This window comes from Pseudonocardia sp. KRD291 (genome assembly GCF_019263595.1).
Taxonomy (GTDB): Bacteria; Actinomycetota; Actinomycetes; order Mycobacteriales; family Pseudonocardiaceae; genus Pseudonocardia.
The window spans coordinates 1-55,939 of record NZ_JADQDD010000006.1; the positions used below are offsets into that span (position 1 = coordinate 1).

At 72.0% G+C, this 55,939-nt stretch carries 50 protein-coding genes and 3 pseudogenes; 36 read left to right on the forward strand and 17 right to left on the reverse strand.

The genetic code is table 11. The annotated features are described in order from the left end of the window. The first annotated feature begins 100 nt into the window (after positions 1-100). The 7 genes from I4I78_RS02040 to I4I78_RS02070 all read left to right on the forward strand — a co-directional run bounded on the left by I4I78_RS02040 (position 101) and on the right by I4I78_RS02070 (position 8,059). Positions 101-340 carry a hypothetical protein gene (locus tag I4I78_RS02040; RefSeq protein ID WP_218609433.1) on the forward strand — a complete coding sequence of 80 codons (240 nt, stop codon included), beginning with the start codon at positions 101-103 and terminating at the stop codon, positions 338-340. A 150-nt stretch (positions 341-490) separates the two neighbouring features. Further along, positions 491-1,378, forward strand: a complete 888-nt coding sequence (locus I4I78_RS02045; RefSeq protein ID WP_218609434.1) for an SDR family NAD(P)-dependent oxidoreductase — start codon at positions 491-493, stop codon at positions 1,376-1,378. After that, on the forward strand, positions 1,375-1,602 hold the full coding sequence (locus I4I78_RS02050) for a ferredoxin (protein WP_218609435.1): 228 nt from the start codon (positions 1,375-1,377) through the stop codon (positions 1,600-1,602). Before I4I78_RS02045 ends, I4I78_RS02050 begins: the two co-directional genes overlap by 4 nt. Then, positions 1,599-2,828, forward strand: coding sequence for a cytochrome P450 (locus I4I78_RS02055; RefSeq protein ID WP_218609436.1), 1,230 nt, complete (start codon positions 1,599-1,601; stop codon positions 2,826-2,828). Before I4I78_RS02050 ends, I4I78_RS02055 begins: the two co-directional genes overlap by 4 nt. A 26-nt stretch (positions 2,829-2,854) precedes the next feature. After that, on the forward strand, positions 2,855-4,522 hold the full coding sequence (locus I4I78_RS02060; RefSeq protein ID WP_218609437.1) for an AMP-binding protein: 1,668 nt from the start codon (positions 2,855-2,857) through the stop codon (positions 4,520-4,522). Then, positions 4,519-6,813, forward strand: coding sequence for a CoA transferase (locus I4I78_RS02065; RefSeq protein ID WP_218609438.1), 2,295 nt, complete (start codon positions 4,519-4,521; stop codon positions 6,811-6,813). The genes I4I78_RS02060 and I4I78_RS02065 overlap by 4 nt, the downstream gene beginning before the upstream one ends. A 22-nt stretch (positions 6,814-6,835) precedes the next feature. Next, a complete protein-coding gene (locus I4I78_RS02070; protein ID WP_218609439.1) occupies positions 6,836-8,059 on the forward strand; it encodes a cytochrome P450 in 1,224 nt (407 codons plus the stop codon). Between the two features lie 22 nt (positions 8,060-8,081). Here I4I78_RS02070 and I4I78_RS33640 read toward each other — a convergent pair whose 3' ends face one another. Continuing rightward, entirely contained in the window at positions 8,082-9,608 is a 1,527-nt protein-coding gene (locus tag I4I78_RS33640) for an acetyl-CoA acetyltransferase (RefSeq protein ID WP_218609440.1), read from the reverse strand. Positions 9,609-9,693: 85 nt separating this feature from the next. Next, positions 9,694-10,656, reverse strand: coding sequence for a PDR/VanB family oxidoreductase (locus I4I78_RS02080; RefSeq protein ID WP_218609441.1), 963 nt, complete (start codon positions 10,654-10,656; stop codon positions 9,694-9,696). 120 nt (positions 10,657-10,776) lie between these two features. Between I4I78_RS02080 and I4I78_RS02085 the strand changes: the two genes are divergently transcribed. The 4 genes from I4I78_RS02085 to I4I78_RS02100 all read left to right on the forward strand — a co-directional run bounded on the left by I4I78_RS02085 (position 10,777) and on the right by I4I78_RS02100 (position 15,373). Further along, positions 10,777-11,619, forward strand: coding sequence for a mycofactocin-coupled SDR family oxidoreductase (locus I4I78_RS02085; RefSeq protein ID WP_218609442.1), 843 nt, complete (start codon positions 10,777-10,779; stop codon positions 11,617-11,619). A 93-nt stretch (positions 11,620-11,712) separates the two neighbouring features. After that, positions 11,713-12,864: an acyl-CoA dehydrogenase family protein gene (locus tag I4I78_RS02090; RefSeq protein ID WP_218609443.1), complete on the forward strand. Its 1,152-nt coding sequence runs from the start codon at positions 11,713-11,715 to the stop codon at positions 12,862-12,864. Positions 12,865-12,874: 10 nt separating this feature from the next. Beyond that, positions 12,875-13,834: an acyl-CoA dehydrogenase family protein gene (locus I4I78_RS02095; RefSeq protein WP_218609444.1), complete on the forward strand. Its 960-nt coding sequence runs from the start codon at positions 12,875-12,877 to the stop codon at positions 13,832-13,834. Between the two features lie 39 nt (positions 13,835-13,873). Beyond that, positions 13,874-15,373: a class I adenylate-forming enzyme family protein gene (locus I4I78_RS02100; protein ID WP_218609445.1), complete on the forward strand. Its 1,500-nt coding sequence runs from the start codon at positions 13,874-13,876 to the stop codon at positions 15,371-15,373. An 8-nt stretch (positions 15,374-15,381) separates the two neighbouring features. On the opposite strand, the gene I4I78_RS02105 is transcribed toward I4I78_RS02100, so the two are convergent. Further along, the gene (locus I4I78_RS02105) at positions 15,382-16,263 is read right to left on the reverse strand and encodes a FadR/GntR family transcriptional regulator (RefSeq protein WP_218609446.1); all 882 of its coding nucleotides are present in this window, start codon (positions 16,261-16,263) and stop codon (positions 15,382-15,384) included. 147 nt (positions 16,264-16,410) lie between these two features. Between I4I78_RS02105 and I4I78_RS02110 the strand changes: the two genes are divergently transcribed. Beyond that, positions 16,411-17,184: a crotonase/enoyl-CoA hydratase family protein gene (locus tag I4I78_RS02110; protein WP_218609447.1), complete on the forward strand. Its 774-nt coding sequence runs from the start codon at positions 16,411-16,413 to the stop codon at positions 17,182-17,184. A gap of 39 nt (positions 17,185-17,223) precedes the next feature. Here I4I78_RS02110 and I4I78_RS02115 read toward each other — a convergent pair whose 3' ends face one another. Beyond that, a complete protein-coding gene (locus tag I4I78_RS02115; protein ID WP_218609448.1) occupies positions 17,224-17,991 on the reverse strand; it encodes an SDR family NAD(P)-dependent oxidoreductase in 768 nt (255 codons plus the stop codon). 69 nt (positions 17,992-18,060) lie between these two features. Here I4I78_RS02115 and I4I78_RS02120 point away from each other — a divergent pair, with 69 nt between their 5' ends. Genes I4I78_RS02120 through I4I78_RS02130 form a run of 3 tightly spaced genes read left to right on the forward strand, consistent with a single transcriptional unit; the run spans position 18,061 to position 20,984 of the window. Next, entirely contained in the window at positions 18,061-18,885 is an 825-nt protein-coding gene (locus I4I78_RS02120) for an enoyl-CoA hydratase/isomerase family protein (protein ID WP_218609449.1), read from the forward strand. Continuing rightward, the gene (locus I4I78_RS02125; protein WP_218609450.1) at positions 18,882-19,865 is read left to right on the forward strand and encodes an acyl-CoA dehydrogenase family protein; all 984 of its coding nucleotides are present in this window, start codon (positions 18,882-18,884) and stop codon (positions 19,863-19,865) included. The genes I4I78_RS02120 and I4I78_RS02125 overlap by 4 nt, the downstream gene beginning before the upstream one ends. 6 nt (positions 19,866-19,871) lie before the next feature. Then, a complete protein-coding gene (locus I4I78_RS02130; RefSeq protein ID WP_218609451.1) occupies positions 19,872-20,984 on the forward strand; it encodes an acyl-CoA dehydrogenase family protein in 1,113 nt (370 codons plus the stop codon). A 45-nt stretch (positions 20,985-21,029) separates the two neighbouring features. Here I4I78_RS02130 and I4I78_RS02135 read toward each other — a convergent pair whose 3' ends face one another. After that, on the reverse strand, positions 21,030-21,908 hold the full coding sequence (locus I4I78_RS02135) for a FadR/GntR family transcriptional regulator (RefSeq protein WP_218609452.1): 879 nt from the start codon (positions 21,906-21,908) through the stop codon (positions 21,030-21,032). Positions 21,909-22,196: 288 nt separating this feature from the next. Here I4I78_RS02135 and I4I78_RS02140 point away from each other — a divergent pair, with 288 nt between their 5' ends. Beyond that, positions 22,197-23,537 carry an MFS transporter gene (locus I4I78_RS02140; protein WP_218609453.1) on the forward strand — a complete coding sequence of 447 codons (1,341 nt, stop codon included), beginning with the start codon at positions 22,197-22,199 and terminating at the stop codon, positions 23,535-23,537. A 13-nt stretch (positions 23,538-23,550) separates the two neighbouring features. Here I4I78_RS02140 and I4I78_RS02145 read toward each other — a convergent pair whose 3' ends face one another. From I4I78_RS02145 to I4I78_RS02155, 3 genes are all read right to left on the reverse strand, one after another. Beyond that, positions 23,551-24,615 (reverse strand): enoyl-CoA hydratase/isomerase family protein, encoded by a 1,065-nt coding sequence (locus tag I4I78_RS02145; RefSeq protein WP_218609454.1) that lies wholly within the window; start codon positions 24,613-24,615, stop codon positions 23,551-23,553. A gap of 85 nt (positions 24,616-24,700) precedes the next feature. Further along, positions 24,701-25,465: a crotonase/enoyl-CoA hydratase family protein gene (locus tag I4I78_RS02150; protein ID WP_218609455.1), complete on the reverse strand. Its 765-nt coding sequence runs from the start codon at positions 25,463-25,465 to the stop codon at positions 24,701-24,703. Positions 25,466-25,571: 106 nt separating this feature from the next. After that, positions 25,572-26,807 (reverse strand): hypothetical protein, encoded by a 1,236-nt coding sequence (locus I4I78_RS02155; RefSeq protein ID WP_218609456.1) that lies wholly within the window; start codon positions 26,805-26,807, stop codon positions 25,572-25,574. A gap of 387 nt (positions 26,808-27,194) precedes the next feature. Between I4I78_RS02155 and I4I78_RS02160 the strand changes: the two genes are divergently transcribed. Then, positions 27,195-28,352 (forward strand): CoA transferase, encoded by a 1,158-nt coding sequence (locus I4I78_RS02160; protein WP_308251856.1) that lies wholly within the window; start codon positions 27,195-27,197, stop codon positions 28,350-28,352. Continuing rightward, positions 28,340-29,680 carry an amidohydrolase family protein gene (locus I4I78_RS02165; RefSeq protein WP_218609458.1) on the forward strand — a complete coding sequence of 447 codons (1,341 nt, stop codon included), beginning with the start codon at positions 28,340-28,342 and terminating at the stop codon, positions 29,678-29,680. The genes I4I78_RS02160 and I4I78_RS02165 overlap by 13 nt, the downstream gene beginning before the upstream one ends. A gap of 114 nt (positions 29,681-29,794) precedes the next feature. Here the strand turns inward: I4I78_RS02165 and I4I78_RS02170 are convergent, their stop codons facing one another. The 3 genes from I4I78_RS02170 to I4I78_RS02180 all read right to left on the reverse strand — a co-directional run bounded on the left by I4I78_RS02170 (position 29,795) and on the right by I4I78_RS02180 (position 32,317). Next, positions 29,795-31,039 (reverse strand): cytochrome P450, encoded by a 1,245-nt coding sequence (locus I4I78_RS02170; protein WP_218609459.1) that lies wholly within the window; start codon positions 31,037-31,039, stop codon positions 29,795-29,797. Positions 31,040-31,101: 62 nt separating this feature from the next. Beyond that, on the reverse strand, positions 31,102-31,482 hold the full coding sequence (locus tag I4I78_RS02175) for a carboxymuconolactone decarboxylase family protein (protein ID WP_218609460.1): 381 nt from the start codon (positions 31,480-31,482) through the stop codon (positions 31,102-31,104). 106 nt (positions 31,483-31,588) lie between these two features. Then, positions 31,589-32,317, reverse strand: a complete 729-nt coding sequence (locus I4I78_RS02180) for a TetR/AcrR family transcriptional regulator (RefSeq protein ID WP_218609461.1) — start codon at positions 32,315-32,317, stop codon at positions 31,589-31,591. A gap of 146 nt (positions 32,318-32,463) precedes the next feature. Between I4I78_RS02180 and I4I78_RS02185 the strand changes: the two genes are divergently transcribed. The 3 genes from I4I78_RS02185 to I4I78_RS02195 are packed head-to-tail and all read left to right on the forward strand — an operon-like array spanning position 32,464 to position 34,794. Continuing rightward, positions 32,464-33,312 carry an NAD(P)-dependent oxidoreductase gene (locus I4I78_RS02185; RefSeq protein WP_218609462.1) on the forward strand — a complete coding sequence of 283 codons (849 nt, stop codon included), beginning with the start codon at positions 32,464-32,466 and terminating at the stop codon, positions 33,310-33,312. Positions 33,313-33,344: 32 nt separating this feature from the next. Next, positions 33,345-33,542 carry a ferredoxin gene (locus I4I78_RS02190; protein ID WP_218609463.1) on the forward strand — a complete coding sequence of 66 codons (198 nt, stop codon included), beginning with the start codon at positions 33,345-33,347 and terminating at the stop codon, positions 33,540-33,542. 1 nt (position 33,543) lies between these two features. Further along, positions 33,544-34,794: an NAD(P)/FAD-dependent oxidoreductase gene (locus I4I78_RS02195; RefSeq protein ID WP_218609464.1), complete on the forward strand. Its 1,251-nt coding sequence runs from the start codon at positions 33,544-33,546 to the stop codon at positions 34,792-34,794. Positions 34,795-34,968: 174 nt separating this feature from the next. Here the strand turns inward: I4I78_RS02195 and I4I78_RS02200 are convergent, their stop codons facing one another. Continuing rightward, positions 34,969-35,748, reverse strand: coding sequence for an SDR family NAD(P)-dependent oxidoreductase (locus I4I78_RS02200; RefSeq protein WP_218609465.1), 780 nt, complete (start codon positions 35,746-35,748; stop codon positions 34,969-34,971). 151 nt (positions 35,749-35,899) lie between these two features. Here I4I78_RS02200 and I4I78_RS02205 point away from each other — a divergent pair, with 151 nt between their 5' ends. Continuing rightward, positions 35,900-36,211 (forward strand): SDR family oxidoreductase, encoded by a 312-nt coding sequence (locus I4I78_RS02205; RefSeq protein ID WP_218609466.1) that lies wholly within the window; start codon positions 35,900-35,902, stop codon positions 36,209-36,211. Between the two features lie 97 nt (positions 36,212-36,308). Here I4I78_RS02205 and I4I78_RS02210 read toward each other — a convergent pair whose 3' ends face one another. From I4I78_RS02210 to I4I78_RS02220, 3 genes are all read right to left on the reverse strand, one after another. Beyond that, positions 36,309-37,565: an ABC transporter substrate-binding protein gene (locus I4I78_RS02210; protein ID WP_218609467.1), complete on the reverse strand. Its 1,257-nt coding sequence runs from the start codon at positions 37,563-37,565 to the stop codon at positions 36,309-36,311. Positions 37,566-37,628: 63 nt separating this feature from the next. Further along, positions 37,629-38,408: an ATP-binding cassette domain-containing protein gene (locus I4I78_RS02215; RefSeq protein ID WP_308251857.1), complete on the reverse strand. Its 780-nt coding sequence runs from the start codon at positions 38,406-38,408 to the stop codon at positions 37,629-37,631. Then, a complete protein-coding gene (locus I4I78_RS02220) occupies positions 38,405-41,143 on the reverse strand; it encodes a branched-chain amino acid ABC transporter permease/ATP-binding protein (protein WP_218609468.1) in 2,739 nt (912 codons plus the stop codon). Before I4I78_RS02220 ends, I4I78_RS02215 begins: the two co-directional genes overlap by 4 nt. 332 nt (positions 41,144-41,475) lie before the next feature. Between I4I78_RS02220 and I4I78_RS02225 the strand changes: the two genes are divergently transcribed. The 8 genes and pseudogenes from I4I78_RS02225 to I4I78_RS33650 all read left to right on the forward strand — a co-directional run. After that, positions 41,476-42,606 (forward strand): Gfo/Idh/MocA family protein, encoded by a 1,131-nt coding sequence (locus I4I78_RS02225; RefSeq protein WP_218609469.1) that lies wholly within the window; start codon positions 41,476-41,478, stop codon positions 42,604-42,606. Further along, positions 42,603-43,523, forward strand: coding sequence for a TIGR03619 family F420-dependent LLM class oxidoreductase (locus tag I4I78_RS02230; protein WP_218609470.1), 921 nt, complete (start codon positions 42,603-42,605; stop codon positions 43,521-43,523). The genes I4I78_RS02225 and I4I78_RS02230 overlap by 4 nt, the downstream gene beginning before the upstream one ends. 39 nt (positions 43,524-43,562) lie before the next feature. Next, entirely contained in the window at positions 43,563-44,765 is a 1,203-nt protein-coding gene (locus I4I78_RS02235) for a CaiB/BaiF CoA-transferase family protein (protein ID WP_218609471.1), read from the forward strand. Between the two features lie 258 nt (positions 44,766-45,023). After that, positions 45,024-45,495, forward strand: a pseudogene (locus tag I4I78_RS34115) (aldehyde dehydrogenase family protein); the annotation flags it as partial. Beyond that, on the forward strand, positions 45,490-45,768 hold the full coding sequence (locus I4I78_RS34120) for an aldehyde dehydrogenase family protein (RefSeq protein ID WP_374225829.1): 279 nt from the start codon (positions 45,490-45,492) through the stop codon (positions 45,766-45,768). The pseudogene I4I78_RS34115 and the gene I4I78_RS34120, both read left to right, overlap by 6 nt. Next, positions 45,698-45,990 (forward strand): annotated as a pseudogene (locus tag I4I78_RS34125) (aldehyde dehydrogenase family protein). The gene I4I78_RS34120 and the pseudogene I4I78_RS34125 overlap by 71 nt, the downstream one beginning before the upstream one ends. Before the next feature lie 100 nt (positions 45,991-46,090). Then, the gene (locus I4I78_RS33645; protein WP_308251858.1) at positions 46,091-46,465 is read left to right on the forward strand and encodes an SDR family NAD(P)-dependent oxidoreductase; all 375 of its coding nucleotides are present in this window, start codon (positions 46,091-46,093) and stop codon (positions 46,463-46,465) included. A gap of 47 nt (positions 46,466-46,512) precedes the next feature. Next, positions 46,513-46,788, forward strand: a pseudogene (locus tag I4I78_RS33650) (SDR family oxidoreductase); the annotation flags it as partial. A 113-nt stretch (positions 46,789-46,901) separates the two neighbouring features. Here I4I78_RS33650 and I4I78_RS02260 read toward each other — a convergent pair. Further along, entirely contained in the window at positions 46,902-48,077 is a 1,176-nt protein-coding gene (locus I4I78_RS02260) for an amidohydrolase family protein (protein ID WP_218609474.1), read from the reverse strand. Positions 48,078-48,273: 196 nt separating this feature from the next. Here I4I78_RS02260 and I4I78_RS02265 point away from each other — a divergent pair, with 196 nt between their 5' ends. From I4I78_RS02265 to I4I78_RS02285, 5 genes are all read left to right on the forward strand, one after another. Next, a complete protein-coding gene (locus tag I4I78_RS02265) occupies positions 48,274-49,131 on the forward strand; it encodes a 3-carboxyethylcatechol 2,3-dioxygenase (protein ID WP_218609475.1) in 858 nt (285 codons plus the stop codon). Between the two features lie 79 nt (positions 49,132-49,210). After that, a complete protein-coding gene (locus I4I78_RS02270; protein WP_218609476.1) occupies positions 49,211-50,845 on the forward strand; it encodes an FAD-dependent oxidoreductase in 1,635 nt (544 codons plus the stop codon). Beyond that, positions 50,842-52,167 (forward strand): MFS transporter, encoded by a 1,326-nt coding sequence (locus tag I4I78_RS02275; RefSeq protein WP_218609477.1) that lies wholly within the window; start codon positions 50,842-50,844, stop codon positions 52,165-52,167. The genes I4I78_RS02270 and I4I78_RS02275 overlap by 4 nt, the downstream gene beginning before the upstream one ends. Further along, positions 52,164-53,714, forward strand: coding sequence for an AMP-binding protein (locus I4I78_RS02280; protein ID WP_218609478.1), 1,551 nt, complete (start codon positions 52,164-52,166; stop codon positions 53,712-53,714). Before I4I78_RS02275 ends, I4I78_RS02280 begins: the two co-directional genes overlap by 4 nt. Beyond that, complete coding sequence (locus I4I78_RS02285) at positions 53,711-54,460, forward strand: nuclear transport factor 2 family protein (RefSeq protein WP_218609479.1); 750 nt, start codon at positions 53,711-53,713, stop codon at positions 54,458-54,460. The genes I4I78_RS02280 and I4I78_RS02285 overlap by 4 nt, the downstream gene beginning before the upstream one ends. Before the next feature lie 151 nt (positions 54,461-54,611). On the opposite strand, the gene I4I78_RS02290 is transcribed toward I4I78_RS02285, so the two are convergent. Then, positions 54,612-55,229, reverse strand: coding sequence for an isochorismatase family protein (locus tag I4I78_RS02290; RefSeq protein WP_218609480.1), 618 nt, complete (start codon positions 55,227-55,229; stop codon positions 54,612-54,614). 47 nt (positions 55,230-55,276) lie between these two features. Between I4I78_RS02290 and I4I78_RS02295 the strand changes: the two genes are divergently transcribed. After that, a partial coding sequence (locus tag I4I78_RS02295; RefSeq protein ID WP_218609481.1) for a CoA transferase occupies positions 55,277-55,939 on the forward strand: 663 nt, incomplete at its 3' end.

Below are 55,939 nucleotides of genomic sequence, written 5' to 3' on the forward strand. Positions count from 1 at the left end.
CACGCAGACGGCGCCGGCACAGACAACGGAGAGAGATCTGATGAAACCGTCCACCGGAACACGCCTGGGGAGTACGGCATGCACGGCGGAGGTCATCGTCGTGCGGGCGCCCGATGCGGAGGTGGAGCTGACCTGCGGCTCGACGCCGATGGGCCCGCTCCCGGCCGAGACCACGACCGAGGTGGGGAAGGACGGCCCGGGCGCCGTCGTCGGGAAGCGCTACGTGCACCCGGCGTCGGGCATGGAGCTGCTCTGCACCAAGGCCGGGGCGGGGTCGTTGCGGGTCGGCGACGACGTGTTGGAGATCAAGAAGGCCAAGAACCTGCCGTCCTCGGACTGAGCGCCGGCTTCGAGAGCGAACCGCAGCTGTTGATCTCATCTGTTTAAAGCTTGCAAGGATAACGCCCATATGTGAGACTCGCCGGACGTGACCGTCGGCACACGGGTCCCCTCGCGGGCGGGGCGCGGCAGCCGCACAGGAGGAACGAACATGCGTTTGGCACACAAGGTCGTGGTGATCACCGGCGCCGGATCCGGGCTGGGGCGCGCCGCCTCCCGCCTCTTCGCCCAGGAGGGCGCCAGGGTCGTCGTCACCGACGTCTCCGAGGATCGGGCGAAGCAGACGCTCGACCTGGTGCACGGTGACGGCGGCGAGGCGATCGCGGTCAAGGCCGACGTGACGGTCGAGGCCGAGGTCGAGGCCGCCGTTGCGGCCGCCGTCGACACCTACGGCAAGCTCGACGTGATGTTCGCCAACGCGGGCATCCCGGCCAAGGGCTTCGGGCTGACGGCGTTCGAGGACATCAGCGAGGCCGAGTGGGACGAGACGAACGACGTCGTCCTCAAGGGTGTCTTCTTCGCCGTGAAGCACGCCGTGCGCGCCATGAAGAACAACCCGGACGGCCCGGCGGGCAGCTCGATCATCTGCACGTCGTCGGCCGCCTCGCTGGTCGGCTACCCGGGCTTCCCGCAGTACGGTGCGGCCAAGGGCGGCATCAACGCGATGGTGCGCATCTGTGCGGCCTGGGAGATCGGCCGCTACGGCATCCGCATCAACGCTATCTGCCCGACGCACGGGGGATCGGCCAACTTCATCCTGCCCGGCGACGCCCCGGTTCTGGAGAAGTCGCACGAGGAGATGGGTGGGGAGTGGATCCCCGAGCACTCGCCGATCCCGCTCAAGCTGCCCCGTCCGCCGCGGATCCTCGACAACGCCTACCCGGCGCTGTTCCTGGCCTCGGACGAGTCGATGTACATGTCCGGTGTCTGCCTGCCCACCACCGACGGCGGCACCCTGGCCACCGTGGCGATCCCGTTCGGGGACGACTGGCGGGAGAACCTCAACGAGAACGCCCGCAAGGGCGACTTCAACGGATGAGCGACCAGCCGCCACCGTTCACGCTCGACTCCGAGCTGTGCGCCGGTCACGGCCGCTGCTACGCACTGGCGCCGGAGTCGTTCGACGCCGACGACATGGGCTACGCGGTCGTGCGGGACACGGTCGACGGTGAGCCGACCCGTGATCCGAACTCGATCGTCAACGCCTGCCCCGAAGGGGCCATCGCCCTCGCCACCACAGCCGGGAAGGGAAGTCCGTCATGACCGACAAGACACTCGCGGAGCTCAAGGACGAGCGCCGCCGGGACTACGAGGTCTACCCGAGCGGCACGATCCAGGACCAGCTCGACGACATCGCCGACCGGCGGGAGAAGTGCCCGGTCTCGTTCTCCGAGAAGGGTGGCTTCTGGGTCGCGACGACCTACGACGACATCAGCAGCGTCCTGCGCCGCAACAACCGTGGGTTCGTCAGCTTTCCCAACATCCCGGACGGGAAGGTCGCCTTCGGGCAGAAGGCCCAGATCCCGATCGAGCTCGACGGCCCGGTCCACGCCCAGTACCGCAAGCTGCTCGACCCGTTGTTCTCCCCGGCCCGGGTCGGGCAGATGGAGGAGCAGATCCGCGAGGTCGCCGTCGGCCTGGTCGACGCGTTCGTCGAGTCCGGGACATGCGACGTGATCCCGCAGTTCGCGTTCCCGTTCCCCGGCACGGTGTTCCTGTCGATCATGGGCTGGCCGCTCGAGGACGCCGACCGGATGAACGAGTGGGTCGAGGCGTTCCTGCACGGCGTTCCCGGCGGCACCGAGGAGGAGACGCTGGCCGTGCGGATCAAGGCCAGTGAGGAGTCGCGCGCCTACATCCAGGGCATCGTCGAGGACCGTCGCGCGAACCCGCGCGAGGACATCACCACGACGATCGTGAACGCGGACTTCGACGGGCAGAAGATCTCCGACAGCGACCTGTCCGACCTGTTCATCCTGATGATGATGGCCGGCCTGGACACGGTGCAGAGCGTGATCGGGCAGAGCATGGCCTACCTGGCCGACCACCAGGACCTGTGGGAGGCCATGTTCGCCACACCCGACGCGCTCGCGCCGGCCATCGAGGAGCTGGTGCGCTGGACCTCGCCCGCCATGCCGACGCGCAACGTGGCCCAGGAGGCGGCGACGGTGGGGGACCTGGAGCTGCCCGAGGGCGAGCGTGTCTTCTGCCCGCTCGCCGCGGCCAACCGCGACCCGAAGTACTACCCGGAGCCCGACGAGGTGAAGTTCGACCGGGAGGCGAAGCCACACCTGAGCTTCAGCCTCGGCGCGCACCGGTGCGTCGGCGTGCACCTCGCCCGGCTCGAGCTGAAGGTCGCCTTCGAGGAGCTGCACCGGCGCATCCCCTCGTTCCGGCTCCAGGACGGATGCACGCCCAAGGAGAACCTCGGGCTGACCTGGGCCATCGAGGACGTGCGGATCGCGTTCGACCCGCAGCCCGTGTCCTGAGCTGCCCTCATCGCGGAGAGGAACAGATGACCCAGCGCGACACCGACTCGGCCGTCGACGACGTCAGGCCGTTCGGTCTGCTCCAGCTCTGGGACGCCGTCGCCGACGCCGTCCCGGAGCGGGAGTGCATCGTCCAGGGAGAGCGCCGGTCCACGTGGGCCCAGGTGCAGGACCGGACGACGCGGCTGGGCTGGTTCCTGACGGGGCGGGGCTTCGGGGCCCGGCCCGGTGTGACGCAGGAGTGGCTCTCACCCAACGACCTGGTCGGGCTGCTGCTGCGCAACAGCCCGGAGTACCTCGAGGGCAGTATCGGCAGCTACCGGGCCCGGTGCGCGCCGTTCAACGTCAACCACCGCTACCGGGCCGACGAGCTCGCGTACCTGCTTCGGGACGCCCGGCCGTCGGCGGTGATCCACCACCGGGAGTTCGGCCCGGTGCTGGCCCAGGCGCTGGCTCTGGTGCCGGACCTCCGGCCGGCCCTCGTGCACGTCGAGGACGCCTCCGGCGCCGAACCGCTTCCCGGCTCGGTGCCCTACGAGGAAGCTCTCGCGGCCGCGACACCTCCGGCCGAACCGGTGGTCCCGTCGCCCGACGACGTGCACGTGCTCTACACCGGGGGCACCACCGGCATGCCCAAGGGCGTGATCTGGCGACTGCGCGAGCTGGCCGGGAGCCCCACCGGTATCAGGGTCGAGTCCCTGGAGGCCGCCGGCCGCGACGCGCCCCGGCGGGGCTGGCTCCGCGCCTTCCCCGCCCCGCCGCTGATGCACGGCGCCGCGGCCTGGTTCTCCTACGGGGCGTGGTCGCGTGGCGGCACGCTCGTGCTCGGCGAGGACACCAGCTTCGACCCCGACCGTGCGCTCGCCCTGTGCCGCGCCGAGAAGGTCACCTGGATGGCGATCATCGGCGACCCGTTCGCGCAGCCGCTGCTGCGGGCCCTGCGGGCCGGAGTCGAGCCGCCGACGAGCATGTCCTACGTGTTCTCCAGCGGTGCGGCGCTGTCCCCGTCGGCGTGGTCGGAGCTCGACCACTTCTTCCCGGGACTCACGCTGGTCAACACGCTCGGCTCCTCCGAGACCGGCCCGCAGGCACTGCAGACCAGCAGCACCCAGACCGGCTTCCGGGCCGGACCGGGCACCTACGTCGTCAGCGACGACCACACGTCGCTGCTGGGAGCGGACAAGCCCGGGACCGGATGGCTGTCGAACTCCGGCGAGCTGCCGCGCGGCTACCTCAACGACGAGGAACGGACCGCCGCGACGTTCCGGGTCGTCGAGGGTCGCCGCGTCTCGGTCTCGGGCGACCGGGCGAGCGTCGACGACTCCGGGGAGATCCGTTTCCTCGGCCGCGAGTCGACCGTGATCAACTCCGGTGGCGAGAAGGTCTACGGTGAGGAGGTCGAGAACGTGCTGCGGTCCCTGCCCGAGATCGACGACGCCCTGGTCCTCGGCCGACCGAGCGAACGGTGGGGCAACGAGGTCGTCGCGCTCCTCGTCGCGTCGGGCGCCGAGCTCACCCGCGACGACGTCCGTGCGCGGTGCGCGGACCGGCTCGCCGGGTACAAGCTGCCGAAGGCGCTCGCGTACGTGCCCGCGCTCCGACGCCACGAGAACGGCAAGGCCGACTACGACTGGGCCCGCACGGCACTGGCCGAGCTCGACTCCGCGGCTTCCACCGGTGGGCGGCCGGCGTGACGGCCTCCGCCGAGGTCACGGCCCTCCCGCTCGACGGCGTCCGCATCGTCGACCTGACGACCGGCCTGGCCGGCCCGTTCGCCACCCGCGTGCTGGCCGAGGCCGGTGCGGACGTGGTCAAGGTCGAGCCGCCCGGGGGCGACCCGGCACGGGACGAGCGGCCCGCGGGGTTCGCCACCTGGAACCGCAGCAAGCGTTCGGTGATCCTCGACCTCGACACGCAGGACGGCCGCGACGCCCTGGAGAACCTCCTGGGACGTGCCGACGTGCTGGCCCACGACCTTCCCCACGCGCGGGCCCGCGCGCTCGGGCTCGACCCCGACTCGGTCGCGACGCGCCTGCCCGACGTGCTGGTCGCAACGGTGCCGTCCTACCCGGCCGGACACCCCCTCCAGGACCTCGGTGCCTCCGACGCCATGGTGCAGGCCGCGCAGGGGTTCATGGACGAGCAGCAGGGCCACCGCGACGGCCCGGTCTACATCCGGATGCCGTTCCCGAGCTGGTGTGCCGGCTACCTGCTCGCCACCGGGATCGTCGCGCGGCTGGTCCAGCGGGCCCGGCACGGCGTGGTCCTGCCCGTCGCCACCAGCGTCTTCCAGGGCGGTCTCGCGCCGGCCGCGCTGTACTGGCAGCGGTGGGAGCGCCTGCCCCCGTCGCTGACCCGGCACACGCTGCCGAAGATCTGGCCCGACGCCGCCCTGAGCATCTTCGGGTGCTCCGATGGCCGCTACGTCCAGCTCGCCGGCGCGGTCGGCGGATGGATCGAGTCGCCCCCGGTGCTGGAGGCGCTCGCACTGGCCGACCTCGTCGATCTCTCCGAGGTCGGGGTGACACCGCAGAACTGGGAGACCTGGGACGCGGTGTTCCGGGCGCGCTCGAGCCGGTGGTGGCTCGACGCCCTCAACGATGCCGACGTGCCGTGCGTGCTCGTGCACGAGCTCGGCGAGTGCTTCACCGACGAGCAGGCGCTCGGCAACGACTACGTCGTCGAGGTCGACGACCCGGTGATCGGCCCGGCGCTGCAGGCCGCCGCCCCGGTCGCGACCACACCGGCCGCACGGGTCCCGGCGCCGGTCCTCGGTACCAGCACGGTGGACGAGGTGCTGGCCGGCTGGACGGCGCGCGAGCCCGCGGGGTACGTGTCCCCGCCGACCGGTGACCCGCGTCCGCTCGCGGGGCTGCGGGTCCTCGACTTCGGATCGGTGGTGGCCGGGCCCTTCGGCGCGCAGTGCCTGGGTGACCTCGGCGCCGACGTGGTGAAGGTCGAGCCGCTCGCCGGCGACCGCGGCCGCGGGCTGACCCAGTTCGCGGGCTGCCATCGGGCCAAGCGCTCGCTGGCGATCGACCTGAAGGCCCCCGTGGCCCGCGAGGTGCTGGAGCGGCTGGTCCGTTCCAGCGACGTCGTCCTGCACAACATGCGCCTCGGTCCGGCCGCGCGGCTGGGACTCGACGGGCCCGGTCTGGCGGCGACCAACCCCGACATCGTGTTCAGCCACGTCAGCGCCTACGGCCCGCGCGGCCCGATGGCGACGTTCCCGGGCTACGACCCGACCGCGCAGGCGATGACCGGGTGGGAGCACGCCAACGCCGGCGTAGGCCGAACCCCGACCTGGCTGCGCAACTCGGTGTTCGACGTGCAGGCCGGGCTGGCCGGCGCGTTGGGCGCGCTGCTGGGGCTGCACCGGCGCGCGACCACGGGGACGCCGGGTGAGGCCGCGACGTCCCTGCTCGCCGTCGGCATCAACGCGGCGTCGGAGGTGGCGGTCGCACTGCCCGCCCGCACCGTGACCCCCTACCCGGTGCTCTCCGCCGACCAGACCGGCCTCGACGACACGCACCGTCTCTACCAGCTCGCCGACGGCTGGATCCTCGTCGACGCCGGCGACCAGGAGCAGACCCGCGCCTTCCGGGAGCTGCTCGGTCCGGACGCCGGGCGACCGGCGGAGGCACTCTCCGTGCGGTCGGTGCAGGAGACGTTGACGGACCTGGAGGACGCCGGCGTCGCCGCCACGTCCGTCGGGCTCGACCAGCTCGACGCGTTCATGGAGTCCCCGGTGCACCGTGAGCTGGGGCTGAGCCGTTGCCTGCGGACCCGCGGCTTCGGCGCGATCGACCTGGTCGCGGGCTTCTGGAGCCTCGGAGCTGCACCGGAGGGCGAGAGCGTGCCGGACCTGGGCGAGCACAGCCGGGAGGTGCTGGCCGAGCTCGGCTACGACGCCGCAGCGCTCGAGCCACTGGTGGACGGAGGGGTCGTGCGTCTCGCAGCCCCCGTCAGCGAGATGTCGGCCTGACACGGCCGGAAAGGACGACATGATGCCGACCCCCGAACGGCCGCAGATCGACTTCGACCACCATCTCTCCGAGTTCGGGCAGGACGCGGACGAGAAGTTCGCGCGGCTGCGCACGACCTGCCCGATGGGGTACACGCAGGCCCACGGCGGGTACTGGGTCGCCTCGACCTACGAGAACGCCCGGCGGGTCCTCAGCGACACGGAGAGCTTCACCGTCGAGAAGAGCGCCGACGGGCTGCGCGGCGGCAAGCTCATCCCGACGGCGCCGCACGCGCCCGCCATCCTGCCCGGCAGCCTGGACGGCCCGGCCCACGACCGGCTGCGCGCGCCACTGCGTGCGGTCTTCGCCAAGCGCAACATCGAGCAGAACGTCGCACCGATCGCCCGCCGGGTGGCCGAGCGCCTGCTCGACGACCTCGTCGGGCAGGACGAGTTCGACTTCGCCCACGCCTACAGCTTCCGCCTGACCGTGGCGACGATCTTCGAGTTCGTCGGGCTGGACGAGGTCGAGGACCCGGAGAAGTTCATCCTCATGCTCGAGGACGCCTTCGCGATCGACCCCGAGGCCGGCGGCGACCGGGACGCGCTCGCCTCGTCGACGTCGCGGCAGTTCGCCGACGCGTCGGAGCTGGTGCGCGGGGTCGTGCGCCGCCGGACCGCCGAGCCGCGCGACGACCTCCTCTCGCGCATGGTCGACCCGGCATCCGGCCTGACCGAGGACGAGACGGTCAACCTCGCCCTCTCGATGATCCTGGGCGGCGTCCGCACCACCGCCGCGTCCATGGACAACATCCTCGTGCACCTCGACACCCATCCCGACCTGCGCGAACGGCTGATCGCGGAGCCGGGGCGCATCCCGGACGCCGTCGGCGAGCTGACGAGGCTCGCCGCCGTCACCCCGCTGGTGGCGCGCACCGCGGTCACCGACCAGGACTTCGGGGACGTCCACATCCATGCCGGGGACCGGGTGGCGGCGCTGATCTGCTCGGCCAACCGCGACGAGGACCGGTTCCCCGCCGCCACCGAGGTGCAGCTGGACCGCCGCGGCGGGCTGCACCTGTCGTTCGGTGTCGGCACCCACTACTGCCTGGGGATCTGGCTGGCGCACATGGAGCTGCGCGTCGCCGTGGAGGCCCTCCTCGCGCGGATGCCCGGCTTCGCCGTCGTCCACGAGCGGGTCCGCCGGTACGCGCTCGTGGGGGTCAACAACGGGTTCTCCGCACTCCCGGTCCGCCCGCGCGGCTGACCGGGGAGCGCGGGCGCGGCGCTCAGCCCCGCGCGAGGGTGAACAGCCTGCGGTCGTTCTCGGCCACGACCGATCCGGTCCGTCCGACGGGGTCGCCGCCGGGGTCGACGAGAGCCTCGAGCGTCGAGGTGTCCGAGCGGGAGACACGGACTCCCACCCGGTCTCCCCGAGGCGATCGGCCGATGACGTAACCGCGGGCGGGCTCGCCCTCGCGGTCGAACTCGACGGTGTACGTCTCGATCTCCAGAGGCCCGACGTAGGCGTCGTCGACGGTGACCGGGCCGTGTTCCGGGGCGGCCGCCGAGGACCACCGGAAGCCCTCGGGTGCGGGCTCCTGGCCCAGGACCACGGAGGCGTGCTTGGTGAGGTACTCGCCGTTGGCGTACACCAGCCCCGTGCCTCCCGACCCCCGCAGCCTGCGGACCACCGCGACCAGGGCGTGCGCCGAGTAGTTGTTGTGTGCCCCGCCGAACGAGGTCAGGCCTCCGGTCGCCGACAGCGCGGCGTCGCGGTCCAGCCCCAGGTGCAGCGCCCCCAGCTTCGGAACGACCGGGAAACAGCTGTAGAGGTCCACGACGTCGAGCTCGTCGGCGGTCGTCCCGGCCTGCTCGAGCGCGGCGTCGAGGCTGCGTCCGAGCCCGGCGGAGCCGCCGTAGGAGTCGCGCTCCAGGACGTCCTCGCAGTCCTCGTCGAGGGCCGCCGCATGCAGGTACACCCGCTGTTGCGGCGCGACCCCGAGCCGGTCCGCGGCCGCGGGGCTGGCCAGGATCAGCGCCGCACCCTGGTCGACGCGGTTGAGGGCGTTCATCCGCAGCGGGTACGGAAAGCAGATCATCCGGTTCTTCGGTCCGGTCCCGGAGACCTGGTCGGCGCTGACCGGTTCCCGGTTCCATGCCGCCTCGTTCGCCGCGGCGACCTCGCTGAACCCGGCGTACATCGACGCCGACCAGGCCTGCGACTCGGCGAAGCTCTGGCCGAGGTCGTGGCGCAGCCGGTTCTCCCACAGCGGGTAGATCCGGGTCGGGCCGACCAGTCCCAGGTCCCACATCCGCTCGGTGCCCCCGGTCGCGCGGGAGAACCCGCCGGGGCCGCCCGGGGAGTGGCTCCACCCCTCGGCGCGCGCGGGCTCCTTCGCGGCGCCGAGCAGCTCCAGGGAGGATTGGGCCTCGCCTCCGCAGACGACGGCGAGCTCGGACTCGCCCGCGGCGATCGCACCGGCCAACCGGGTGAGCACCGCGACGGGCTGGTGGCCGCCCGCCTCCGACACGTGGGTCGCGGCGCCCGGGGCGCCGATCGCGGCGGCGACGGAGCCGGCGAGGTCGTCGTAGCTCCACGAGACGACCTGCACGACGCCGACCGCGTCGACGGCCGACAACGCGGAGACCGCGATCCCGGCGTCGTCCGCGGCGCCGGCGACCGCGCTCCGGATCAGCTCGAGCGGCTCGAGCGCTCTGGCCGGCTCCTTCTCGCGGTTGTTGCGGAGCTGGCCGACACCGATGACGACGACCTGGCCGGCCGACTGCTCGTCACGATCTTCCGGGACTCCCACCGCATCTCCTTCATACGGTTCGGCGCCATCACCGAACCGGTCTCGTCCGTTCGCCAGGGGTGTCGTGGCGGTCCGGGGCGCGCTCTCAGAGATCGATCCGGAGGCCCGGACCGGCGGCTCGCGAGACACAGATCATCATCGTCTCGCCCGCCTCCTGCTCCGCCGGCGTGAGCAGGGAGTCGCGATGGTCCACGACACCGGAGACGACCACCGTCTCGCAGGTCCCGCACGTGCCCTCACCGCACGACGACGGCGCGTCGACACCGGCGTCGGTCGCGACGTCGAGGATCGACCGGCCCGCAGGGACGACAAGGGTCATCCCGGACCGGGCGAGCTCGACCTCGAACGACTGCTCGTCGGCCGGCTCGTCGAGCGACTTCGGCGTGAACCGCTCCAGGCGCAGGGAGCCCGGCGGCCAGGACCGCGTCAGCTCGGTGACCGCGTCGAGCAACGGCTCCGGCCCGCATGCGTAGACCAGCGTGTCCTCGCGCGGCTCGGCCAGCACCGAGGGCAGGTCCAGCAGGCCGTGGGTGTCCTGCGGTGCGACGGTCACCCGGTCGCCTCCGAGCAGGAGCAGCTCCTCGCGGAACGCCATGCTCGTCGTCGTGCGGCCGCCGTAGAGCAACGTCCACCCGGCTCCCGCCCTCTCGGCCCGGCCGATCATCGGTATCACCGGGGTGATGCCGATGCCACCGGCGACGAAGACGTAGCGGGGTGCGGGTTCGAGCTCGAAGTGGTTGCGCGGGCCGCGCGCCACGACCTCGGCCCCGACGTGCAGCTTGTCGTGCACGAACCGCGAACCGCCGCGACCGTCCGCCTCGAGCAGGACACCGATCCGCCACGTGCCGGGCTCGTCCGGGTCGCCGCAGAGCGAGTACTGCCGGGCCAGTTCGGGGGCGAGCATCAGGTCGATGTGTGCGCCCGGCTCCCACACCGGCAGCGGCGCTCCGTCGACCGCCCGGAGGTCGACGACCGTGACGCCGTCGGCGGCCTCGACCCGCCGGGTGACCACCACGGTGACGTCGACCTCGTCGTGGGTACTGCGCACGTCTCCTCCTCGGGGCCGGAGGTCCCCTGCTCCCGTACGTCGTTGACGGGGCCGGGCGCCGATCCTACCATCTACACAATCTTTGTAAATATTAATGAGTCGACAGGAGAGGTCCGGGACATGGCGGAGGTTGCACGGCTCGACCTGCAGGACCGGGTCGCGTTCATCACCGGTGCGGGGCGCGGTCAGGGGCGTTCGCACGCGGTCACGCTGGCCGAGGCGGGGGCCGCGATCGTCGCGGTGGACGTGTGCGCCCCGATCCCGACCGTGCCCTACGCCCTGGCCACCGAGGAGGACCTCGCGGAGACCGCCCGGCTGGTCGAGAAGGCCGGCGGCCGCTGCCTCACCCGCGTCGCCGACGTGCGGCACCGCCACGAGCTGGTCGCTGCGGTCGACGAGGCGATGGCGACCTTCGGGCGGCTCGACGTGGTCGTCGCGAACGCCGGGGTCGCGCAGGGGCTGCCCGAGTCCGAGACGGCGACGATCGACGAGATCTGGGCCGACTACGTGGCCATCAACCTCACCGGCACCTGGAACACGCTGCAGGCCACCCGGTCCGCGGTCGTGGACGGTGGCCGCGGCGGGTCGATCATCATCATCAGCTCGACCTCCGGGTTGAAGGGGATGTCGCGCGGCGACGTCCGGTCCGACGCCTACACCACGACCAAACACGGCCTGGTCGGTCTGATGCGCGCCTATGCGAACGACCTCGGCCCGGCCGGAGTGCGGGTCAACACGATCCATCCCACCGCGGTCGCCACACCGATGGTCGACAACCCCGCGATGAGGGCCTGGGTCGAGGTCAACGTCAAGCGGGTCGCGGGCGGGTTCTCCGACGCGATGCACCGGGGCCGCGTCGACGCCCAGGACATCTCCGACGCGGTGCTGTGGCTGGCCTCCGACCGGTCGCGGTCGGTCACCGGCGTGACTCTCCCGGTCGACGCGGGATTCGTCATCGCCTGACCGAATAGCATCAATACTTGTAAAGATTACGTCTCTGTGTCAGGCTGCTTAGGAGCAGCCGTGCATGTGGGCGTCGACGACGGAGGTGTGAGGGTGGAGTTCTCGGACTCCGAGCGCAGCGCTGCGCTGCGGGAAGAGCTGCGGGCGCTGGTGCGTGAGCACGTACCGCCGACGTTCCTGGGCGCCTTCACGAAGAATCCCCAGGATCTCGAGCTCGCGCAGTCGTTCTGCCGGACCCTGGCGGAGAAGGGGCAGCTGACCCCGGCGTGGCCGGCCGAGTTCGGTGGCTACGACGCGACCCCGTGGGAGCAGACGGTCGTCCGTGAGGAGATGTGGGCGCACTTCGAGCCACGTGGTGCCCAGTACATGGGCGTCAACTGGGTCGGTCCCGCACTCATGCGGTTCGGTACCGAGCAGCAGAAGGCCGAGCACCTCGGCCGGATCGCCGCCGGGACGGTCATCTGGTGCCAGGGGTTCTCCGAACCCGAGGCCGGTTCCGACCTCGCATCGCTGCGTACAGCCGCCGTCCCGGACGGCGACGGGTGGCGGATCGACGGGCAGAAGGTCTGGACGTCCTACGCGACGATGGCGGACTGGTGTTTCCTGCTGACGCGGACCAACCGGGACGCGGCGAAGCACAAGGGGATCACCATCTTCCTGGTGCCGATGGACCGTCCCGGCATCAAGGTCGTGCCGATCGATGCGATGGTCGGGCCGCACCATCTCAACGAGGTCTTCTTCGAGGGCGTCCCGGTCACGCAGGCCGACGTCCTCGGCGAGGTCGACGCGGGCTGGTCGATCGTGCGCGAGGCACTCGCCTTCGAGCGGGTCGGCATCGCCCGCTACGCCCGCTGCGACCGCCTGCTCAACGCCGCGCCCGCCGCGCTCGGTGACCGCTGGGCCACCCTGCCCGACGAGCTCAAGCAGCGCTGGGTGACCGCGCTCATCCGGGTCCGCGAGGCTCGGCTGCTGGCCTACCGCGTGATCGACCTCGTCGAGACCGGCACGGTCGACCCGGCCGACACCGCGGCGTACCGCATCGCGGCGACGCAGACCGACCAGGAGGTCGCGGAGGTCCTGATGGACATGGTCGAGGAACGGGCGGTGGGAGCCTCCGATCCCGCCGACCTGTTCGCCCGCGCCGTCGACGACCACTGGCGCTACGCCCAGGCGGCCACGGTCGCCTCCGGAAGCATCGAGGTGCAGCGGCTGCTGCTGTCCCGGTCGCTGCTGAAGACGAAGTAGAGACGGTGCGATGAAGACACAGCTGACCGAGGACGCGCTCGAGCTCGAGCGCGTCATGGACACCGCCCTGCGCAGGCTGGGCGGGGTGGACCTGGCCAGAGCCGCCGAGGCCGGCGCCGGCGTCGCGGACGTCACCGCGGTGCTGGGCCAGCTCGACGTGTGGGACCTGCGTCCGCGAACCTCGCCCGGCGACGGTGAGATGGCCGCGGCCGTGTGCCGGGCGGCCGGGCGGGTGGCGCTGCCCTACCCGGTCGCGGAGCGCCTGGCCGCCGACCCCGACGAGGGGTTCGACGCGATCGCGGTGGCCACCGGCCCGGCGCGGGTCAACCTGGTCGGCGTGGTCCCGGACCTGCGCTGGGCCGTCTCCGACGGGGTCGGCTCCCGCGCACCGGTGGTCTCGGTGGGTCCGGCGTTGGGGACCAAGCTGGGTGCCCTGGTCAGCGAGGTGGAGCTGGGGGAGTCCGAGCCCGACGGGTCCGCGCGGCTGGCGTTGCTGCTGCCCTGCTGGACGCTGCTCGGGATGCTGGAGACCGCCCTCGCGGTGACTCGCCGGCACATGCTCGACCGCAGGCAGTTCGACCAGCCGATCGCCTCGTTCCAGGCCCTGCAGTTCCGCCTGGCCGACACCACGACGTCGTTCCAGGCCTTCGAGGAGCTGACCAAGTACACCCTGTGGTCGGTGCTGTCGCAGCAGCCCGGTGCCGCCGTCGACGTCCTCGCGTGCCGGGTGGCGGCACTCGAGGTCGCGGAGACGGTCTTCCGCACCTCACACCAGATGCACGGTGCGGTGGGCTTCTGCGACGAGGTCGACCTGAGCTGGCTCTCGCGGTACAGCCAGCCGATCCGGCGGCTGCCCTGGGGGTTGTCCCAGACCCGGTCACGGCTGCTGCAGACCATGACCGACGTCCCGTTCACCGGCCTCCACGGCGACGGCCTGGTCGGTTCCGCGAACCAGTCGCTGACCCGATAACGACCCGTCCCCGTCCGATCCGTCCTGGAGCGCGTCACCGTGAACCTGACCCTGCTGCTCGACATGACAGCCGACACCTTCGGAGACCGGGTCGCAGTCGGTCCGGCCACCTCGGGCGCCAGCTATGCGCAGGTCAGGGACACGGGGGCGCGGATCGCCCGCGCCCTCGCCGGGCGGGGCGCCGCGCGACTCGTGCTGGCCGCCGAGAACAGCGACGCGATCCCCGCCCTGTTGTTCGGTAGCGCGATGGCGGGAGCGACCTTCACCGCGGTCAACTACCGGCTCGCCGACGACCGGCTGGTCGACGCGATGAGCAGGTGCAGCCCCGCGGTCGTCGTCGCCGACGAGCGGACGGCGCCGCGCATCGCGGACGTGCCCGGCCTGGAGCTCTGCTCCGTGGACGAGCTCCTCGCCGAGGCGACGGCGGAACCGGCCGGTGACCCCGGCGGCGCCGACGACACCGACGGCGTCGCGATCGCGTTGTTCACCAGCGGCACCAGCGGTGCGCCGAAGACGGTGCTGCTGCGACACCGCAACCTCACGTCCTACGTCGTGTCCACCACGGAGTTCATGAGCGCGGACGAGGACGAGGCAGCGCTGGTCAGCGTCCCGCCCTACCACATCGCGGGCATGGCATCGGTGCTGTCGAACATCTACTCCGGACGCCGCCTCGTCTACCTCGCGCAGTTCGACCCGCAGCGCTGGGTCGAGCTCGCGCGGGCCGAGTCCGTCACCCACGCGATGATCGTGCCGACCATGCTCGGACGGATCCTCGACGTCATCGAGCGGACGGGAGTCCGGCTACCGCACCTGCGGCACCTCTCCTACGGGGGCGGCCGGATGCCGCTGCCGGTCGTCCGGCGTGCGCTGGAGCTCCTGCCCGAGGTCGGGTTCGTGAACGCGTACGGCCTGACCGAGACCAGCTCGACCGTCGCACTGCTCGGCCCGGAGGACCACCGGACCTCCGTCTGCAGCGACGACCCCGCCGTCGCCGCGCGGCTGGGATCGGTCGGGCGCGCGCTGCCCGGCGTCGAGCTGCAGATCCACGATCCGGACGGTCGGGAGCTGGAGGCCGGGGCCGTCGGCGAGATCGTCGTGCGCGGCGAGCAGATCTCCGGTGAGTACGAGGGCGCCGACGTCAAGGACTCCGGCGGTTGGTTCCGTACCCACGACCACGGCCATCTCGACCGCGACGGGTACCTGTTCGTCGACGGCCGGGCCGACGATGTCATCGTCCGCGGCGGGGAGAACCTCAGCCCCGGCGAGATCGAGGACGTGCTCCTGCAGCACCCTGGCGTCGAGGAGGTCGCGGTCGTGGGGGTGCCCGACGAGGAGTGGGGGGAGACCGTCGCCGCGTTCGTGGTGGCGAGTGACGGTCGGGACCTCGACCCCGAGCAGCTGCGGGCGTTCGTGCGCGAGCGGCTGCGCTCCTCGCGCACCCCGGCCGTCATCGAGTTCCGCAGCGCGCTGCCCTACAGCGAGACCGGAAAGCTCCTGCGGCGCGAGCTGCGCTCGGCGCTGTCCGTCCCGCGACGGTAGCGGCGCGATCAGCGCGCCGTGAGCCGCGTGACGGTCGCCCGCGTCCCGGATCCGGAGTGCGGCCGGGGGACATGGGAGCGTCGTGCGGTCTCCTCCCGCAGGCCCCGGACCGCGCGGGCGGACGAGGCATCGACGATCCGGTCCCCGAACTGGGCCAGCACGGCTTGGTGCGTGGCCGCCAGATGAGTCCTCGCGGCGCGTTCGGCCGACTCGGCGTCGCCGTCGAGGATCTTTTCGGCGATCCGTCGGTGTGCGTCGAGGGCTTTCTTCTGCAGCGGTCTGGTCGGGTACCTGCCCTGGCTGGTGGACTCGTGCGCCCACGTCTCCTCCTGCGCCGACCAGACCGTGACCAGGCTCCGCACCAGGATCCGCGTCGTGGCGTTCGGCGTCTGGGCCACCACGAGGTCGTGGAACTGCCGTGCCCGGCCGGTGAACGCGGGGCCGTCCCCGATCGCCTCCGCGGTCTGCCGCAGGTTGACCTCCACCAGGGGGCGCAGCGCAGCGCGGGCGATCTCGCTCAGCGCGCAGCTGGCGGCGCACGTCGGCTCGATCACCAGAATCGAGGCGCCGAGGTCGTGCAGGTGCACCCGGTCGCCCTGCAGGGCCATCCCGACGGCGTGCGAGACCGACCCCCCGTCCGGCATGTGGATCAGTGCCCCGCCGGCCTTGCCCCGTCGGACGGTGATCAGGCCCTCGCCCTCGAGGATCCGCAGCGCCTCGCGCAGCGGAGGCGCGCTGACGCCGAACCTCGTCACGAGGTCGTCCTGCTTCGGGAGGAGCCCGCTCGGGTGCTCGCCGTTGAGGATCTGCTCGCGCAGTTCGCTCGCGACGAGTTCGGCCAGGCGCGGCTGCACGCGTGTGTGTCGCCTGAGGTCCGTGCTCCCCGTCATGCCTGGTCCCGTCCGTCGGCGCGTCCACGTCTGCTGTCGGGTCGTCGTGTGATGATTCCTGTTTAACTTTACACTGATGAGCCGTTCTGGTCGCGTAACTTCGCCACGACGTCCACCCGGGTCGTCGCCCGTTCCGAGGAGGTCTGCATGCCCGTCGTCCGCTACGAGCCCGACGCCGAACGCCACATCGCCGTCATCACGATCGACCGGCCGGAAGCCCGCAACGCGGTCAACCAGGAGGTCGCCGAGAGGATCGAGGAGGCCATCGACGACGTCGAGGCCCGCGACGAGCTCTGGGTGACGATCCTGACCGGGACGCCGCCGGTGTTCTGCTCCGGAGCCGACCTCAAAGAGGTCGCCCGGGGCAACGTGAAGTCCCTGTGGACCGAGAAGGGCGGGTTCGCCGGTCTGGTCCGACGGGAACGGACCAAGCCGCTGATCGCCGCGGTGGACGGTCCTGCGCTCGCCGGGGGGACCGAGATCCTGCTGGCCTGCGACCTGGTCGTCGCGTCCGAGACCGCGACGTTCGGCATTCCGGAGGTACGCCGGTCGCTGGTCGCCGCCGGTGGTGGGTTGTTCCGGCTGGGTCGGCGGATCCCGTTCGCGATCGCGATGGAATGGGCGTTGACCGGCGACTCCTACCCGGCGACGCGGGCGGCCGAGCTCGGGCTGGTCAACGAGGTGACGGCGGAGGGCAAGGCTCTGGAGGGCGCGACGGCACTCGCCGAGCGGATCACCGTGAACGCTCCGGTCGCGGTCCAGCTGTCGCGGTCGGTGATGCTCGAGGGCACCTGGGCCGACGAGAGCGAGGGGTGGGCCAGATCGCGCGAGGCCGGTCGAGTCGTCTCGCGGACGAACGACTTCACCGAGGGGCTCACGGCGTTCGCGGAGAAGCGTCCGCCGAGGTGGACGGGTTCCTGAGAGGTCGCTCCCGGCCCGTCGGGGCCCCGTCCACTCGGGTTAGTGCGCGGTCCAGCCGCCGTCGACGACCAGGGTCTGTCCGGTCACGTAGGCGCTGGCGTCGCCGGCCAGGTACAGCAGGGCCCCGTCGAAGTCCTGGACCTGCCCGTGTCGCGGGATCAAGGTGTTGCCCAGGATCCAGGACTGCACCTTCTCGTGGTGGATGACCTCGCTGGTCATCTCGCTCTCGAAGAACCCCGGCACCAGGCAGTTGATCCGGATCCCGTGCCGGGCCCACTGCGCGGCCCACTCGCGGCTGATCGACTCCAGACCGCCCTTGGACGCCGCGTAGGTGGCCTGCGGGAAGCGGGCGATCCCGGCCCGGGCGACGATCGAGGTCACGTTGACGACCACCCCCGCGCCGCGCGCCTTCCAGGCCGGGAACAGCTCCTGGGTCATGCGGATGGGGGAGACGAGATTGACGTTCAGCGTCATCGTGATCTGCTCGGGTGTCTCGTCCTCGGCCCGGACGCCGCCCGCGATGTAGGCGGCGTTGTTGACCAGGACGTCGATCTCGCCGAGTTCGGACACCGCGCGCGCCACGACGTCGGCGGTGTTCCCCGGCTCGGCCAGATCGGCCGGCACGGGCACGCAGCCCGGAGCCTCCCTGCACAGCTCCTCCAGGAGGTCCTTCCGCCGCCCGACGACGGCCACCCGGGCGCCCGCGGCGGCCAGTGTCAGTGCGAACCTGCGCCCCAGGCCGGCGGTCGCACCGGTCAGCAGAACCGATCGGCCTTCGAGGGAGAACAGGTCGGCGGGACGCGACATCAGCGGTACTCCTAGGTCGTGGACGTCTTATACTAGTAAAGATAACAACTCTAAGCTAGGGTTCGGGTCGTGAGCACCGACGCCACGTCCACGACCGGCTACGCGACGATCCTCGTCGATCGGGCACCCGAGGGGGTCCTCGTCGTCACGCTGAACCGCCCGGACGTCCTCAACTCGTTCAACGAGGCCATGCGCGCGGACTTCGCGAGGCTCTGGGCCGCGGTCCGGACCGACCGGTCGGTCCGTTCGGTCGTCCTGCAGGCCGCCGGTGAGCGGGCCTTCTCCACCGGCCTCGACGTCACCGAGCGGATGTCCGACCAGGAGAGCCCCTGGCTCGACCGCGCGGCCCCGTTCGCCGAGCGCGAGGATCCCGGGCACGAGCTGAGTCCGAAGCGCAACGCGGTGTGGAAGCCGGTCGTCGCCGCGGTGCACGGCATGTGCGCCGGCGGGGCATTCTACTGGATCGCGGACTGCGACATCGTCATCTGCGAGCCGGGGGCGACGTTCTTCGATCCGCACGTCTCCTACGGCATGGTCGCGGCGCTGGAGCCGGTCGCGCTGTCCTACCGCATGAACTTCTCCGACGTCGCCCGGATGGCCCTTCTCGGGTTGTCGGAACGGATGTCCGCCGAGCGCGCGCTGGCCACCGGGCTGGTGACGGAGGTCGTGGCCCGGGAAGAGCTGCGCGCCCGTGCGCTGCAGCTCGCGACGGCGATGGCCAGGTCTCCCGCCGCCGCGATCGAGGGCACGGTGAAGGCGCTGTGGCAGTCGCGCGACCTGGGGCGGACGCAGGCACTGGCCACGGCCCTGATGTACACGCAGGTGGGTAACCCGATCGCCGCCGACGGGCTCGACCGGAGCGCGGCCAGGCCGAAGGAGTGGTGGACCCGATGAGCACGGCTCCGCACCGGGGGAGCCTCGACGGCTCCGACGAGGACTCGCTGCTGCGCAGTACCGCCGGTGCCATCGCCGAGCGATGCCGGTCCGGGTCGTCCGAGGCCGGCGACCATCTCCGGTGTCGCGCGGCACTGGCCGATGCCGGCCTCCTCGAGCTGCGTTCGCGGGACGAGGACGGCGCCCCGCTCGCGACGGCGACGCAGGCCGGGATCGTCGTCGAGGAGCTCGCCCGCTCGACGTGTGGTGCGGGCCTGGCCGGTACGACGATCGCGGCCGAGCTCCTTGCCGCCACCGGAGCGCCGGACACCGGGGACGCCGCCACCGTCGCGTTGCGCGCCGACCTGGAGTCGTGGGCCGAGCCGGGAGACGCGGTCGTGTGGGACGCAGCGGGGGCGGCTCGAGCCCTCGCGGTGGTCGACGGTTCCGTGGTGGCCTACGCGACGGGATCCGAGATCGCGCAGGCGGACATCTCGCGGACCCTGCTCGCCACCGGTTCGTCGCGGACCCTGACCGCGGTCGAGGCGGCCACGGCGTCGCGTGTCATCACCTTCGCCCACCTGGTCCTCACGGCCGACCTGCTCGGCACGGCCTCCGGTATCCTCGACGACGCCGTCGCCTACGCCGGCACCCGCGTCCAGTTCGGCAAGCCGATCGGCACCTTCCAGGCGGTCCAGCACCTCTGTGCCCGGGCCTTCGTGCAGGTGGAGGCCATGCGCAGCTCGCTGGTGTACGCGAGCTGGCTGTTCGACGCCGACCACGACCGCCGCGAGGCCGAGGAGGCCGCGCTCGTCGCGAAGGCCTACGCCTCGGAGGTCGCGGTCGAGGTGATCGAAGCGGCGGTCCAGGTCTTCGGCGGGATTGCGATCACCTGGGAGTTCCCCGCACATCTGCACCTGCGGCGGGCACTGCTGACCGCCCGTGTACTCGGTGGCCCGGCGGTCCTGCAGCGGCGGGTCCTGTCCCGATCGGAAGGGTGAGAGTCCATGGACTTCGGTGACACCGAGGACGTCGCCCGGTTCCGGCGCCGGCTGCGGGACTGGCTGGCCGACAACGTGATCGTCCCCGAGCCCGGCGAGCCGGAGCCGATGTTCCTGAAGCGCTGGCACCAGGTTCTCTACCGCGGCGGCTGGGTCGGCCTGGCCTGGCCGAAGGAGTACGGGGGTCAGGAGCTCGGCAACGTCTACGACGTCGTGCTGAACGAGGAGGTCGGCGCCGCCGACGCGCCGGACGCTCCACGGATCGGGTACCTCGGCCGCGCTCTGCTGCAGTGGGGGACCGACGAGCAGAAGGACCGCTACCTGCCCGGGCTGCTCAACGGCGACGACTTCTGGTGCCAGGGGTTCAGCGAGCCCGAGGCGGGCTCGGACCTGGCCAACATCGCCACCCGGGCCACGCCCGGCGAGGGCGGGTACCGGATCACCGGGCAGAAGGTGTGGAGCACCTACGCCGACTACGCCGACCATTGCCTGCTGCTGGCCCGCACCGGTCCGGCCGACGGGCGGCACAAGGGCATCTCCGCCTTCGTCGTCGCGATGGACGCACCGGGTGTCCGGATCCGGCCGATCGTCGCGATCACCGGCGAGTCCGAGTTCAGCGAGATCTTCCTCGACGAGGTCGCGGTCCCCGAGGCCGCCCGGATCGGCGTGGAGGGCGACGGCTGGCCGATCGCGATGATGACCGTCGCCTACGAGCGCGGCGCGGCGGACGTCGGGTACCTGTCGAAGTTCGGCGCGGCTCTGCAGGAGCTGCGCGCGCAGTCCGACCTGGACGACCCGGCGGTGTGTACCGAGCTCGGACGTCTCGAGGTGCACTACCGCGTGCTGGGTCAGCACGTGCGGCGCAGACTGCAGGAACGGGAGAGCTCGGATGCCCTGCCCGGCCCCGAGATGTCGGTGGACAAGATCCTGATGACCAGCGTCGACCAGGCGCTCCACGGCGCGGCGTTGCGGCTGGCCGGCCCGGCCGCGCTGTCGGGTCAGGTGAACCCGGAGTGGCTGCGCCGCTACCTCTACGGCCGCGCCGCGTCGATCTACGGCGGCAGCGAGCAGGTCCAGCTCAACATCATCGCGCAGCGGCTGCTCGGCCTGCCCCGATGACGTCGGCCGCCGGGGTCGGTCACCCCGGCGGCGGTGCGTCGCCGGTCAGATCGCCTGGTCGCGGCCGAGGCGCCGGAGCTCGAGGTCGGCGATCGGGTTGTCCCGGTTGAACTGCCGGGCGATGTCGTCGCGGAGCCCGCGGACGGCTCGTGAGGACGACGCGTCGACGATCCGGCGGCCGAACTCACGCAGGACCAGCTTCTGGGTCGCCGCGATGTGCGAGCGCGCTCCGCGCTCGGCCGCGGCCTCGTCGCCGGACATGATGCGCTCGGCGATCCGCCGGTGCGCGTCCAGCACGGTCCGCTGCTCGTCGGCCGCCGGGTACCGGCCACCTGCGCTGACCTCGTGCGCCCACGTCTCCTCCTGGGCCGACCAGAGCGCGACCATGCTGCGGACCAGCAGGCGGGTCGTGATGCTGGGGGTCTGGGCCACGAGGAGATCGTGGAACTGGCGCGACCGGTGGGTGAACTCGGGGCCGTCACCGATGGCCGCCTCGGTCAGCTCGAGGTTCGCCTCGACCAGCGGACCGAGGGCGTCGACGCGACCGGGGTCGGCCGCGCACGCCGCCGCACAGGCCGGCTCCCACTGCAACAGGGCCTCGGCGAGATCGCTCAACGCCACGTGCTCGGCCTGCAGGGCCATACCGATGGCCTGTGACACGGACGCGCCGTTCGGCTTGTGGACGACCGAGCCGCCCACCTTGCCCCGTCGCACCGTGATCAGCCCCTCCCCCTCGAGGATGCGGAGGGCCTCGCGCAGGGGTGGCGCGCTCACACCGAACCGGGCCACCAGGTCTTCCTGCTTGGGAAGCATTCCGGACGGGAAGGCGTCGTTGAGGATCTCCTCCCGCAGCTCGGCGGCGATGATCTCCGCCAGTCGCGGCTGGACCCGGGCCGTTCGCGGATGGTCGCTGTTGCCGAGCACGGCCGTCCCCCTGCGTCTCGCGGTCGGCCGACGACGCTCAGACGCGAGCATCCCCGACTCTGGATCCTGGCTAAGCTTACACAGATAAAGCGGCCAAAATCGCGACTGTCGATCCGGCGCGCCCGGCGTTCAACTGCCGCGCACGGTCTAGACTTCGTTAACTTATAAAGCTTAAATAGCTTCAGAGGGCAGACGCCCTCCATGGGCGACGATGCCCCGTCGGCGACTCGACCCCGTGCCGCACGCGGGCCGGCGGACCTCGGTCCGTCGGCCGGGAGTGGATCAGCGATGACCTCTGCACGACCTGCAGCGACCGCGGCCGCAGCGCCGGGAGCACCGAGACGAGCCGGTACCGCCGCGTTCGCCGGTTCGGTCCTGGAGTACTACGACTTCAGCCTGTACGCCTCGGCCGCCGCCACGGTGTTCCCTACGGTCTTCTTCCCGGGTTCCTCGCCGTTCCTGGCCACCGTGCAGTCCGTGGCCACCTTCGCCGTGGCCTTCCTCGTCCGGCCGCTGGGCGGCGCGATCCTGGGAAGCATCGGCGACCGGATCGGCCGTCAACGTGTCCTGGTGTTCACGCTGGTCATCATGGGTGTGGCGACCATCGGTATCGGGCTGGTGCCGTCATACTCCGCGATCGGCTGGCTCGCCCCGGCGCTGCTGGTCCTGTTGCGCCTGCTCCAGGGGATCGGTGCCAGCGGCGAGTTCGGGGGTGCCACCCTCGTGGCCGTGGAGTTCGCCCCCGAGGGGCGGCGCGGGTTGCTCGGCTCGCTCCCGGCGGCCGGGGCGTCCTTCGGGGGCATGCTGGGAACGCTGGCGTTGCTCGCGGCGTCCTCGGTGCTGCCCGCGGAACAGTTCTTCGACTGGGGCTGGCGGATCCCGTTCCTGCTCAGCGCCGTGCTGGTCGGCTACGGGCTCTGGCTGCGGATCGGGCTCCCGGAGACGCCCAGCTTCCGTCGGATCGACCGAGACGGCGGCACCGCACGAACTCCGCTACGCGACATCCTTCGACGTCAGCCCGGTTCGGTGCTGGCGATCGTCGCGATCGTCACGGCCCAGACCGGGTTCGGCTACTTCTATCTCGTGTTCGTCGTGTCCTACGCGGGGAACCAGATCGGGCTGTCCCGCACCGACACGTTCGTCGGGCTCCTCGTCGCCCAGATCTCGTGCGGTCTGCTGATCCCCGTCTTCGGATGGCTCTCCGACCGCATCGGCCGCAAGACCGTGATCACGATGGGTCTGGTCGCCTCCGGCGCCTTGGCATTCCCGTTCTTCGGCCTGGTCCAGCCCGGCTGGCCGCTGGGCCTGTGGATCGCGATGTTCCTGGGCAACGGAGTGGCGGCCTCGGCGATCGTGGCGCCGGCCGGGCCCCTGGTGGCCGAGCTCTTCGCGACCCGCTACCGGTACAGCGGGATGGGCCTTGCCCGCGAGCTGGGCAACATGGTCGGCGCGGCAGGCGTGCCGCTGCTCGCCGTCCAGCTCGCGTACGCGGGTGACGGAACGACCGCGTTGAGCGTGATGCTGACGTGCCTCGCCCTGCTGGGCCTGGTGGGCGTCCTCGTCGCCACCCGCCTGAACGGACCGTCCCCCGACGCCGAGGAGGCCGAGGACCGGGCGCCGGTCGCGTAGCGGAGTGGCCCGATCAGGACGGCCGGGGTGACGCGGCGTCGACGAGCCCCCATGCCAGAGCCTGCTCGAGCGGGACGGCGGCACCGTCGAGCGCCATGTAGAAGGTTCGCCAGCGGCCGATCCGGCGGGGGATGGCGACGGTCCCGCCGGCGCCGGGGATCAACCCCATGCCGATCTCGGGCAGCCGGAACGTCGAGTCGGGCGCGGCCAGGACGCGCCCCGCGAACGCCGGCAACTCGATCCCGGCCCCGACGCAGGCCCCGTGCAGGTGCACCACGGTCCGGTCGGCGAGCGAGTGCAGCAGCCCTGCCGGCCCGCCACGGGTACGCACGAGGTGCGCGGTGGCGAGGTCCGCCGCGGTGCCGAACTCGTCGAGGTCGCCGCCCGAGCAGAAGGCCGGGCCGGCGCCCCGGAGCACCACCGAGGTCACGGAGGGGTCGAGCACGGCCAGCCGGAGTGCCTCGACCACGGCGTCACGGATCTGCCGTCCGAAGGCGTTGCGCCGTTCCGGTCGGTTCAGGGTGATGGTCAGGCGGTCCCCGTCGCGGACGAGACGTACCGGCTCGGGAACGTCGGCCGGTGCCGGGCGGGACCCGGTCGCGCGTCGCTCGACGAGCCACCGGCCGAACTCCGCACCGCCGAGCAGCGTCGAGTAGGCCAGCGACTCCGCGTCCAGGGCGTCGGCGACCGGGGTCCCCGAGGTCCGGCGCAGCAACCCGCCGAGCACCAGCGAGGCGACGGGTGCGACGTCGGCCCGTCGCCGCAGCGTCTCCGCCGCGGCCGGCGCATCGGTCACGGCCACCGAGGTGCGGTCGTCCGCCCGATGCGTCCGAGCCGGGACCAGGACCACGTCCAGCGCCGGGGCCAGTGGGTGGCCGGGTGCCCGGGCCGTTCCGACCAGAAGGCGGTCGGACCGCTGCGCGGCTGCGGAGGCGGCGCGCACCGTCACCGGCCCGGCCGGTGTCTCGAGATCCACGACCAGGACGGGGTCGGTCACCCGGGCGCGGTCGTCCAGGAGGGGGAGGTCGGCGGCCCCGTCGGCCAGGTCGGCCGCGGTGATCGGCTCAGCGGGGGGCATCGCGCTCCTGGTCACGGGTGCCGGCGGTGCTCGCAGCCTATCGTGGCGCCCTGCCGAGCGATCTGTCGAGCGACCGCTGCCGAGGTCATCGACCGGTCCAGACCGGGGCGCGCTTCTCCGCGAACGCGGTCGCGCCCTCGCGAGCGTCCGCCGACGCGAACACGGGGTCGATGAGCTCGCGCTGGCGTCGCCACGCGTCGTCGAGTGTCCAGTCCGCGCTGGACCGGGCGACGCGTTTGCTCACCGCGACGGCCAGCGGGCCGTTCCCGGCGATGGTGTCGGCCAACGCGATCGCGGTGTCCAGTGCTGCGCCCTCGTCGCTCAGGCGGTTCACGAGACCGACCGCGACGGCCCGCTCGGCGTCGATGGGCTCGCCGGTCAGCAGCATCTCCAGCGCCACGGCCTGCGGCACCCGGCGCGGCAGCAACAACGCTCCACCGCCGCCTGCGACGAGTGCCCTCTTCACCTCCGGTACTCCGAACCGCGCGGTGCGGGAGGCGACGACGAGGTCGCAGGCGAGCACGAGCTCGAAGCCGCCGGCGAGTGCCCACCCCTCAACGGCTCCGATCAGGGGCTTGCGCGGCGGGGTCTCGGTGATGCCGCACAGCCCGCGGCCCTCGATCTCCGGTGTCTCGCCGCGCAGGTAGGCCTTGAGGTCCATGCCGGCGGAGAAGACGCCGCCGGCCCCGGTGAGCACGCCGACCCGCAGGTCGTCCGAGGAGTCCAGCTCGTCGACCGCGTCGGCCACCCCTCGGGCGACGGGGGCGTCGAGGGCGTTCTTGGCGGTGGGCCTGTTGATGCTGATCACCTGGACCGGACCCCTGCGCTCCACGAGGACTTCGTCGGGCATCGGACTCCTTGGGGTGTGTTCGGTTCGATCTCGCGGGCAGCGGAGGGGGGTCGGGGCGCGCCCTCGCAAGGACGCCCCGACCCCTCTCCGGTAAGCCGCGGCCGGCTCAGCCGTGCAGCGGGTAGGTGTTGCTGATGTCGGTGGTGTTCGGGATGTCGAAGTAGGCGACCCGGTTGCTCCGGAAGCTCGCGAAGATCATCTTTCCGGGAACCGTGTTGTTCAGGTCGCACGGCATCGAGACCGGAGACGGGGTCTCGAGCTCGTGGTACTCGCTGGTCTCCGGGTCGAGCTGGCCGATCCGGCTGCCTCCGGTGAAGGTGCCCTGGACGAAGTAGATCTTGCCGTCGCTGCCGAAGCGCAGCTGGCCCGGGTTGGGCAGCGGGTTGCCCCCGGGGAGGGCGCCACCCAACAGGTCCTTCCGGAGTGCGATCAGGTCGTACTCCTTGATCTCGCCGGTGGCCGGGTCGAGCCGGCCGATCTTGTTGGCGAGGGTCTCGCCGAAGTAGAGGTACTTGTCGTCGGGCGACACCGTCAGACCCGCCGGGAAGGTCACGCCCGGCGTCGGGATGGCGAACTCGTTCCACTCGGCCGTGTCGGTGTCGTAGAGGGCGATCTTGTTCGAGGTCCCTTCCGTGATCGCGACCGTGCCGTCCGGGCCCTCCTCCATGGCGACCGGCCCTGCCACCGGCGTCGGGATCGGGATGAGCTCGAACTTCTCCGACTCGGGCTCGAAGCTACCGATCGCGTTCAGGCCGATCGCGGTGAAGTAGAGCTTGCCGTCCTTGGCCCACGTGTTGTCGAACGGGATACCCGGGCCGTTGTTGATCTCCTTGGGCAGGGGCAGGCCGGTGGTGACGTTCACGTTCGCCCACGGGAACGGGTGGGTCGTGATCTCCTCGGTCTCCGGGTCGAGCTCGCCGATGGCGTTGCCGCCCACCTCCATGAACCAGATGTTCCCGTCCGGACCGCGGTTCTGGCCGCCGGGAAGGCCGCCGGGGTTGGGGAGCGGGATCTCGCTCACCTCGCCGGTGTGCGGGTCGACGCGGCCCATCGTGTTACCGAGGAACTCGTCGGAGATGAGGTCGCCGTTGTTCGCGATCGCCACCTCGCAGGAGAAGCCTCCCGGGGTCGGGAAGGCGGGGAACTCCTTGATCGGGCCCGCGCCGTTGGGGAACGTCGCCGTGCCGATGTTCATCCCCGGTGCGTCGGTGGCGAACGGCTCGGCGGCCGCCGCGGCTGCGCCTTCGGAGCCGGGCTCGGCGACACCGGGCGCGGCCGTGGCCGGTGCGGCGGTCGCCAGGACCACGCCGACGACCAGTGCGGCACTCGTCGTCGTGGCCACTCCCACCTTGCGCCTCGTCGTTGAAGCTCGCATCAGGTCTTCTTTCCTCTCGCTCGACGGTGTAGCTCATGGGCCGGGTCCACCCGCCGAGGGCGACCCCGGTGACGGCAGCTGAAGGCCAGTAAACTTTGTAACGATTAGCCGGGGGAGGGGTTACGCAGACCGTCGAAACCGGGCATCGCGGTCCCTGCAGGTGTCCCGGACCGACGCACCGGGATCGGAGCGCCACGAGCCCGACCTGCTGATCTGCTGCTCTCGTCTGCGCCCGACGTCGGGTCTTGTTCGACGCGCGCCGCGGCGGAAGCTGGTGGTCGGTGCGTCGTGATGACTACGTCGAAGCTGCAGTCGTATCCACGCGGGGCGCCGCCGACGCTTATTCTTCGCAACGTGCAGGACAGGGACGTCGCCGCCGACTGGCTGGCCTCCGGCGTCGTGGCGCTGACCGGGCATCCCGACGGCCCCGCGCTGCTCCCGTCGGGTCGCGCGGCCTCGGCCGCGGCCGAGCTCGGGGGCCTGTTCGGTGTGGACGGTGCCGCGTTGCTCGGGGAGCGCGCCGCGTTCACCGGACGGGGCCGCGCCGGACGGATATCGGTGGGTGGGGGCTGTCGGCTGCTGCCGCTCGCGAGTGGGTGGGCCGCGGTCTCCTGCGTCCGCCCCGACGATGTCGCGCTGCTCGGAGCGCTGGTGGAGGAGGCTCTTCCGGATGCGGACCCGTGGCCTCGTCTCGGCGAAGCTCTCGCCGAGATGCCGCCCGACACCGTCGACGAGCGCGCCGAGCTGCTCGGCGTCGCCGCCGCGGCGGTCCGCACTCCGGGCATGTCAGCGGTGTCCGACGTGGCGCCCGCCCTGCCGCGTGCAGTCGAGGGGCTGCTGGTCGTGTCGTTCGGCGCGCTCTGGGCCGCGCCGCTGTGCGCGCAGCTGCTGGCCGACCGCGGGGCACGGGTGGTGACGGTCGAGACCCCGCAACGGCCGGACGGCGCCCGCCACGGTGATCCCGACTTCCACGCCCTGCTGCACGCCGGTGATCGGGCGGTGCTGCTCGACCCGGTCATGGACCGGGAGGCGCTCCACGCTCTCGTCCGGGCCGCGGACGTCGTCATCGAGGCCTCCCGCCCACGGGCACTGCGCGGGTTCGGCCTCGACGCCGACGCCGAGGTGGCGCGCGGGGCGACCTGGATCTCGATCACAGCGGCCGGCCGGGACTCGGACCGGGTCGGCTTCGGCGACGACGTCGCAGCCGCCGCGGGGCTGGTCGTGCAGGACGCCGACGGGCTGCCGGTCTTCGTGGGCGACGCGATCGCCGACCCGCTCACGGGGCTGACCGCCGCCGCGCGCGCGCTGACCGGGCCCGGCCTGCTGCACGATGTCGCGATGGCCGACGTCGTGGCCGCCACCCTCGACGGCACCCCGGGAGGACCGGTGACGGAGCTGCAAGCGCGGTCCGTCGCAGCGCCCCGCGCCCGTCCCGTGCGCGGCCGGGCACCCGCCGCCGGAGCGGACACCGCGGCGGTCCTGGACGAGCTCGGGATCCGATGGCGCTGCTGATCCGGGACGCGGAGATCGACGGCCGGCGTCGGGACCTGCTGATCCGCGACGGCCGCATCGCCGTGCCCGGGAGCGGTGTCGTCACCGAGGTCCTCGACGCCGGCGGCGGTGCGCTGCTTCCCGGTCTCACCGACCACCACCTGCACCTGCACGCGCTCGCTGCGGCTCGGCGCTCGGTCCGCGCCGGACGCACCCGCGCCGACGTGTCCGCCGCCCTCGGCCCGGCGGTGCCGGACGACCACGGCTGGATCAGGGCGGTCGGCAGCGGTGACGACGACCTCGACGCCCGGGAGCTCGATCGGGTCCGGCCCGATGTCCCCGTCCGGGTCCAGCACCGCAGCGGAGCGATGTGGGTGCTGAACTCGGCGGCACTCGCGGCGTTGGAAGGGCGCGGTCCGCTCGACCACCCGGGCGTCGAGCGGGGGCCGGACGGTGTGCCCACCGGCCGGATCCTCCGCGCGGACGACTGGCTACGGGACCGTCTACCTGCCGCGGCGCCGCCCGACCTCGGCGCGCTCGGCCGCGAGCTGGCGGGATACGGGATCACCGCCGTCACCGACGCGACCCCGGATCTCACGCCCGCGGCCGCGGCCGCGCTCGCCGACGTCCCCCAGCGCCTGACGCTGCTCGGGGTCCCCCTGGGTACGGCGCCCCCGCCAGGAGTGGAGGCCGGCCCGTACAAGATCGTGCTGACCGACTCGGACCTGCCCGACCCGGACGAGCTCGCCGCACGGATCGGGCAGGCGCACGCCGCGGGCCGTCCCGTTGCCGTGCACTCGGTGACGCGGGAGTCGCTGGTCCTGCTGCTGGTCGCACTGGAGACGGCGGGGCGGATGCCCGGGGACCGGATCGAACATGCCGCCCTCGTGCCCGCCGAGCTGATCGGGTCTCTGGCCGGGCTCGCCGTGGTGACCCAGCCCGGATTCCTCGCCGACCGGGGTGACGACTACCGCCGGACGGTCCCGGCCGACGAGCACGCCGACCTGTACCGCTGCCGCAGCCTGCACGAGGCGGGGGTCGCGGTCGTGCTGTCCTCCGACGCTCCGTACGGGCCGGTCGACCCCTGGGCGGTACTGCGCGCCGCGAGCACACGCGAAACGCCCGACGGCGAGCCTCTCGGTCCGGAGGAGGCGATCACTCCACGTCAGGCGCTGGACTCTCTGCTCTCCCCGGCACCCGGTGTCGCGCCTCGACCGCTACGGCCGGGTGATCCCGCGGACCTCGTCCTGCTCCACGCCCCGCTCTCCGAGGCGCTGCGAGCCCCCGACGCCGCCCTGGTCCGTGCCACTCTCGTCGCCGGCGCCACGGTCTCGGCGTCGGGAGGCTGATCACCGGCTGTCCTGCGTCCGATGTTCGACGTCGGCCCGGTGCAGGGCGAGCGCCTCGCCTCTGCGGAGGCCGATGCAGGTGATGAGTCCGAACGGTCGGCCCGGCTGCCGCCTTCACCAGGTGACGGGCAGTCTCTTGACGCCGTAGTTGGTTCCGGTGATGTCCATGGGGACCTCGTCGGCGGGCACGGCGAGCCGCATGTCGGGGAAGCGCTCGATGAGCCGCGGGATGATGGTGCCGAGTTCGGCACGCGCGACGTTCTGGCCGAGGCACTGGTGGACCCCGTAGCCGAAGGCCATGTGCCGGGTCATCTCGCGGTCGAGGTCGAGTGCGTCGGGGTCGGAGAACACGCGCGGGTCCCGGTTCGCGGCGGCCATGGACACGACGACCAGGTCGCCCTCGGCGATGTGGGCGCCGGCCAGCTCGAGGTCCTCGGTGGCGACCCGGCCGAGGCCGAACTGCACGATGGTCAGGTAGCGCAGCAGTTCCTCGACCGCCGGGCGGATGCGTGTGCGCTCCTCGCGCAGCTCGTTCCACTGCCCGGGGTTGCGCAACAGGGTCAGTACCGACAGGCCGATCATGGCCATGGTCGTGTCGTGCCCTGCGAACAGCAGCAGGACCCCGATGGAGATCAGGTCCGAGTCCGACAGCACCGACCCCTCCTGCTGCGACTGGCGCACGAGGTCGGCCAGCAGACCTTCCGAGTCGGGGTCGGCGCGCTTGCTGGCGACGAGGTCGGTGATGTAGCGGACGAGCCACTGCAGTCCCTCGGTGCGATCGGCACCGGATGCGGCGGTGTCCATCATCTTCTCGGTGGCGCCGTGGAAGCCGTCCCGGTCTCGGTAGGGCACGCCGAGGAGTTCGCAGATCACCAGGCAGGGGATGGGGAGGGCGAGATGTTCGATGAGGTCGACCGAGCCGTCGGTACGCACTTTCTCCTCGAGGGCGTCGAGGTGCTCGTCGACGATGCGGTCGATGTAGGGCTGCAGCTTCTGGTTGATGCTCTTGGGGGTGAAGCGACCGGCCAGCAGCTTGCGGTAGGCGCCGTGGTCGGGCTCGTCCATCAGAACGAAGGTGTTCTGCGGGCCGAGTCCGCCGGTGACGTCCTCGCCGGCCTGCTGGTCCTCGGCCGGGGTGAAGCTTTCGGCGGACTGGTGGTCGGGACGGTTCGCCGACAGCCGTGGATCGGAGAAGACCTGACTGCCTTCCTCGAAACGGGTGACCAGCCACCCGTCCATGCCGTTGGGGAACCGCACCCGGGCGATGGGGGACTCCTCGCGGAACCTGGCGTACTCCGGGGCGGGGTCGAGCGGGGTCTCCCGCTCGGTGGGCATCGTGGGGACCGTGTCGGTGCTCATGGTGGGTGTTCCTTCCTCGGCACGTGGGCGCGCCGACCGTTCGGGTGGCGGAGCTGTGGGTGTCAGCGGGAGGGGTCACCGGCGTGACGGCTCAGCGCGGCCTGCACGCCTTCGCGAACGCGGGTGCCGTTGCCCCAGCCGACGTAGAACTGCAGATGCAGCACGGCCTCGGCGAGCGCTGTCTCGTCGAGCTCGCCGTTGGTGAGGGCGCCGAATACCTGGGTCTCGATCAGGTCCGCGCGCCCGAGGGCGGCGGTCGCGCCGAGGACGAGCAGCCGCCGATCACGGATCGAGAGACCCGGCCGGTTCCAGATATCGCCGAACAAGTGTTCGACCGTCTCGGTGAGCATCGGCTCGTCGACGTCGGGCATCGCTTGTGAGAAGCCCGCCCCGTACACCGCGTCCATCGTTGCCAGTCCGCGAGTGCGGGCCTCGTTCGTCATGACGACTCCTTGAATGAACTTAGTTCACTTAGCGGCGACGATAGGCCTCGGCGCCACTGTGAGCACCCCGGGACGCTGTGACGTGAGCCTCGGTGGGTGGGCCCCCTCAGGAGGTGCGGGGCTCGATGACCTCGCGGATGGCCCGTTCGACCAGCGAGTCCGGCGGTTCGAAGGCGGGTCCGTCGCGGGGGATCAGGGAGTCGAGGACGTCGTCGGCGCAGCGGCGGGCCAGATCCTCGGCGTCGTCGATGCCGAGGCTGTGGTTCAGCGAGACCAGCCCGTGCATCGTCGACCACAACGTGTGTGCGAGCGCGCGACGCGGCAGCCGGAGCATCGCCCCCGCTTCGGCGCAGCGCGCGACGGCTTCGCGTAGCGAACTCGAGACCAGTCGCGAGGGGTGAGCCACCGCGCGCTCGGTGGACACGCTGGGTTGCCGGATCTCGAACATCAGCCTGTAGTGCCCGGGGTTGGTCACCGCGAACCGCACGTAGGCGTGCATCTGAGCCTGCAGGCGCAGGCGGGCGGACTGCACCAGGTCGTCGGTCGACCTCGTGGCGGCCGCGACGTCGGCCTGGTCCATCTCCGCGGCGAGCTGTGCGTACTTGTCCGTGAGGGCTGCCCAGACGAGGTCTGCCTTGTCGGTGAAGTGCAGGTAGATGCTCGGCGCCGTGACGCCGGCCTCGCGGGCCACTGCGCGCATCGTCAGCCTCTCCCCGCCGTCCTGGACGAGCACCCGGTTGACGGCGTCGAGCACGTCCCGACGCAGTCGCTCGCCCTGTCCTCGGGGACTGCGGGGGCGCGAGGGCTCGGTTCCGGTCTCCTCGGGCGTGTGCATGCCTCCATTGTGCGGCGATGTCCGATCCACGGGTCCGACCCGGGTCAGGGGTACCGGCGGTGTGGCGCGTCACGGAGACGGAGGCCGGGACGGGGTCTACCGTGATGAGTAAACTTAGTTAAGTTAAGTGGGGAGGATGCGTCGCAATGACGACCACGGATACACAGGCCGTGCCGCTCACGGCCGGGGTGATCGGTCTGGGAATGATCGGCGGAGGGGTCGCGGTCAGCCTGGCACGACGGGGTCGGACACCGGTGGTGTTCGACGTGCGCCCGGAGGCCGCCGACGGCCTCGCGGGAGTCGAGGGGTGCGTCGGTTCGGTCGGGGAGCTGGCCGGCGTCGCCGATGTCGTGATCGTCGCGGTCGTCGACGCCGACCAGGCTCGCGCCGTCGTCGCCGAGCTGGCCCCGGCCGCGCGCCCGGCGCAGGTCGTGGTGCTGGCGTCCACCGTCGCGGTGCCTGTCGTGCACGAGCTCGCAGCGACATGCGCCGAGCACGGGGTGTCCTTACTCGACTGCGGGGTCACTCCTGGGGACCGGGCGGCGGACAACGGGCTGGTCGCCATCCTCGGTGGCGACGACGACGCCGTCGCCCGGGCGCGCCCGGTCCTCGAGGACTTCGCCAAGAAGGTCGTGCACTGCGGTCCGCTCGGCGCCGGGATGGCCACCAAGATCGCCCGTAACGTCGTCACGTACGGCACCTGGCGGGCCGTGCACGAGGCGACCGTGCTCGCCCGCAGTGCCGGCGTCGACCCGACCCGCCTGTTCGAGGTCATCGACACCGCCGACCCTGAGGGCTCGACCCTGCTCGCCTGGGCGCGTCGCCGCGTCGAGACCGAGGGCACCCCGGGGTTCGCAGCCCTGTCCGCCCAGGTCGCGACGCTGCTGCACAAGGACCTCGCGGCCGCCCAGGAACTGGCCGCTGAGGCCGGAGTCGCCCTGCCCCTGGTCGACGTGACGCAGGCCCGGGGCGACGACACTCTCGGCCCCGTGTGAGTCCGGATCCACATCCACCGAAGGAGGACATTGTGAAGATCGAGATTGACCAGGTCAGGTGTGTGGGAGCCGGCCAGTGCGTGCTGGCGGCGCCGGAGGTGTTCGACCAGCGCGAGGACGACGGCATCGTCGAGCTGCTCGACGACGTCCCGGCCGAGGAGCAGTGGGCGGCCTCGCGGGAGGCCGCGCAGCTCTGTCCCGCCGCCGCGATCACGATCCACGAGGACTGAGATGCCCGACCAGACCGACGGCCGGGAGACCGACGCCCCGGTGGTGGTGGTGGGTGCGGGGGCGGCCGGACTGGCCACGGTCGATGCGCTGCGAGCCGGTGGCCACGCCGGTGGCATCGTGCTGGTCGGCGAGGAGGCCCACGCGCCCTACGATCGCCCGCCGCTGTCCAAACAGGTGCTCGCCGGAACGTGGGAGCCCGAGCGGGTGACGCTGCGTTCGGTCGACGACCTCGCCGCCGCGCGCGTGGACTGCCGGCTGGGTGTGCGGGCGGTCGGGGCCGATCCGGACGCGCGCACCGTGGCGCTGAGCGACGGCTCGGTCCTGGCCTATCGCGACCTGGTCGTGGCCACCGGGGCGGGGGCTCGTCGACTGCCCTTCGGACACGACCTCGAGGGCGTGCACGTGCTGCGCGACCTCGACGACGTGCTCGGGATGAAGGCGGCACTGGACCGTCGCGACGGGGCCCGCGTCGTCGTCGTCGGGGCCGGGTTCCTCGGCGCCGAGGTGGCTGCGGTCGCGCGCGACCTCGGCTCGGAGGTATCCCTGGTCGACACCCTGGAGCTCCCGCTGCGATCCGTCCTCGGCGACGAGGTCGGCGCGATGGTCGCAGACCTGCACCGTGAGCACGGGGTGGCGCTGCACCTCGGCCACGGGATCGTGTCGTTCACCGCGGCCTCGGGTGCGGTGTCGGCCGTGGTTCTCGATGAGGGGACGGAGCTTCCGGCCGATCTGGTCGTCGTGGCCATCGGGGCCGTGCCCGCGGTGGACTGGCTGCGCGGCACCACGATCCCGATCGCCGGGGAGTCCCCGGACGATGGCGCCGGCGGCATCCGATGCGACGAGGTCGGCCGGGCCGGTGATCACGTGTATGCGGTGGGGGACGTGGCCGCATGGTGGTCTCCGCGCGAGAACCGTTTCGTGCGCCTCGAGCACCGGCTCACCGCCACCGAGCACGCACGGACGGTCTCCAGGGAGCTCCTCGGGCTCAGCCGGGAGGCCGCCGCACCGGTGCCCTACTTCTGGTCCGACCAGTACGACCTCAAATTGCAGGCCTTCGGGCTGCCCTCGGGAGGTGACGAGTTCCGGGTCGTGGAGGGCACGCTGGCCGACCGGCGCTTCGTCGGCGTGTATGGCCACGCGGGCCGGGTGAGCGCGGTGATCGGCGCCGGGAAGGCCAAGGCAGTCCGGCAGTGGCGCCAGGCGGTGGCCGAGGGGCGGTCCTGGGACGAGGTCGGCAGCACCACCGCGTAAGCGGGCGGCAACGTCCCGTGCTCGCCCGTGCTGACCTGCGCACGTTGCCGCGATGCCGTTCGGTGGCGGCTGCCCCGGGAACGGCGACGAGGGCGGTACCGGCATGGCGAATTCCTGCGACCGGGGATGGTCAGGGCTGTCCGTGCCGGCGAGTGTGCGCCCGGCATGATCGAGTCACGCCAGGGGCTCACGGACGGGGCCCGTGAGGTGTCCCCCGTCGACGACGAACTGGGCACCGGTGCAGTACGCGGAGTCCTCGCTGGCCAGGAAGAGGATCATGCGGGCGACCTCGTCCGCGGTACCGGGCCGGGCCAGTGGCTGTCGGTCGGTGATCGCCGCGATCCGGGACCGGACCGCCGGGTCGTCCGTGGCGATCATCGATGTGCTGATCACTCCGGGATGGACGGAGTTCACCCGGATGCCGAGTGGCCCCAGCTCGAGAGCGGTGGCCCGGGTCAGCCCGGTGACAGCGAACTTGGCGCTCGCGTAGCCTGCCATGCCGGCCACGCCGGCGAGCCCGTCGATGGACGACACGTTGACGATCGACGACCGGCCCGTCGCCGCCAGCAGGGGCACCATGGCCCGCATCCCGTACCAGGTCCCGTGGACGTGCACGTCGAAGAGCCGCAGGTGGTCCTCCACCGAGGTCCGGTCGAACCGCTGAGCGCCGCCGGGCGGTGCGATTCCGGCGCTGTTGACCAAGACCTTGAGCCGCCCGTACCGCTGGTCCAGGTCCGCGGCAAGCCTCTTGCAGGCCTCGAGAGCGGTCACGTCGAGCCGGAACGCCTCTGCTCTTCCCGGAAGCTCGGTCACCAGGGCGCGGGCCCGGTCGTCGTCGCGGTCGGCGACCACGACGGTCGCGCCCTCGCGGGAGAGCAGCGTCGCTGCCGCGGCGCCCATTCCGCTCGCGCCACCGGCCACGAGTGCGATCGAGCCTGCGAGCCGGTTCGTCATGATGTCTCCATCCGCATCGGGTCACCGACCGCGGGCGGGTCACGGTCCTCGCTGCCGGCCGGCACCGTCTGCAGGTCGGGGTCTGGCCGGGGTGCCCCGCTTCGCCGTGAGGAATCGCACTCGTCCTCGTCGCGACCCTGATCATCCCGGCGTGATCTCGCTGGCGAAGACATTCGCGTACGAGTTCGGCAAGTACGGGATCCGCGCGAATGTGGTTGCCCCGGGCAATGTCGGAGGGGGCAACATGGAACAGCCGGTCGACGAGTTCGCGACGAACGGGATCAATCCGCTGGCCGCGCCCCGGACGATCGACATCGCGAACTCGGTCCTGTTCCTCTGCTCGGACCTCGCGGCGCGCACGACCGGGCAGACGCTCGTGGTCGACGGCGGAGCGACCACGCAGAGCTGTGGGGGGGGGCGCACCGAGGACATGCTCCCCGCCCTGCGGGTGGCCCTGCCGTGAGTGGACGTCTTCCCGCGCCGCGCTGCGGCACGGAACCTGCGCGCGACATCGACACGTCGACGCCGTGCGCAGGCGGTCGGGCGGTATCCGCGCGGCCTCAGCTCTTCGGCGCCTCGTAGATCCCGGTGGTGTCGAGGGTGCGGAAGCTGGTCAGCGTACCGTCCTCGGTGATGTCGGCGAGGAAGCTCGTTTTCGAGCAGATGTTCTTCGAGATTGCCGGGACCGCGGTGCCGTTGCACTGGAACGTCCCGCCCCCGCCGAGCGGGTAGGGGACGGCGGGGGCCGCGGCGATCGCCGCGGACACCCCCTTCGGCGTCAGGTCGGTGGTGCCGGAGGCGTTCACGGCCCGCACGAGGCTCAGTATGCCCTGGTAGCCGCTGGCCGAGTTCGGGTTGAGCTCCAGCCCGTCGGGGCCGTACTCCTCGACGACGGCCTCGTAGATCTTGAACTCGCCGTCGTCCGGGTTCGTGTTGGCCTGGGCGATCGCCTCGACGTTCTCGTAGCCGCCGGGGATGGACGCGCTGCCGTTCGGCCCCACGCACCGGTCGATCGCGGTGATCGGCGCCTGGATGCCGAGGGTCCGGATCGCCTTGATGGCGCTCGTGCAGAAGGTCTCGTCACCGAGGATGTGGTACATCCGCGGGTTCCTGGCCTGAGCCGCCTGGACCTGCGGAGTCATGTCCGCGGTGCCCGGCGGGACGGCGACGACCTCGGCCGCGGCGCCCGCGTTGGCGAAGAAGCCGGGGGCGAGGGCCTTGGCGGGCCCGCTTGCGGCCGGTACGTCGATGACGAGCATGGCGGCGCCGGCGAGGCCGTTCTCGCGGGCGAACGCAGCCGGCGTGCCGTGCGCGCCCAGGGGGTTGCCGAACACGAAGACGTTCGGGGTGCCGAGTACCAGCTTGGTCGAGGCGAAGTTGATCCCGACCGGGATACCGGCGGCATGGGCGATCTCGATCCACGGGTCGGCCTGACCCGACGATCCCGCCGCGACCGCCGAGACCCCCTCGGACACCATGCGGTTGCCGCAGTCCTGGGCACCGGCTGGGGTGCCCTTCTCCTCGCAGGTGACGAGTTCGATCGGGCGCCCCCCGATGCCGCCGAGCCGGGCGTTGGCGTAGGCGACGACGGCCTCCGCCCCGCGGATCTCGTCGGTGGTGTCGTTGGCCTGTGTCTGCCCGGTGCTGATCCAGCCGATCTTGACCGGCGCGCCCGCCGCCGCCTTCTCCGGGCCGAGTGCGCGCGTGTCACCGCCGCCGTCTTCGCCCGACGCGCCGCTCGCGCATCCTGCGGCGAGCACGACCGCGCTGAGCGCAGCGGCCACCAGCCCGGCAGACCGTCCGAAATGGACCTTCATGCGGGAACCTCTCCTTCGTGGTGGGCCGTCCGCGGACGGCACCGGGGTGGGACGCGCGGTGGGTCAGGACAGGGTGGTGGCGCCCAGGTAGGCAGCCTCGAGCCCGGCGGGGTCCGCGGCGAGGTCGGCGGCTGCCTCGTCGCGGACGAGCTCGCCGTGCACCAGCACCACGGCCCGGTCGGCGACATCGAGGGCGAGCTGCACATGCTGCTCGACGAGCAGCACGACGGCCCCCGTCTCGTCGGCGATCCGGCGGACCACGGGCAGCAGCCCCTCGACGACGACCGGGGCGAGACCCATGCTCATCTCGTCGATGAGCAGCACCCGCGGCCGCTGGACCAGGGCCCTGGCCACGGCGAGCATCTGCTGCTCGCCGCCCGAGAGTTCCCCGGCCGTAACCCTCAGCCGCGGGGCGAGCGGGGGGAACAGGTCCACGATCTCGTCGTCGGTCGGGCCTCCGGCCCGGCGGGCGACGGCGAGGTTCTCCCGGACGTCGAGCGCTGTGAAGAGTGCCCGGTCGTCGGGCACGAGGACCAGCCCGGAACGGTTGGCGACGGCGGCCCGCCCGGAGGGCAGCGTCGTCCCGTTGACCCGCACGTCCCCGCCGAGGCGGGAGAGCAGGCCGGCCAGGGTCAGCATCAGGGTGGTCTTGCCGGACCCGTTGGGGCCCAGCACTCCCAGCACCGTGCCGGCCTCGACCGAGAGGTCCATGGGCCGGAGGACGGAGATCGGCCCGTACCCGGCCTCGAGGCCGCGCACCTCCAGCACCGGCCCGCCCGGGGCGGCGGTTCCGACCGGCCCTGCTGCTACGTTCGGGCTGCTCGTGCCGTTCGTCTCGCTCACGCCGTCACCTCCGCCGCGTGGGTGCTACCCAGGTAGGCCTCGGCCACCCGGGGATGGGTCCGGATCTCGGCCGGCGTGCCGTGTGCGATCACCTGGCCGAAGTCCAGGACGTAGATCTCGTCGCAGAGCCCGAGCACCAGGCTCATGTCGTGCTCGATCATCAGGATCGTGACGCCGCTGTCGCGGACGTCGCGCAGCCGCTCGCCGAGCCAGGCGCTCTCGGCGGTGTCCAGCCCGCCGGCCGGCTCGTCGAGCAGCAGGACGGCGGGCCTGCCGACCAGTGCCCTGGCGATCGACACGAGCTGGCGCTGGCCCTGCGAGAGCTCACCCGCGGGCCGCTCGGCCACCTCGGCGAGCCCGAGCAGGTCAAGGGTTTCGGCGAGGGCGTCGGTGGCGGTGCGGTCCTGGCGGGCGGTGAGCCCCACGGAGACGTTCTCCTGCACCGTCAGGTCCTCGTAGAGCTCGATCGCCTGGAACGTCCGTCCGAGGCCGGCCCGGATCCGCTGGTGTGGGCGCAGCCCGGTCAGGTGCCGGCCGTCGAGCACGACGGCGCCCTGAGCCCCGGCGAACCCGCTGATCCCGTCGACCGCCGTGGTCTTGCCCGCGCCGTTCGGGCCGATCAGGCCGACGATGTGACCCTGCGGGACGTCGAGGGAGATGTCGTCGACGGCGAGCACCCCGCCGTACTGCACGGTCAGCCCGCGAACCGACAGCAGATCGGGCCGCCCCGGCGGGGCGCCGGTGGGCCGGGGCCGCCGCGCGGCGGGTACAGCGGTCGGCGCGACGACCGATCCGGTCGCGGCACGGGTCTGGCCGCGGCGCTTGGCGATCAGCTCGTGAGCGGGCCCGACGATGCCCTCGGGGTTGAGGACCACGGTGAGCACCAACAGGATCGCCGCGACCACCTCGTACCAGAGCCCGGTCGGTACGACCTGGCCGACGAGCACGTAGAACACCCCGTTGACAGCGGTGACGCCTGCCAGCAGGCCGCCGGCCACGGACGTCGCCCCGGCGAGGTAGACCGTGCCGAAGAAGGTCAGCCCGAGGATCGCGGTGAACGGGTCGAAGGTGACGGTACCGAGCTTGTAGGCCAGCAGCGCGCCGCCGAGCCCGGCGAGGAACGCGCCGATCGCGAACGCGGCCAGCTTGACCCGGACGACGTCGACCCCCGCGGCCGCGGCCGAGCGCTCGTTGGCCCGTACGGCCAGCATCTGCGATCCCAGCCTGCTCCTGCGCAGCAGCGCGACCCCCAGGGCCACCGCGACCAGGACCACCAGGCAGACGACGCCGAAGGCGATCCGCGGGAAGTCCGCGCCGGTCCCGATGCCGAGGTCGATGCCGAACAGGGTCGGCGGGGGGACCGGCAGGCCCTCGGACCCGGCGATCGCCAGGTTACGGAACCAGAGCGCCTCCAGCGCGAAGGCCAGGGCGAAGGTCACCACGGCGACCGTCAGCCCGCGGATCCGCAGGGCCGGGAGCCCGATCACGACGCCGATGACGGTGGCGCCCAGCGCGGCCAGTAGCGGGGCGATCGGGAAGGGGACGCCGAGCGCGCCCGCCAGCGGTGCGAGAAGGAACGCCGCGACCCCCGCGAGCGGCAGCTGGGCGAACGACACCTGTCCCGCGTAGCCGGTTACGACGACCACCGACAGGGCGATGATCGCGAAGATGAAGGTCGAGATCAGCCCGCCCCGCAGCACCCCGGTGAACAGCGCCAGCCCCGCGACCGCGAGCACCACCGGTATCAGCGTCGGGAGCAGCAGGTGGCGTGGCCGTGGGGCGCGGCCGAGGTTCTGCACGATGAGTGTGCCGCGGCCGGGAAGCGGGCGCGCCCGGACCACCAGGACCAGAAGGATCAGGACCAACGGCACCAGCTCGGGCAGGCCGGAGGACGGCAGCCACGAGGCCAGGGTCTGCAGCAGCTGCACCTCGGACTGCAGGGCGCCGATGGCGAGCCCGGCGGCGACCGCCCACACCAGGTTCTGGAAGCGCGCGATGATCGCGGCGGCGAGGGCGGGGACGATGAACAGCGTGTAGGACACCGGGATCAGCGGCACGATCGGCGCGATCAGGATCCCGGCGAGCCCGGCGACCGCGGAGCTGATGACCCAGTTGCCGGCGGCGACGCGGTCGGGCGAGACGCCGCTGACGAAGGCGCCCTTCTCGCTCTCCGCGGCGGCCCGGGTGGCGAGGCCGAAGCGGGTCCGGCGGAATACCAGCGCGAGCGCCCCGGCGACCACGACCACGAGCACCGCAAGATAGATCCGGTCACCGGGCACCTTCACGGCGCCGAGGTTCCACAGGTCGACCGGGAAGATCGGGGCCACGGCGATCGCGGTGGTGCCCATCCGCGCGGCGATCAGCGCGGTGATCACGAGCGAGACACCGAGCGAGGCCACCGCCTTGGCGACCGGCGGCGCGTCGCGCAGCGGCCGGAACACCAGCAGGTGCAGGACGAGCCCGAGCAGCCCGGAGAGCGCCACGGCGATCAGCAGGGCCGGCAGCATCGGCATCTTCACGCCGATGTCGACGGTCTTCGGCAGGCCCGGGACCAGCAGGATGAGCTCACCCTTGCGCAGGTAGGCGTAGACGTACGCGGCCAGCAGGGCGATGCTGCCGGTCGCGAAGTTGATGATCCCCGAGCTGCGGTACGTCAGGGTGAGTGCGAGCGCGAGGGCACCGAACACCGCTCCGTTGCCGAGGCCGAGGAGCAGGAACACGACGTGCTGGGCCATGGTCACTCCGATGTGATCGTCCCCCCGGATGGGGAGGCCGGTGGTCGGACCACGGTCGACGAGGTCGCTGCCCCTGCACCGGCGAGGCGGTGACGAGAGTGTCAGACATGTGGTGATCGCCACAAGGGGATTCTCGCGGATGACATCTCTGAAGTCCGGTACATGACGAGTTGAGCTGTTGATTCGGCGGATCTGGCGATCGTCGACAGGTCGATCCATGCGGAGCTGCGCTGTCAGATAATGGATCTCCGACAGTTGTGGTGGACCGGTGGTCTCTGTCACGATCCGGCTCGGAACACACCCGTACCGCAGGGACCAGGGGGTCGACGACGATGCCGACAGCGACGACCGGGACGCCCGGACCCACCGCCCGATCCCGCCCGCTGCGCGTCGGCGTCGTGGGGGTGGGGTGGGGCGCCCATGTTCAGGTGCCCGCCTTTCGGGCCGCCGACGGCTTCGACCCGGTCGCGCTCTGCGCGCGCACCCCCGAGCGGCTGTCCCGGGTCGCGGAGCGGCTCGGCATCGCCGATACGTCCACCGACTGGCGGTCCTTCGTACGTCGTGACGACCTCGACGTGGTGTCCGTCGCGACGCCGACGGGACTACACCGCGAGATCACCCTCGCCGCACTCGACGCCGGCAAGGCGGTGCTCTGCGAGAAGCCGCTCGCCGGGGACCCGGCCGAGGCCCGGGAGATGGTCAAGGCGGCCGCCGCCTCGGGCAGACCCACCGGCTGCTGCTTCGAGAACCGCTGGAGCGCCGACTGGCTCGCGGTCGAGGAGACGGTCCGCAATGGCCTGCTCGGGCGGCCCTACCTGGCCCGGGTCAGCCGGAGCGCGTCGTACTGGCATCCGTCGCGGCGGCCGCTGCAGTCCGCGTGGATGTACGACCGCGCACAGGGCGGGGGGTACCTCGCCGGGATGCTCGTGCATGACCTCGACTACCTGTGCACGCTGCTCGGGCCGCCGGAGGCCGTCTGTGCCGAGGTGCGCAGCAGCGAGCCGGAGCGCATCCTGCCGGAGGGCGGCGAGCTGCACGTCACCGCCGACGACACGTCGGCCCTGCTGATGCGTATGGCCTCCGGGGCGCTGGCGGTACTCAGCGTGTCGACCGTCGGCGCGCACACCGACCACGTCCGGATCGAGCTCTTCGGGGCGGACGGCACCGTCGTCGGCGACGGGACGCTGCGCGAGACCCGGTACGCGGCCGGGCGGGCCGATGCCGACGGCCTGGCCCCGCTCGACCCGTCGCAGAGGGAGCCGGTCGCGCCGGGGGAGCTGCCCGGCGGGCTCGCCGGGGTCGCGAGCCGGGCCATGGCGCTGATGCTCGAGGACTGGGCGCCCGCGTTCGACGGTGCCGACACACCGGCCCCGACCTTCGCCGACGGCCTGCTGAGCCTTGCGATCATCGACGCTGCCCACCGGTCCGCTGCGGGCGCGGGCTGGGTCGCGGTCACCCCGTGAGGATCGACGTCCAGCACGCCACCGCCGATCCGGCCTGGAGCCCTGCGCTGCTCACCCCGGCGGCCCTCACCCGCTTCGCCCGCGCGGTGGAGGAGTCCGGCTACGGGGCGCTGGCCTTCACCGACCATCCGGCGCCGTCCGCCGCCTGGGTGCACGCCGACGGAGAGGGGACGGTGGACCCGTTCTCCGCGCTCGGTTTCTGCGCGGCGGTCACCAGCACGGTCCGGCTGCTGACGCTGGTGCTCGTGCTCGGGTACCGGCCGCCGCTCGCCACCGCCCACCAGGCCGCGAGCCTCGACGCCCTCAGCGGGGGGCGGCTGCTGCTGGGCGTCGGGACGGGATACCTGCGGTCGGAGTTCGCGGCACTGGGCGTGGACTTCGACCGTCGCCGCGAGCTGTTCGACGAGGCCCTCGTCGTGCTGCGCCCGGCGTTCGGGGGAGAGGACGTGCCGATCCCCGGCGGCGGCGGGCGCGCCACCCGGCCGCAGCCGCGCCCGGCGCGCCCCGGCGGCCCGCCGTTGTGGGTGCACGGCAACAGCCGGTGGGGCCGCGAGCGGGCTGCGCGGCACGGTGCGGGCTGGATCGGCGTCCTGACCTCCGACGTGCTCGCCCGCACGATGCGCACCGCACCGCTGCACCGCGCAGACCTCGCCCGGGTGATCGAGGACCTGCGGGAGCGGACGGTGGCCGCCGGTCGCCCCGCCGACGCCGTCGAGGCGGTCGTGACCGGCGTGTGGCCGCTGCTCGACGTTCGCGAGGGCTGGGATGCAGCCCGCCTGCGCGACGATGCCGCGGCGCTGGGGGCCGAGGGCGCGGACCGCATCCTTCTCGTCGTCCGCGGCGACGACCCGGCGGCCGCCGAGGACACCGTGCGTGCGTTGGGTGAGGACCTCGTCCGGCCGCTCGCCGATGTGTGACCACATGAGGACCGCAGTACCGACGACGGGAGCCCGACCATGACCCGCCCCCTTGAGGGCATCGCTGTCCTCGACTTCTCCGAGCACGGTTTCGTGCCGTCCGCCGCGGCCGTCCTCGCCGACCTCGGGGCCGATGTCGTGAAGATCGAGCGACTGCGTGGCGACGCCATGCGCACGATCATCGCGAACGGGCTGGTGGCCACGAAGGACGGCTACGACTTCCAGTTCGAGCTCTACAACCGCAACAAGCGGGGGATCGCCCTCGACGTCGAGACCCCGGCCGGTCGCGCCGTGTTCGAGAAGCTGGTCACCCGGTCCGACGTCTACGTCACCAACCAGCTCCCGCGTGTCCGGCGCAGGCTCCGGGCGGATCCCGGGGACGTCATGGCGATCAACCCGAGGATCGTCTACGCGAAGGGACACGGTCAGGGGCAGCGCGGTGCCGACGCCGAGGCGGGCGGGTTCGACGGCGTGTCCTACTGGGCGCGCGGCGGCGTGGCCCACGTGCTGACCGAGGAGGACGCCCCGCGCCCGACCCGCCAGCGGCCCGCCCTCGGCGACGGGCCGAGCGGGATGTTCCTCGCCGGCGGGATCTGTGCCGGGCTGGTGCACGCGCTGCGGACCGGGAAGGGCACCGTCGTCGACGTGTCCCTGCTGGGCTCGGCGGTGTGGACGCTGGGGCCCGACCTCGCCTACGCCACCCTGGCCGGCGAGCAGATGCCGATGGCCGACCCGGAGACGCTGACGCCGCTGATGGGGCAGTACCGGTCGGCCGACGGCCGGTGGGTCTCTCTGATGATGATCGACGAGCACCGGTACTGGGCGCCGGCCTGCCGTGCGCTCGGCCTGACCGACCTCATCGAGCCCTACGCCGACCGGGAGATCCGCAAGACCGCCTGGCCCGAGATCGCCGAGCGGATCCGCAAGGTGGTGAGCGGGCTCGGGCACGAGGAGCTCGCGGAGGCCCTGCGCGCGCAGGACTGCATCTTCTCGGTGTTCGCCTCGCCGGTGGAGGTCGCCCGCGATCCGGCCGTCGTCGCGAACGGGTACCTGATGGAGCACCCGGAGCACCCGGACGTCCGGCTCGCCGCCGCCCCGGCCCAGTTCGACGACGAGCTCCCGTCCGTCCGCCGTCCCGGGCCCGCACTCGGGGAACACACGCGCGAGATCCTCACCGACCTCGGCTACGGCGGGGCAGCCGTCGACCGGCTGCTCGCCGACGGGGTCGTCGCGCAGGCCTGAGCGGCCGTACCGGACGACAAACCCGGACAACGACGACGTCGGAGGACGACATGACAGCCATGACGGGACCGGGCACGGCCGGTGTGACGGGGGAGCCGCGGCTCCTCGTGGACGGGCACCTGACCGAGGCCGCCGACCACCGGCGGTACGACAACATCGACCCGGCGACCGAGCAGGTCCTCGGGCAGACCGCCGACGCGGGCCCGAGGACATGGACCGGGCCGTCGGGGCGGCGCGCAGGGCCTTCGACGAGTCCGGATGGGCGACCGACCGAGAGCTGCGCAGGCGGTGCCTCGCCCAGCTGCAGGCCGCGCTGAACGACGAGAAGAGGCGCTGCGCGCGGAGCTGGTCGCCGAGGCAGGTTCGCCGGTGGCGGTCACGCACGTCGCACAGCTGGAATGGCCGCTCGCCGACGGCCTGCGCGCACCACTGGAGCTGATCGACTCGTTCGCGTGGGAGCGCGAACTGCCGGACACGAACCTGTTCGGGCCCAGCCACCGGGTGGTGTGGAAGGAGCCGGTGGGGGCCGTTGCCGCCGTCGTGCCCTGGAACTTCCCGTTCGAGGTGACGATCAACAAGCTGGGCCCGGCGCCGGCGACCGGCAACACCGTCGTCCTCAAGCCGACGCCGGACACCCCGTGGAACGCGACCCGGATCGGGCGGATCGTCGCCGAGCGCACGGACATGCCGGCCGGGGTCGTGAACGTCGTCCCGACATCGGACAATGCGGTCGCCGAGCTGCTGGTGCGCGATCCACGGGTGGACATGGTGTCGTTTACCGGCTCGACGGCCCTACGGCGACCCGTGGGACCCGCAGAACATCGCCGGCCCGCAGATCAACGCCCAGCAGCGGGACCGCGTGCTCGGCTACATCGAGCGGGGCCGCAAGGAGGGAGCCCGCGTCGTCGTCGGCCGGGGGACGGCCCGCCCACCTGCCTGCGGGCTACTTCGTCGAGCCGACACTGTTGGCCGATGTGGACAACGACATGACGGTCGCCCGTGAGGAGATCTTCGGGCCGGTCCTGTGCGTCCTGCCCTACGACGACGAAACCGACGCCGTCCGGATCGCCAACGACAGTCCCTACGGTCTCTACGGGGCGGCCGCATGTTCTACGGCTCGGACGGCCCCCACGGTGGATACAAGCAGAGCGGGCAGGGCCGCCAAGGCGGCCTCGAGGGATTCGAACAGCACCTGCAGACCAAGACGGTCGGCTACGCCGGCTGATCACCGATCAGATCGTCGATAGGTCGCCATGCCAGGTCGTCTGGAAGGCAAGGTCGCGTTCGTCACCGGGGCGGCCCGGGGTCAGGGCCGGAGCCACGCGGTGCGGCTCGCGCAGGAGGGGGCCGACATCGTCGCGGTCGACATCTGCGCGCAGATCGAGTCCGATCCCTATCCGCTGGCCACCGAAGCCGGTCTGGCCGAGACCGCCGTGCTGGTGGAGAAGCTGGACCGCCGCATCGTCACCCGCATCGCCGATGTCCGGGAGCGCCGACAACTCGAGGAGGCCGTCCAGGCAGGCGTCGCGGAGCTGGGGCGGCTCGACGTGGTGGTGGCCAACGCGGGCATCCTTCCGATGGCCATGGGGGATCCTGACCCGATGGACTTCGTCGACGCCACCGATGTCGATCTGATCGGGGTGATGAACGCCGTCGCGGTGTCGGTGCCACACCTGCCGGACCACAATCGATCGTCGTGACCGGGTCGACGGCCGCGATGCTGCCCAACACGACCGACAACCCCGCCATGGGGCCCGGCAGCGCGGGATACGGCTGGGCGAAACGCACCCTGATCGGATACGTGGAGCAGATGGCCCTGCACCTCGCGCCGAGGTTCATGCGGGTCAACGCCGTGCACCCGACCAACGTCAACACCCATCTACTGCACAACGACGGGCTTTACGGCATGTTCCGTCCCGACCTCGAGCACCCGACCCGGGAGGACGTCGAACCCGCGTTCACGACGTTCCAGGCCATGCCGATCCCGTATGTCGAACCGGTCGACATCTCCAACATGGTCCTGTTCCTCGCTTCCGACGAGGCCCGCTTCATCACCGGGCAGCAGATCCGGGTCGATGCCGGCTCGCTGCTGAAGTTCCCGCAGGGCCCCGCGGGCGGGCGGGCGGCACGGTCGTGTCAGGAGCTGCGCGGGAAGCGCAGCATCGTGCGGGCGTTCGTCTCGGTGATCTTCACGACCTCGTCGTCCGGGACGTCGGCCAGGACCTCGGTCGCGCGCTTGCGGCTGTTGGGCCAGTTCGAGTCGCTGTGCGGGAAGTCGATCTCCAGCATGATGCGGTCGACGCCGACGTCGTAGCGGTTCTTCACACCGAACTCGTCGTCGATGAAGCAGCCCCAGAAGTGCTCGCGGTAGAGGTCGGACGGGCGGCTGTGGAAGTCGATGTCGTGCTGGTAGTGGCGGTGCCGCTCCCATACGAAGTCCGCGCGCTCGAGGATGTAGGGGATCCAGCCGATTCCGCCCTCGGCCAGTGAGAACTGCAGCTTCGGGTGCCGCTGGAGCACACCGGAGAACAGCAGGTCGGTGAGCGTCCACATCAGATTGGTGGAGAAGAGTGTGATCGCGACGGCGAAGGGCGCGTCCGGCATGACCATCTCGCCCGGCATCGCCTTCGACTTGGCGAACGAGAAGCCCGGCACGAAGCTGCCGGAGCCGAAGTGCAGGGACAGGACTGTGCCGGTCTCCTCGCACGCGTTCCAGACGGGCTCCCAGTGGTCGGAGTGGAACGAGGGCAGGTCCAGCGCGACCGGGGCGTCAGGGAACGAGATGGTCCGCGACCCCTTCGCCGCGGTCCGCAGGATCTCCTTCGCGGCGAGTTCGGGATCCCAGGTCGGGACGATCGAGAGCGGGACGAAGCGGTCCGGCGCGGTGGCGCACCACTCGTCGATGTAGAAGTCGTTCCAGGCCTGGGCGCAGATCAGGGCGAGGTCCTTGTCGGCCGCGCGCTGGAACACCCCGCCACCGAATCCGGGGAAGGACGGGAAGCACAGCGCGGCCTGGACACCGTCGAGGTCCATGTCCTTGACCCGGGCCGCGGGGTCGTAGCAGCCGGGAATCATATCCTCGTAGCGCACGGGATCCATGCCCCACTGTTCGGCCGGCTTGCCCGCGACGGCGTTGAGCCCGACGGTCGGGAAGATCGTCCCGTCGTAGTGCCAGACGTGCTTGCCGTTCTGCTCCTCAATGCGCGGACCCCGCGCCTTTAGGCGCTCCGGCAGGCGGCTCTGCCACACCTGCGGGTGCTCGATGAGGTGGTCGTCGACCGAGACGATCTGGTGGTGGTCCTGCAGCGGCATGGGCGCGTCCCCTTCGACAGCGGCGGTGAGCAGCGACGTGCAGATCGATCGTGACTGTACAAGCAGTCTGACGTTGATGTCATCATTCATACCGTGGTTGGTTGGGCAGAAATACGCCGTGTGTTGCCGCGGACGGCTTGAAACGGGCCCCTTCATCTGACAGCGTGTTCACAGTGACTGTCAGGGAGGATGCGCGATGACTGATCGGCGACTGGTGGTGTGCGCCAGCCACAGCCCGGGGATGGAACGCGACCTCGCGAGGGAACAGGGCATCACTTTCCGCGAGGGGCTCGCCCGCACCCGGGGGATCGTCGAGGCCTTCGACCCGGATCTGGTGGTCCTCTTCGGCGGCGATCACCGGCACGCCTTCACCACGGTCGTGCCGAGCTTCGCGATCGCGCTGTCCGCCGGCATCCTGGCCGAAGGCCCGCACCCGCGGGGCGAGCTGCAGGTGCCCGCCGGGACCGCCAGGGAGCTGGCCGAACACCTCCTCGCCTCGGGCGTCGACGTCGCGGTGTGCCGGGACGTCACGCTGGACCACGCCTTCGCCCAGCCGCTGCGTGACCTGCTCGGCGGTCTCGACGGACGACCCGTCGTCCCGGTCGCGGTCAACTGCGCCACCGCCCCGCTGCCCCGGGCCTCCCGGGTGCTGACCCTCGGCGACGCGGTGGCGTCCTTTCTCGACCACAGGCCGGAGAAGGTCCTCGTGATCGGGACGGGCGGGCTGTCACACTCCCCGCCGAGCCTCGAGCTCGACGCGTGGGACATCGACCCCGAGACCCGGGCTCGGGTGATCGAGGACGGCCGCGCCGCCGCGCGGACGAAGATCCGGCCGGAGTGGGACGCATCCTTCCTCGATGCACTGGCCCGTTGGGACCGCTCCGAGTTGGAGACCCTCACCGACGGGGCACACGCCGCCGCGGGAGCGGGGGCCAACGAGGTTCGGACGTGGCTGGCGGCCGGTGCCGCGGGTGGAGGCACGCCGCTGACGACGGTCGTCTACGAACCCGTCGAGGACTGGATCACCGGGATGGCGGCCGCGGTCGGCGGCTGACCGGATCGACCCGGGGCGCAGCGTCCCGGGTGCACCTGACACGCGCCGCATCGCCGCGGCGGCCCCGGAGGTGGAGTCAGTGAAGCCAGCAGAATCGTCCTACGACGTCGTCGTCCTCGGCAGTGGCGCGGCGGGGCTCTCCGCTGCCGTCACCGCCGCGTCGGCGGGCCTGAGAGTGCTGGTGGTCGAGAAGGCCGACCAGCTCGGCGGCACCACCGCCTGGTCCGGCGGCAACGTCTGGATCCCGAACAACCCGCTGATGCCCTCGGTGGGGGTGCCGGACAGCGCGGAGGAGGCGATGACGTACCTGCTGTCGCTCTCCCGGGACGTGATGGACGAGGACCTGGTCCGCGCCTTCGTCACCGCCGGCCCGGAGATGGTCGCCTTCCTGGACGCCAAGGCAGGTACCGAGTTCTACGTGGCGGAGGGCTTCCCGGACTACCACCCGGAACGGCCGGGCGGGAAACCGCAGGGCGGTCGCACGCTGGAGACACCGCTGTTCCCGTTCGACGAGCTGGGCGAGTGGCAGCACCGGGTCACACCCGGCCCCTACTTCGCCGAACTGGCTCTGGTGCAGAAGGAGACGCCGATCGGGGCGGCCGTCCCGCAGCCGCCGTCGGCCGAGGAGCTGGAGCGGCGGAAGGTGCACGACGAGCGCGGCCGCGGGCATTCGCTCGTCGGTCGACTGCTGAAGGCCTGCCTCGACCTCGGCGTCGTGCCGGTGACGTCGGCCCGCGCCCGGGACCTCGTGCGCGTCGAGGGCCGGGTCACCGGCGTGGTCGTGGAGGTCGACGGCACCCGGCGGGAGGTCACGGCAAACCGCGGGGTCGTGCTTGCCACCGGTGGGTTCGAGTGGAACGAGGCCTACAAGAAGGCATTCCTGCGCGGCCCGCTGACCCACCCGGTCACGATGCCCACGAGCGAGGGCGACGGGCTCACCATGGCCATGCGGATCGGGGTGTCGCTGGGCAATATGCGGGAGGCGTGGTGGAGCCCGGTCGCGGACCTGCCGCCGGGTGTCAACGCGATGAACCGGGTGATGGTGAACGCAGACCGGACCCGGCCGCGGTCCATCATGGTCAACCGGACCGGGCGGCGCTTCACCAACGAGGCCGCCAACTACAACGCCTTCGGAGGGGCCTTCCACGCCGAGGACGTCGCGGACTTCCGCTACGCCAACCTGCCGTGCTGGCTGGTGTTCGACCAGGAGTACCTCCGCCGCTACGGCACGGTCGGGCCGTTCCCGCCGGGGGAGGAACCCCCGCCGTGGCTCACCACTGCGGGATCGCTGCGCGAGCTCGCCGAGACCCTGGGGATCCCGCCCGAGGCGTTCGCCGAGACCGTCGAGCGCTGGAACGCCTACGCCGCCGCCGGGCACGACCCGGACTTCCATCGCGGGGAGAGCGCGCATGACCGCTGGTGGGGCGACCCGCACCTGAAGGGCCGACCCGGGGCCACCCTCGGTCCGCTCACCGAGCCGCCCTTCCATGCGATCTCGCTGGTCAGCGGCGCGCTGGGGACGAAGGGCGGGCCGCGCACGGACGTCGACGCCCGGGTACTCGACCTCGACGGCCAGGCCGTCGAGGGGCTCTACGCGGCCGGGAACGTGATGGCCTCGCCGTTCGGGATGACCTATGGCGGCGCCGGCGGCACCCTCGCTCCGGCCATGGTCTTCGGCTTCCTCGCGGGCCGGCACCTGGCTGGGATGCGGTGAGCGCGGCACACTCCGACGAGGTCGACCGGAACCGGAACGCGCGCCGGGCCGCGCTGGCGGGCGGCGTCGGCACGCTCATCGAGTTCTTCGACTTCAGCGTCTACGCCTACGTCTCGGTCACCATCGCCCCGCTGTTCTTCCCGGGCGGCGACCCGACGGCGTCGCTGCTGGCGACCCTCGCGGTGTTCGGTACCGCCTACGTCGTCAGGCCGCTCGGCGGGATCCTGTTCGGACACCTGGGCGACCGGCACGGCCGGCGGACCGCGCTGGTGGCGACCGTGGTCTGCATGGGAGCCGCCAGCACGCTGATCGGCCTGCTCCCCACACACGCTTCGATCGGCGCAGCCGCCGCGGTCCTGCTGCTCGCCCTGCGGCTGGTGCAGGGACTGTGCGCCGGCGGCGAGATCGGGGGTGCGACAACGCTGATCGCGGAGCTCGCCCCGTCGCGGCGCCGGACGCTCTACGCCAGTGCGCCGGGGATCGGCGGCACTCTGGGATTCGGCACGGCATCGGCCGTCGTCGCTCTGATGATTGCGTTCACCACGCCCGAGCAGATGACGGAGTGGGGCTGGCGGATCCCGTTCCTGGTGTCCGTGCCGCTGACGGTGCTGTCGCTCTGGGCCCGCCGCCGCGTGCCGCAGGACCCGGTCGTGCAGGACGACACGCCCCGGCCCCTGCCGGTGGTGGAAGCGGTCCGGCGCAGCCCGCGGGGCGTGGTGCTCACCGCGGGCCTGAGCCTGGTCGCCAACGGGACGACCTACATCGGCCTCACCTACTTCTCCATCCACCTGGTCGGTGTCCTCGGCTACCCGAAGGGACCGGTCGCGTGGATCACCATGGCGGTGATCTTCCTGTCCGCCCCGTTCGCGCCGCTGTGCGGGATCTGGGCGGACCGGATCGGGGTGAAACGCGTCGCCTTGATCGGGCTGATCGGCTACCTGCTGGTGGCCTATCCGGTGATGCTCGCGATGGGCATCGGCAGCCTCGTCCTCACCGCGGTCGTCTTCCTGGTGTTCGTGGCGATGAACGCGCCCATCCAGGTCGCCACCTTCGCCCTGATGCCACGGCTGTTCGACCGGGACGTGCGGTATTCGGGCGTGGCACTCGGCTACAACATCGGGGTCGTCATCGCGGGCGGGAGCGCGCCGCTCATCGCCACCTGGCTGGTCTCGGTCACCGGCGACGTCAACGCCCCCGCGTTCTTCGTCGGTGTGGTCGTGCTGCTCGGTACCGCCGCGGTGCTCGCCATCCGGCCCTCGGATCTCCGGGCGACCGGTGACGAGCTCGCAGCGGGAACGACCGAGGGGGTACGGGCATCGTGAGCAGCTCCGTTCGCACCGGATCGCCGGTCTGGGACCTGGTCGTCGACCGGGCGGAGGCCACCCCCGACGGCCAGATGGCCACCGACGAACACGGCCGCAGCCTCACCTTTGCCGGCTTCCGGGAGGCCGTGCAGCGGTCGGCGGCCGGGTTCGCGGCACTCGGGGTCGGGCAGGGCGCGGTGGTGTCCTGGCAGCTACCGAGCCGGATCGAGACGATGGTGGCGACCTGTGCGCTCGCTCTGCTCGGGGCCGTGCAGAACCCGATCATCATGTCGCTGCGCGAGCCCGACCTCGAGTTCGTGTGCCGGCAGGTGGGCACGGACCTCCTCCTGGTCCCCACCACGTTCCGCGGCTACGGCCACGCCGAGGCGGCCCACGCGATCGCCGGGCGGACACCGGGGCTGCGGGTCCTCGTCGTCGACGACGATCTGCCCACCGGGAGCGGGGCGGCGCCGGTCGTGGCTCCGGCCGGCCCGGAACCGGTGCGCTGGGTCTTCTACACCTCGGGCACCACGTCGGAACCCAAGGGCGCCAGACACACCGACGCCGGGCTCTTCGCCGCGGCACGCACCTACACCGAGCACATCCGGCCGCTGCCGGAGGACCGCATCGCGGCGCTGGCACCGATCGCGCACGTCGGCGGGGTGCTGCACGTGCTCGTCTCGTTGCTCAGCGGCGCGGCGCTGGTGCTCACCGAGGTCTTCGAGCCCGCGTCGACGGCCCGGCAGCTCCGCGAGGCCGGGATGACCTACGGCGGTAACGGGACCCCGTTCGTCCAGGCGTTCCTCCGGCTGCAGCGGGAGCGGCCCGGTGAACCGCTGTTCCCCGACCTCAAGGCGTTCCTGATCGGCGGCGCACCGCGCCCGGCCGGTCTGCACGGCGAGGTGAGGGCCGAGCTGGGCGGAGCCGGGATCGCATCGGGCTACGGGCTGACGGAGTGCCCGTTCTTCGCATGGGCCGCCCCCGACGACGGCGACGCGGTCATGGCCACCACCGAGGGCCGGCCGGGGCCCGGCGGGCAGACCCTGATCGTCCGGCCGGATGGCACGGCGGCCGCTCCAGGTGAGGAGGGCGAGCTGCGGATCCGCGCGCCGCAGCTGACCGTCGGCTACGTCGACCCGGCCCTCGACGCGGAGGCGTTCGACGAGCAGGGGTACTTCCGGACCGGTGATCTCGCAGTACTCGGCACCGACGGCACGCTCACGATCACCGGCCGGATCAAGGACGTGATCATCCGCAATATGGAGAACGTGTCGGCGCCCGAGGTCGAGAACCACCTCGCCACGCTCCCCGGGCTGCGCGACTGGACGGTCGTCGGGGTGCCCGACCCGGTCACCGGGGAGCGGGTCTGCGCGGTCGTGGTCCCCGAGGACCCCGCGGCGGCGCCGACCCTGTCGGAGGTCTGTGCGCACCTCACAGCACGGGGGCTGAACACGCGGAAGCTACCGGAGCGCCTCGAGGTGCTCGACGTGCTGCCGCGCAATGCGATGGGCAAGGTCGGCAAGGCGGCGCTGGTGCGCCGGATGACGGGCGAGGGGGAGCGATGAGCTGGATCGAGGACTACTACGCGGCGTGGAACGCCGAGAGCCCGGGCGGGGTCGCGGCGTTCATGGCCGACGACGTCGTGTTCGAGGACGTCACCGCGGGGCACGTCGCGCGGGGTGCGCATCAGGTGCGGAAGTTCGTCGAGATCTGCAACGAGAAGGTCCCTGGAGTGAGCTACGAGCTGGTGCGCAGCCACGCCTGCCCGGACAGTTACGCGGCCGAGTGGGTCATGCAACCGATGGGCCTGCGTGGCGTCTCGTACGGCTCGCTGCGCGAAGGCCGGATCACCTCCAACCGCGACTACTGGAACGGGGCCGCACTGCCGGCGGTCGGCGGCACGGGCAGCGCCTCCGTCTCCCTGGTACGCAGGCTGCTGGAGCTGCTGCAGGAGGGCGGCCCCGCCGAGCACGGGGTCGAGCTGGCCGCCCTGTTCGACGCCGACGCCGAGTACTGCTTCCACGTGCCCACCGCCGAGACCGTCCGCGGCCGGGATGCGGTGCTCGCCGAGCTCACCAGGCAGACCACCCACTACTCCGACCTGCGCTGCGAGGTCCGTTCGACGACGGCGGCGGGGGACCGCGTCGTCATCGAGCGGGAGGACAGTTTCGTGCTCGCGGGGGCCTCGACCCGGGTGTCCTACCCGCTGGCGGCGGTGTTCGAGCTGACGGCGAATGGCCTGATCGGCTCCTGGCGCGAGTACTGGGACAGGGAGGTCCTCACCGCCCAGGCCGGGTCCGCGACGGCCTGACGAGCGGATATACCGTGATCGCCGGCACCACGGTGCGGACCATCGCCGAGCGCGGCCCGTCGACGGCGGTCTCACCGCCCATCTCGACGTGCCGGACACCAGCGCGGCCGCCGCCTTCGTGGAGAGCCCGGTCGGGCGGCGGCCGTGCCGGTCACCGCTCCGCGGCGACGGGGACCGGCCAGGCAGACACGACGTCGTCGACCGTCGAGACCCTCGCCAGCATGGCGAGCTGGTGGCGCAGCGCCAGCTCCACGAACTCCGGCGGGGTGCCGCCGACCGCCTCGCGCGGCACCACCACCCGGAACCCGGCGTGCTGCAGGTCCGCGGCGGTGAGCGTGAGGGCCACGTTGACCGAGACGCCCACGAGCACGACGGTCTCGGCGCGGAATCCGCGCAGCAGGTCCAGCAGCTCGGTGCCGCGGGTGGGCCAGAGGCCGTGGTGCCGGTTCTGCACCAGGTCGCCCTCCGCGAGCAGCTCGGGCACCACGCACGCCGCCGGCAGTCCGGGTGCGTTCGCGGCGTCCGCCTTCTCCAGCGCGCGCCACAGTGGTGCGGTCCCGGTGCGCCGCCCGCCGAGGTGGCCCTCGAACACCGCGTGCACCACTCGCACGCCGGCCAGGCGGGCCGCGGACAGCACGCGGTCGACGTGCTCGACGAGGGCGCCTGTCGACTCCTTGAGCGCGGACAGGGTGGCCTCTGCCCCCACCGCCCCGCCCTGGCACTCCACGCAGAGCACCACTGTCTTGTCGATATCTGACGTATCCGCCATCGCTGTCTCCCGTGTTGTGGCTGTTGTACTCATTACTCTTCCCGAAGATGAGTCTGTGGGAAAGTTTTTCTGACAAAACGTGCACGAACTGGATACGCTCGCCACAACCGAAGACGGGAAGGGTCGACGATGACCGACACCGGCAGCGCACGGGTGGTGGACGACGAGCCCGGAGTACTCAGCGGTGGACGATGGGCCCGCACGTGTCCGCGGCCGACCTCCACGGCACCGGCGAGATCGCCGCGCCCGTCCACGAGACAGCACCGAACCCTCTCTCGGCGAGCTACGTCACCGGCGACGGCCGTGCCGTCGTGCTGGTGATGCTGGAGTCGGACCGGTTCTGGGGCCCGCTCACGGAGGCCCTCGGCCGGCCCGAGCTCGCCACCGACCCGCGCTTCGCGGACGCCGCGTCCCGGATGGCCCACTCGCGCGCGTGCGTCGCGGAGCTCGACGCGACCTTCGGTGCCATGACGATCGAGGAGGCCGCGCAGCGGCTCTCCCGCCGGCGCGGTGTCTGGGCCCGCTTCACCAGGCCGGGCGAGGCCTCCCACGACCGGCAGGCCGAGGTCAACGGCTACGTCGCGGACCTCGCCACGGCCGACGGCGGCACCCTGCGCGTTGTCACCGCGCCCGCGCAGTTCGACGAGACCGCCCCCGCCCCGTCCGCGCACCCGGGCACGGTGAGCACACCGACGCGTTGCTCGCCGAGC

Bases quoted from the DNA above. Each gene is read 5' to 3' on its own strand.
- I4I78_RS02140 (WP_218609453.1), top strand. From the start codon at position 22,197: ATGACCTCTGCACGACCTGCAGCGACCGCGGCCGCAGCGCCGGGAGCA.
- I4I78_RS02150 (WP_218609455.1), bottom strand. From the start codon at position 25,465: ATGCCCGACGAAGTCCTCGTGGAGCGCAGGGGTCCGGTCCAGGTGATC.
- I4I78_RS02225 (WP_218609469.1), top strand. From the start codon at position 41,476: ATGCCGACAGCGACGACCGGGACGCCCGGACCCACCGCCCGATCCCGC.
- I4I78_RS34120 (WP_374225829.1), top strand. From the start codon at position 45,490: ATGCGGTCGCCGAGCTGCTGGTGCGCGATCCACGGGTGGACATGGTGT.
- I4I78_RS02045 (WP_218609434.1), top strand. From the start codon at position 491: ATGCGTTTGGCACACAAGGTCGTGGTGATCACCGGCGCCGGATCCGGG.
- I4I78_RS02130 (WP_218609451.1), top strand. From the start codon at position 19,872: ATGGACTTCGGTGACACCGAGGACGTCGCCCGGTTCCGGCGCCGGCTG.
- I4I78_RS02110 (WP_218609447.1), top strand. From the start codon at position 16,411: ATGCCCGTCGTCCGCTACGAGCCCGACGCCGAACGCCACATCGCCGTC.
- I4I78_RS02055 (WP_218609436.1), top strand. From the start codon at position 1,599: ATGACCGACAAGACACTCGCGGAGCTCAAGGACGAGCGCCGCCGGGAC.
- I4I78_RS02265 (WP_218609475.1), top strand. From the start codon at position 48,274: ATGACTGATCGGCGACTGGTGGTGTGCGCCAGCCACAGCCCGGGGATG.
- I4I78_RS02125 (WP_218609450.1), top strand. From the start codon at position 18,882: ATGAGCACGGCTCCGCACCGGGGGAGCCTCGACGGCTCCGACGAGGAC.
- I4I78_RS02185 (WP_218609462.1), top strand. From the start codon at position 32,464: ATGACGACCACGGATACACAGGCCGTGCCGCTCACGGCCGGGGTGATC.
- I4I78_RS02145 (WP_218609454.1), bottom strand. From the start codon at position 24,615: ATGCCCCCCGCTGAGCCGATCACCGCGGCCGACCTGGCCGACGGGGCC.
- I4I78_RS02180 (WP_218609461.1), bottom strand. From the start codon at position 32,317: ATGCACACGCCCGAGGAGACCGGAACCGAGCCCTCGCGCCCCCGCAGT.
- I4I78_RS02050 (WP_218609435.1), top strand. From the start codon at position 1,375: ATGAGCGACCAGCCGCCACCGTTCACGCTCGACTCCGAGCTGTGCGCC.
- I4I78_RS02170 (WP_218609459.1), bottom strand. From the start codon at position 31,039: ATGAGCACCGACACGGTCCCCACGATGCCCACCGAGCGGGAGACCCCG.
- I4I78_RS02060 (WP_218609437.1), top strand. From the start codon at position 2,855: ATGACCCAGCGCGACACCGACTCGGCCGTCGACGACGTCAGGCCGTTC.
- I4I78_RS02105 (WP_218609446.1), bottom strand. From the start codon at position 16,263: ATGACGGGGAGCACGGACCTCAGGCGACACACACGCGTGCAGCCGCGC.
- I4I78_RS02220 (WP_218609468.1), bottom strand. From the start codon at position 41,143: ATGGCCCAGCACGTCGTGTTCCTGCTCCTCGGCCTCGGCAACGGAGCG.
- I4I78_RS02290 (WP_218609480.1), bottom strand. From the start codon at position 55,229: ATGGCGGATACGTCAGATATCGACAAGACAGTGGTGCTCTGCGTGGAG.
- I4I78_RS02175 (WP_218609460.1), bottom strand. From the start codon at position 31,482: ATGACGAACGAGGCCCGCACTCGCGGACTGGCAACGATGGACGCGGTG.
- I4I78_RS02085 (WP_218609442.1), top strand. From the start codon at position 10,777: ATGGCGGAGGTTGCACGGCTCGACCTGCAGGACCGGGTCGCGTTCATC.
- I4I78_RS02200 (WP_218609465.1), bottom strand. From the start codon at position 35,748: ATGACGAACCGGCTCGCAGGCTCGATCGCACTCGTGGCCGGTGGCGCG.
- I4I78_RS02070 (WP_218609439.1), top strand. From the start codon at position 6,836: ATGCCGACCCCCGAACGGCCGCAGATCGACTTCGACCACCATCTCTCC.
- I4I78_RS02260 (WP_218609474.1), bottom strand. From the start codon at position 48,077: ATGCCGCTGCAGGACCACCACCAGATCGTCTCGGTCGACGACCACCTC.
- I4I78_RS02235 (WP_218609471.1), top strand. From the start codon at position 43,563: ATGACCCGCCCCCTTGAGGGCATCGCTGTCCTCGACTTCTCCGAGCAC.
- I4I78_RS02210 (WP_218609467.1), bottom strand. From the start codon at position 37,565: ATGAAGGTCCATTTCGGACGGTCTGCCGGGCTGGTGGCCGCTGCGCTC.
- I4I78_RS02195 (WP_218609464.1), top strand. From the start codon at position 33,544: ATGCCCGACCAGACCGACGGCCGGGAGACCGACGCCCCGGTGGTGGTG.
- I4I78_RS02115 (WP_218609448.1), bottom strand. From the start codon at position 17,991: ATGTCGCGTCCCGCCGACCTGTTCTCCCTCGAAGGCCGATCGGTTCTG.
- I4I78_RS02285 (WP_218609479.1), top strand. From the start codon at position 53,711: ATGAGCTGGATCGAGGACTACTACGCGGCGTGGAACGCCGAGAGCCCG.
- I4I78_RS02095 (WP_218609444.1), top strand. From the start codon at position 12,875: ATGAAGACACAGCTGACCGAGGACGCGCTCGAGCTCGAGCGCGTCATG.
- I4I78_RS02165 (WP_218609458.1), top strand. From the start codon at position 28,340: ATGGCGCTGCTGATCCGGGACGCGGAGATCGACGGCCGGCGTCGGGAC.